At 71.2% G+C, this 49,983-nt stretch carries 41 protein-coding genes and 3 pseudogenes; 25 read left to right on the top strand and 19 right to left on the bottom strand.

Annotated elements, in window-relative coordinates:
• Window positions 1–300 precede the first annotated feature (300 nt).
• Both DY245_RS31510 and DY245_RS31505 read left to right on the top strand, forming a co-directional pair.
• Window positions 301–1,071, top strand: a complete 771-nt coding sequence (locus tag DY245_RS31510) for a PTS sugar transporter subunit IIAB (protein ID WP_128510613.1) — start codon at window positions 301–303, stop codon at window positions 1,069–1,071.
• Between the two features lie 117 nt (window positions 1,072–1,188).
• Window positions 1,189–2,751, top strand: coding sequence for a PTS ascorbate transporter subunit IIC (locus tag DY245_RS31505; protein ID WP_128510612.1), 1,563 nt, complete (start codon window positions 1,189–1,191; stop codon window positions 2,749–2,751).
• 91 nt (window positions 2,752–2,842) lie between these two features.
• Here the strand turns inward: DY245_RS31505 and DY245_RS31500 are convergent, their stop codons facing one another.
• Entirely contained in the window at window positions 2,843–3,430 is a 588-nt protein-coding gene (locus DY245_RS31500; protein WP_128510611.1) for a TetR/AcrR family transcriptional regulator, read from the bottom strand.
• A gap of 87 nt (window positions 3,431–3,517) precedes the next feature.
• Between DY245_RS31500 and DY245_RS31495 the strand changes: the two genes are divergently transcribed.
• From DY245_RS31495 to DY245_RS31485, 3 genes are read left to right on the top strand one after another with little or no spacing between them, the layout of a single operon-like run.
• Complete coding sequence (locus DY245_RS31495) at window positions 3,518–3,973, top strand: MarR family winged helix-turn-helix transcriptional regulator (RefSeq protein ID WP_128510610.1); 456 nt, start codon at window positions 3,518–3,520, stop codon at window positions 3,971–3,973.
• Window positions 3,970–4,965: an ATP-binding cassette domain-containing protein gene (locus DY245_RS31490; protein WP_244943389.1), complete on the top strand. Its 996-nt coding sequence runs from the start codon at window positions 3,970–3,972 to the stop codon at window positions 4,963–4,965. Before DY245_RS31495 ends, DY245_RS31490 begins: the two co-directional genes overlap by 4 nt.
• Window positions 4,925–5,794 (top strand): ABC transporter permease, encoded by an 870-nt coding sequence (locus DY245_RS31485; RefSeq protein ID WP_128510609.1) that lies wholly within the window; start codon window positions 4,925–4,927, stop codon window positions 5,792–5,794. The genes DY245_RS31490 and DY245_RS31485 overlap by 41 nt, the downstream gene beginning before the upstream one ends.
• A gap of 19 nt (window positions 5,795–5,813) precedes the next feature.
• On the opposite strand, the pseudogene DY245_RS31480 reads toward DY245_RS31485, so the two are convergent.
• Window positions 5,814–5,981 (bottom strand): annotated as a pseudogene (locus DY245_RS31480) (SMI1/KNR4 family protein); the annotation flags it as partial.
• A gap of 72 nt (window positions 5,982–6,053) precedes the next feature.
• Window positions 6,054–7,202: a magnesium and cobalt transport protein CorA gene (locus DY245_RS31475; protein ID WP_128510608.1), complete on the bottom strand. Its 1,149-nt coding sequence runs from the start codon at window positions 7,200–7,202 to the stop codon at window positions 6,054–6,056.
• A 221-nt stretch (window positions 7,203–7,423) separates the two neighbouring features.
• On the opposite strand from DY245_RS31475, the gene DY245_RS31470 reads away from it, so the two are divergent.
• From DY245_RS31470 to DY245_RS31440, 8 genes and pseudogenes are all read left to right on the top strand, one after another.
• Window positions 7,424–7,813, top strand: coding sequence for a cell division protein SepF (locus tag DY245_RS31470; RefSeq protein WP_128510607.1), 390 nt, complete (start codon window positions 7,424–7,426; stop codon window positions 7,811–7,813).
• 55 nt (window positions 7,814–7,868) lie between these two features.
• Window positions 7,869–9,350 (top strand): AAA family ATPase, encoded by a 1,482-nt coding sequence (locus DY245_RS31465; protein WP_128510606.1) that lies wholly within the window; start codon window positions 7,869–7,871, stop codon window positions 9,348–9,350.
• Complete coding sequence (locus tag DY245_RS31460) at window positions 9,347–9,706, top strand: nucleotide pyrophosphohydrolase (RefSeq protein WP_128510605.1); 360 nt, start codon at window positions 9,347–9,349, stop codon at window positions 9,704–9,706. Before DY245_RS31465 ends, DY245_RS31460 begins: the two co-directional genes overlap by 4 nt.
• Before the next feature lie 362 nt (window positions 9,707–10,068).
• Window positions 10,069–10,524 (top strand): DUF6099 family protein, encoded by a 456-nt coding sequence (locus tag DY245_RS31455; protein WP_128510604.1) that lies wholly within the window; start codon window positions 10,069–10,071, stop codon window positions 10,522–10,524.
• Between the two features lie 533 nt (window positions 10,525–11,057).
• Complete coding sequence (locus DY245_RS31450; RefSeq protein WP_128510603.1) at window positions 11,058–11,981, top strand: LLM class F420-dependent oxidoreductase; 924 nt, start codon at window positions 11,058–11,060, stop codon at window positions 11,979–11,981.
• A 286-nt stretch (window positions 11,982–12,267) separates the two neighbouring features.
• Window positions 12,268–13,433, top strand: a pseudogene (locus tag DY245_RS31445) (3' terminal RNA ribose 2'-O-methyltransferase Hen1); the annotation flags it as partial.
• 1 nt (window position 13,434) lies between these two features.
• Window positions 13,435–13,844 (top strand): annotated as a pseudogene (locus DY245_RS47025) (3' terminal RNA ribose 2'-O-methyltransferase Hen1); the annotation flags it as partial.
• Complete coding sequence (locus DY245_RS31440) at window positions 13,841–16,732, top strand: polynucleotide kinase-phosphatase (protein WP_128510602.1); 2,892 nt, start codon at window positions 13,841–13,843, stop codon at window positions 16,730–16,732. The pseudogene DY245_RS47025 and the gene DY245_RS31440, both read left to right, overlap by 4 nt.
• Window positions 16,733–16,772: 40 nt before the next feature.
• On the opposite strand, the gene DY245_RS31435 is transcribed toward DY245_RS31440, so the two are convergent.
• Window positions 16,773–17,735 carry a GlxA family transcriptional regulator gene (locus DY245_RS31435; RefSeq protein ID WP_128510601.1) on the bottom strand — a complete coding sequence of 321 codons (963 nt, stop codon included), beginning with the start codon at window positions 17,733–17,735 and terminating at the stop codon, window positions 16,773–16,775.
• A 95-nt stretch (window positions 17,736–17,830) separates the two neighbouring features.
• On the opposite strand from DY245_RS31435, the gene DY245_RS31430 reads away from it, so the two are divergent.
• From DY245_RS31430 to DY245_RS31415, 4 genes are all read left to right on the top strand, one after another.
• The gene (locus DY245_RS31430; RefSeq protein WP_128510600.1) at window positions 17,831–19,327 is read left to right on the top strand and encodes an MFS transporter; all 1,497 of its coding nucleotides are present in this window, start codon (window positions 17,831–17,833) and stop codon (window positions 19,325–19,327) included.
• A gap of 243 nt (window positions 19,328–19,570) precedes the next feature.
• A complete protein-coding gene (locus DY245_RS31425) occupies window positions 19,571–20,806 on the top strand; it encodes an arginine deiminase (protein ID WP_128510599.1) in 1,236 nt (411 codons plus the stop codon).
• Window positions 20,807–20,953: 147 nt separating this feature from the next.
• Window positions 20,954–21,958: an ornithine carbamoyltransferase gene (gene argF / locus DY245_RS31420; RefSeq protein WP_128510598.1), complete on the top strand. Its 1,005-nt coding sequence runs from the start codon at window positions 20,954–20,956 to the stop codon at window positions 21,956–21,958.
• A 159-nt stretch (window positions 21,959–22,117) separates the two neighbouring features.
• Window positions 22,118–23,671: an amino acid permease gene (locus DY245_RS31415; protein WP_128510597.1), complete on the top strand. Its 1,554-nt coding sequence runs from the start codon at window positions 22,118–22,120 to the stop codon at window positions 23,669–23,671.
• On the opposite strand, the gene DY245_RS31410 is transcribed toward DY245_RS31415, so the two are convergent.
• The 3 genes from DY245_RS31410 to DY245_RS31400 all read right to left on the bottom strand — a co-directional run bounded on the left by DY245_RS31410 (window position 23,634) and on the right by DY245_RS31400 (window position 25,080).
• On the bottom strand, window positions 23,634–24,200 hold the full coding sequence (locus DY245_RS31410) for an ATP-binding protein (protein ID WP_128510596.1): 567 nt from the start codon (window positions 24,198–24,200) through the stop codon (window positions 23,634–23,636). The two genes, DY245_RS31415 and DY245_RS31410, sit on opposite strands and share 38 nt — an antisense overlap.
• Before the next feature lie 201 nt (window positions 24,201–24,401).
• Complete coding sequence (locus DY245_RS45435) at window positions 24,402–24,848, bottom strand: DUF6183 family protein (RefSeq protein WP_280525014.1); 447 nt, start codon at window positions 24,846–24,848, stop codon at window positions 24,402–24,404.
• 13 nt (window positions 24,849–24,861) lie between these two features.
• Window positions 24,862–25,080 (bottom strand): hypothetical protein, encoded by a 219-nt coding sequence (locus DY245_RS31400; protein WP_128510594.1) that lies wholly within the window; start codon window positions 25,078–25,080, stop codon window positions 24,862–24,864.
• A gap of 133 nt (window positions 25,081–25,213) precedes the next feature.
• Here DY245_RS31400 and DY245_RS31395 point away from each other — a divergent pair, with 133 nt between their 5' ends.
• A complete protein-coding gene (locus tag DY245_RS31395) occupies window positions 25,214–26,041 on the top strand; it encodes an enoyl-CoA hydratase family protein (protein WP_128510593.1) in 828 nt (275 codons plus the stop codon).
• Between the two features lie 2 nt (window positions 26,042–26,043).
• A complete protein-coding gene (locus DY245_RS31390) occupies window positions 26,044–28,317 on the top strand; it encodes a bifunctional salicylyl-CoA 5-hydroxylase/oxidoreductase (protein ID WP_128510614.1) in 2,274 nt (757 codons plus the stop codon).
• A gap of 43 nt (window positions 28,318–28,360) precedes the next feature.
• Here DY245_RS31390 and DY245_RS31385 read toward each other — a convergent pair whose 3' ends face one another.
• Together DY245_RS31385 and DY245_RS31380 are read right to left on the bottom strand one after the other, a co-directional pair.
• Window positions 28,361–29,338 (bottom strand): ScbA/BarX family gamma-butyrolactone biosynthesis protein, encoded by a 978-nt coding sequence (locus DY245_RS31385; protein ID WP_128510592.1) that lies wholly within the window; start codon window positions 29,336–29,338, stop codon window positions 28,361–28,363.
• 146 nt (window positions 29,339–29,484) lie between these two features.
• Complete coding sequence (locus DY245_RS31380; protein WP_244943387.1) at window positions 29,485–30,081, bottom strand: ScbR family autoregulator-binding transcription factor; 597 nt, start codon at window positions 30,079–30,081, stop codon at window positions 29,485–29,487.
• Window positions 30,082–30,311: 230 nt separating this feature from the next.
• Here DY245_RS31380 and DY245_RS31375 point away from each other — a divergent pair, with 230 nt between their 5' ends.
• Entirely contained in the window at window positions 30,312–31,340 is a 1,029-nt protein-coding gene (locus tag DY245_RS31375) for an MDR family NADP-dependent oxidoreductase (RefSeq protein WP_128510590.1), read from the top strand.
• A 60-nt stretch (window positions 31,341–31,400) separates the two neighbouring features.
• On the opposite strand, the gene DY245_RS31370 is transcribed toward DY245_RS31375, so the two are convergent.
• Window positions 31,401–32,045, bottom strand: coding sequence for a TetR/AcrR family transcriptional regulator (locus DY245_RS31370; RefSeq protein ID WP_128510589.1), 645 nt, complete (start codon window positions 32,043–32,045; stop codon window positions 31,401–31,403).
• A gap of 466 nt (window positions 32,046–32,511) precedes the next feature.
• Here DY245_RS31370 and DY245_RS31365 point away from each other — a divergent pair, with 466 nt between their 5' ends.
• On the top strand, window positions 32,512–33,276 hold the full coding sequence (locus tag DY245_RS31365) for an HAD family hydrolase (protein ID WP_128510588.1): 765 nt from the start codon (window positions 32,512–32,514) through the stop codon (window positions 33,274–33,276).
• Window positions 33,277–33,298: 22 nt separating this feature from the next.
• Here DY245_RS31365 and DY245_RS31360 read toward each other — a convergent pair whose 3' ends face one another.
• Together DY245_RS31360 and DY245_RS31355 are read right to left on the bottom strand one after the other, a co-directional pair.
• Entirely contained in the window at window positions 33,299–34,150 is an 852-nt protein-coding gene (locus DY245_RS31360) for a PaaX family transcriptional regulator (RefSeq protein WP_128510587.1), read from the bottom strand.
• A gap of 4 nt (window positions 34,151–34,154) precedes the next feature.
• Window positions 34,155–35,762, bottom strand: a complete 1,608-nt coding sequence (locus DY245_RS31355; protein WP_128510586.1) for an AMP-binding protein — start codon at window positions 35,760–35,762, stop codon at window positions 34,155–34,157.
• A 184-nt stretch (window positions 35,763–35,946) separates the two neighbouring features.
• On the opposite strand from DY245_RS31355, the gene DY245_RS31350 reads away from it, so the two are divergent.
• Window positions 35,947–37,074 carry an acyl-CoA dehydrogenase family protein gene (locus tag DY245_RS31350; RefSeq protein WP_128510585.1) on the top strand — a complete coding sequence of 376 codons (1,128 nt, stop codon included), beginning with the start codon at window positions 35,947–35,949 and terminating at the stop codon, window positions 37,072–37,074.
• Window positions 37,075–37,105: 31 nt separating this feature from the next.
• On the opposite strand, the gene DY245_RS31345 is transcribed toward DY245_RS31350, so the two are convergent.
• Window positions 37,106–37,606 carry a hypothetical protein gene (locus DY245_RS31345; protein ID WP_128510584.1) on the bottom strand — a complete coding sequence of 167 codons (501 nt, stop codon included), beginning with the start codon at window positions 37,604–37,606 and terminating at the stop codon, window positions 37,106–37,108.
• Between the two features lie 268 nt (window positions 37,607–37,874).
• Here DY245_RS31345 and DY245_RS31340 point away from each other — a divergent pair, with 268 nt between their 5' ends.
• On the top strand, window positions 37,875–38,675 hold the full coding sequence (locus tag DY245_RS31340) for a VOC family protein (RefSeq protein WP_128510583.1): 801 nt from the start codon (window positions 37,875–37,877) through the stop codon (window positions 38,673–38,675).
• 28 nt (window positions 38,676–38,703) lie between these two features.
• On the opposite strand, the gene DY245_RS31335 is transcribed toward DY245_RS31340, so the two are convergent.
• Window positions 38,704–39,147: a hypothetical protein gene (locus tag DY245_RS31335; RefSeq protein WP_128510582.1), complete on the bottom strand. Its 444-nt coding sequence runs from the start codon at window positions 39,145–39,147 to the stop codon at window positions 38,704–38,706.
• A gap of 437 nt (window positions 39,148–39,584) precedes the next feature.
• Between DY245_RS31335 and DY245_RS31330 the strand changes: the two genes are divergently transcribed.
• Window positions 39,585–42,065 carry a hypothetical protein gene (locus DY245_RS31330; RefSeq protein WP_128510581.1) on the top strand — a complete coding sequence of 827 codons (2,481 nt, stop codon included), beginning with the start codon at window positions 39,585–39,587 and terminating at the stop codon, window positions 42,063–42,065.
• A 36-nt stretch (window positions 42,066–42,101) separates the two neighbouring features.
• Here DY245_RS31330 and DY245_RS31325 read toward each other — a convergent pair whose 3' ends face one another.
• Genes DY245_RS31325 through DY245_RS31305 form a run of 5 tightly spaced genes read right to left on the bottom strand, consistent with a single transcriptional unit; the run spans window position 42,102 to window position 48,007 of the window.
• The gene (locus DY245_RS31325; RefSeq protein WP_128510580.1) at window positions 42,102–43,535 is read right to left on the bottom strand and encodes an MATE family efflux transporter; all 1,434 of its coding nucleotides are present in this window, start codon (window positions 43,533–43,535) and stop codon (window positions 42,102–42,104) included.
• Entirely contained in the window at window positions 43,535–44,560 is a 1,026-nt protein-coding gene (locus tag DY245_RS31320) for a cysteine synthase family protein (RefSeq protein WP_128510579.1), read from the bottom strand. The genes DY245_RS31325 and DY245_RS31320 overlap by 1 nt, the downstream gene beginning before the upstream one ends.
• 29 nt (window positions 44,561–44,589) lie before the next feature.
• On the bottom strand, window positions 44,590–45,972 hold the full coding sequence (locus DY245_RS31315) for a type III PLP-dependent enzyme domain-containing protein (protein ID WP_128510578.1): 1,383 nt from the start codon (window positions 45,970–45,972) through the stop codon (window positions 44,590–44,592).
• A complete protein-coding gene (locus DY245_RS31310) occupies window positions 45,963–46,988 on the bottom strand; it encodes an ornithine cyclodeaminase family protein (protein ID WP_128510577.1) in 1,026 nt (341 codons plus the stop codon). Before DY245_RS31310 ends, DY245_RS31315 begins: the two co-directional genes overlap by 10 nt.
• Window positions 46,989–47,014: 26 nt before the next feature.
• Entirely contained in the window at window positions 47,015–48,007 is a 993-nt protein-coding gene (locus DY245_RS31305; protein WP_128510576.1) for a TauD/TfdA family dioxygenase, read from the bottom strand.
• A 338-nt stretch (window positions 48,008–48,345) separates the two neighbouring features.
• Here DY245_RS31305 and DY245_RS31300 point away from each other — a divergent pair, with 338 nt between their 5' ends.
• A complete protein-coding gene (locus DY245_RS31300; RefSeq protein ID WP_128510575.1) occupies window positions 48,346–49,890 on the top strand; it encodes an ABC transporter substrate-binding protein in 1,545 nt (514 codons plus the stop codon).
• Window positions 49,891–49,983: the final 93 nt, after the last annotated feature.

Raw genomic sequence — 49,983 nt, 5'->3', positions numbered from 1 at the left:
GGCGGCCCGGCGCGTATGGCGGGTGGGCCGCGGCCGCTGCCGCCGGTCTCCGGTTGCGGCGCGCGCCGCGTCGTACGCCGATGTCCGGCCCGTCGCGCGCGCAGACGTGTACCTCATGATGAGTCCCCCGATTCCCCCGGTATCCCCCGACTTCCGGCAACTGCCGAAAGAACCAGGCTTCTCCCCCCACAGAAGACTGTCAAGGCCGTTGCCCCGGGCGGAAGTTGGGGGTCAAGCTCCCGGAATTTCTCCTTCCGTACGGATGTGCCGGCCACCTGCGCGTAGGTAGAGTCCCCTGCCATGGCAGCGCTGAGTGATCTTCTCCCCCTGGCGGCCGTACGCCTGGACGTCCCGGCGGCGGACTGGCGCGAAGCGATCCGGGTGGCGGGCGGGCTGCTGGTGGAGACGGAAGCCACCACCGACGCGTACACGGACGAGATGATCCGCAACGTCGAGGACAACGGGCCGTACCTCGTCATCGCACCCGGCTTCGCCCTGGCTCACGCCCGGCCCTCGCCCGCCGTGCGCAGGACCGGGCTCTCCTGGGTCCGCCTGCAACAACCGGTGGAATTCGGCCATGAGGCGAATGACCCGGTGCATCTGGTGGTGGGGCTCGCCGCGCAGGACTCCGGCGCGCACACGGCGGCGATGGCCGCCCTCGCCAAGCTGCTGGCCGACCCGGTGACGGCACGGGCCCTGCGGGACGCGGCCGGTCCGGAGGAGCTGCATGCGGTGCTCGCGGGGCCGACGGGGGAGGGCGCGGACCGGCCGCGCGGCGGGCCCGCCGTACACAAGATCCTTACCGTCTGCGGCAACGGCGTGGGCACCAGTCTGTTCCTCAAGAACACGCTGGAGCAGGTGCTGGACCGCTGGGGCTGGTCCCGCCATGTGACGGTGGAGGCGACCGACACCATCTCGGCCAGGGGCAAGGCGTCCGAGGCCGTCGCGATCCTCACTTCCCGGGAGATCGCCAGGACGCTGGGCGAGCTCGCCGTACCGGTGAAGGTCGTCGAGGACTTCACCAGCGGCCCGGAGGTCGACCGCGTACTCCGCGACACCTACGACGTCTGAGACGCCGACGACCGAGACGCGACGATCGAGACGCGACGTCTGAGAATCGGCGCCTGAGACGCGGCCCCTGAGAAGCGACGCCACCACTCCACCGATCCGGGAGGACGGACAGCCGCCATGCACTGGCTCATATCCCTCGCCATGTTCCTCGTGAACGAGATCCTCAGCCAACCCGCGTATCTGATCGGCCTGATCACCGCGGCGGGCCTGATCGCGCTGAAGAAGACCGCCGGGCAGATCGTCGGCGGCGCCCTCAAGGCGACGCTGGGCTTTCTGCTGATCGGCGCCGGTGCCGGACTGGTGGTCAGCTCGCTCGCGCCGCTGGGCGGCATGATCCAGGGCGCGACCGGCGCGCACGGCGTGATCCCGACCAACGAGGCGATCGTCGGTATCGCCCAGGCGCAGTTCGGTGCCCGGGTCGCCTGGCTGATGATCCTCGGCTTCGCGGTCGCCCTGGTGCTGGCCCGCTTCACACCCCTGCGCTACGTTTTCCTGACGGGCCATCACATGCTCTTCATGGCCACCCTGCTGACGATGGTGCTGGCCACCTCCGGCCGGTCCTCCGTGATCGTGGTGGTCGTCGGCGGACTGCTGCTGGGCGTTCTCCTGGTCGCCATGCCGGCCTTCGCGCACCCCTGGACCAAACGCGTCACCGGCAACAACAGCATCGCCATCGGCCACTTCGGCACCGCCGGCTACATCGTCGCGGGCGCCACCGGACAGCTCGTCGGCAAGCGCAGCCGCAGCACCGAGGACATGAAGCTCCCCGAGGGCCTGCGCTTTCTGCGGGACTCGACGGTCGCCACCGCGCTGTCCATGGTGCTGCTCTACGTCATCATGTCGCTGGTCTACGTGGCCAAGGCCGGCCGGGCGACGGCCTTCAAGGCGTTCGCGGCCGACGGCGGCAGCGCGGCCGGTGACCTCGGCAACTACGTCATGCAGTCCGTCATGCAAGGCCTGCAGTTCGGCATCGCGGTCGCGGTGATCCTCTTCGGCGTCCGTACGATCCTGGGCGAACTGGTCCCGGCATTCCAGGGCATCGCCGGCAGGCTCGTACCGGGCGCGGTGCCGTCCCTCGACGCACCGATCGTCTTCCCGTACGCACAGAACGCCGTGCTCATCGGCTTCCTCGCCAGCTTCGTCGGCGGCCTGGTCAGCCTCGGCCTGCTCACCTGGGTGGGGCATCCGGCGTTCGGCCTCGCGCTGGTCCTGCCGGGCCTCGTACCGCACTTCTTCACCGGCGGCGCGGCCGGCGTCTACGGCAATGCCACCGGCGGCCGACGCGGTGCGGTGCTCGGCGCCTTCCTGAACGGCGTGCTGATCACCTTTCTGCCGGCGCTGCTGCTCAAGGTGCTCGGCGCCTTCGGCAAGGAGAACACCACCTTCGGCGATGCCGACTTCGGCTGGTTCGGCACCCTGATCGGCAACGCGGCCAAGGCGGGCGCGACGGGCGGCGTCCTGGTGATGCTGGCGCTCGGCGCCGTACTCCTGGGCGCCGCGATCCTGTTCCAGAAGCGCGTCGTGGACACCGGCTGGGACCCGGGCGCCCGCCGCGACGCCTTCCTGCCCCGCGAGGCACCCGCGACGTCCGCCACGGCCGTTGCCGAGATCCGGGTCCACGCGAAGATCGCGCCGCCACCGGGGGCGCCGGTCCCGCCTCCGCCTCCCGGACAGCACTGACCGACAGGCCGCTGGACCGAGCGAGGGGCCGCTGCACCGGGTGAAAGGCACCGCAGGCCGCTGCCCTGAGCGTCAGGCCCTCGCCCAGGACCTATCCGTCGCCGAAAACGACCCTCAGCGCCTGATCCACCACGTCGGTCAGATACCCGCGGTCGGCGGCCTTCTCCATCACCCGCAGCCCCTGCGTGAAGGTGACCAGGAACCGGGCCGCGCTCCGTACGTCCGTGCCGGGCGCCAGCTCCCCGTTCGCGCGGGCGCGCAGCAGCAGGGCGGCGAAGGCCTCCTCCATCGACCCGAGCGCGCCCCGCAGGCGGGTGGCGGCCTCCGGGTCACCGGGGAGGCGTTCCATCACCCCGTGGGTGACCATGCACCCCGAGCGCTCCGGGTCCGCGAGCGCGGCATCCACGTAGGAGAGCAGAAACGCGCGCAGGGCAGACAGCGCCGGCCCGGTGCCCGCCAGGTCCTCCTGCGCCTTGGCGGCCTCACCTGCGCTGTAGCGTTCCAGGGCCTTGAGGTAGAGGTCGTGCTTGGAGCCGTAGGCCGCGTACATGCTGGAGCGATTGATGCCCAGCGCCTGTACGAGATCCTGTACGGAGGTGCCCTCGTACCCCTGGCGGCGGAACGTCTCCACCGCCACCGCGAGCGCGGCGTGCGGGTCGAACTCCTTGGGCCTGGCCATGGGGCGTGATGCTACCGGGTGGGCCGTTCGGCGCCCCGCCCGCGCGTGTCCCCGGCACTACCTCTCACTCAGAACTAAAATGGGGGCATGGCTGCAGGGGAGTTCCCCGACTCGCTCGCCGATGTGCTGTCCGTTGTTCCGCGGCTGATCCGGCGCCGGCTGCGGGCCGGCCTGACCACCCCCAGACTGCGCGGCGCCGAGGTGGAACTCCTGCGGCTGGTCGCGGCCCGGCCCGGCATACGGGTCTCGGCCGCCGCGAAGGAGCTCTGTCTCGCGGGCAATTCGGTCTCCACCCTGGTCAATCAGCTCAGCCGGGCCGGCTGTCTGCGCCGCGAGACCGCCCCCGACGACCGCCGCTCGGCACTGCTGTTCCCCACCGCCGCGGCCCGGGCGCGGCTGCGCGACTGGGAGACCCGCCGCAGCGCCCTGGTCCGCGAGCAGGTCGCGCGTCTGCCCGAGGCCGACCAGGCAGCGCTCGCGGCGGCCCTCCCGGCGCTGCGCAGGCTCGCCCACAACCTGCACGAGGAGGCGGACGGCACATGACCACCGACGACAAGCGCGAGCCGGTCCCGGCCGCCGGTCCGACACCCGCCCCACCCTCCCCCCATGCCCCTCTCTCCTCTTCCTCCGCTCCCTCCTCTCCTTCCCCTCATCCCGACGCCGTGACCTGCCACGCCCTGCGCTACGCCTTCGGCGAGACCAAGGCCGTGGACGGCGTGGACCTCTCCGTCCGCACGGGGGAGGTCTTCGGTCTGCTCGGCCCGAACGGCGCGGGCAAGACCACCGCGATCCGCTGCATCACCACCCTCCTGCCCGTCCCGCCCGGCATGGTGCGGGTGTTCGGGCACGACGCGGCGAAGGAGCGGATGGCGGTCCGCCGGCTGCTCGGGTACGTACCGCAGCAGCTGTCCGCCGACGCCGGGCTGACCGGCCGCGAGAACGTCGAACTCTTCGCCCGGGTCTTCGACGTCTCCCGCCGCGAGCGCGCCGCACGCGTCACCCAGGCGCTGGAGGCGGTCGGCCTCACCGACGCGGCCGGCCGGCTCGCCAAGACGTACTCCGGCGGCATGATCCGCCGCCTCGAACTCGCCCAGGCGCTGGTCAGCGCGCCCCGTCTGCTGATGCTCGACGAGCCGACGATCGGCCTCGACCCGATCGCCCGCACCAGCGTCTGGGCACACATCAACGCGGTACGGGCCGCCACCGGCATGACCGTGCTGGTGACCACGCACTACATGGACGAGGCCGACCAGTACTGCGACCGCGTCGCCCTGATGCACCACGGCCGGATCCGCGCCCTCGGCACACCGGACGAACTTCGCGCCGCCCTACGCGCCCGCCGCCGCGCCGCCCACACCTCGTCCCCAACAGCCACGCCCGCCCCCTCGACCCCATCGGCCCCATCGCGCTCGTCCGACGCCGCACCGACGCTGGAGGACGTCTTCCGGGACGTCGCCGGCAGCGGCCTCGACGAGCAGTCAGGAGACTTCCGCGATGTCCGAAGCACCCGCCGCACCGCGAACCGAGTCGGCTGACACCGCCACCACCACCGGCGCCGGCCGGCTGGACCTGCTGCTGGTCCCGCCGCGCCCCCGCACCGGCTGGCGGGTGCTGCCCGCCAGGGTCGTCGCGATGTGCATGGTCGAACTGCAGAAGCTGCGCCACGACCGGACCGAGCTGTACACCCGCGCCGTCCAGCCCGCCCTCTGGCTCCTGGTCTTCGGTGAGACCTTCACCCGCATCCACGCCATCCCGACCGGCGGTACCCCGTACATCGACTATCTGGCGCCCGGCATCATCGCCCAGTCGGCCATGTTCATCGCGATCTTCTACGGCATCATGATCATCTGGGAGCGGGATGCCGGCATCCTCACCAAGCTGCTGGTCACCCCGACCCCACGATCCGCCCTGATCGCCGGCAAGGCCTTCGCCGCCGGGGTGAAGGCGCTGATCCAGGCCGTGGTGGTGATCGCCATCGCCGCACTGCTCGGGGTGGCCATGACCTGGAACCCGCTACGCCTGCTCGGCGTGGTCGTCGCGGTGGTCCTCGGCTCGGCCTTCTTCGCCTGTCTGTCGATGACGATCGCCGGAATCGTGCTCACCCGTGACCGCCTGATGGGTATCGGCCAGGCCATCACCATGCCGCTCTTCTTCGCCTCCAACGCCCTCTACCCGGTGGCGATCATGCCCGGCTGGCTCCAGACGGTCAGCAAGCTCAACCCCCTGAGCTACCAGGTCGACGCCCTCCGCGGCCTGCTCCTCGGCACCCAGGCCCACCTGGCCCTGGACTACGCCGTCCTGGTCGCGGCCGCAGCACTCGGCATCGCCGCCGCCTCCTCACTCCTGGGCCGCCTGGCCCGCTGACCCCACCTCACTGCTCCACCCACACCCAGCCACCGTCCGCCGCCCTGCGCACGGGGAAGACGCCATAGGCCGGGCCCGCCCCACCCGCACCCACCTGAAGCAGGAACTCCCGGTACTCCCCGGGAAGCCGCACCCCCGACCAGGCCTCCAGCTCGGCCAGTTCCACCACCGTCAGCGGATCGTCCAGCCCGCCCCCACCGTACGAGCCACCACTGACAACGCACCGTTCAGCTCGGTGGCCGGAAGGCGCTCGTCCCCGTCAGAGCCAGTCCCGCCGCTTGAAGACGAAGTACAGGCTCACACAGACCACGGCCATCAGCCCGATCGCGAAGGGGTAGCCGAAACCCCAGTGCAGTTCCGGCATGTTCTGGAAATTCATGCCGTAGATGGTGCCGACGAGGGTCGGGGCGAAGAGGATGGCGGCCCACGACGAGATTTTTTTAATCTCCTCGTTCTGTTCGAAGCCGGCCTCGGCCAGGGCCCGCATTTCGGCGTTCTGCTGCTGGTTCACCAGCGTGGCGTTGACGGTGAGGATGTCCTGCAACGCCTGCCGGAAGCCGTCCACGCGGTCCGTCGTGTGCAACACATGGTCGGCCACGTCGCGCAGATAGCGGCGCAGTTCCTCGTCGATGGCGTACTTCTCGAAGCCCGCGGTCAGGCTTTCGAGGATGTCGTTCAGCGGGCGGGTGGCGCGCTGGAATTCCACGACCTCGCGGGAGAGTTCATAAATACGGCGGGAGGCCCGGGGGTCGCCGCCGAAGACCTCGGTCTCGATTTCGTCGATGTCGTTCTGGACGCCGGCGACGACCGGCGCGTAGCCGTCGACGACCGCGTCGAGGATCGCGTAGAGCACGGCTTCGGGGCCGCGCTTGAGGAGCTCGGGGGCGTCCTCCATGCGGTGGCGTACGGCCGACAGATCGGGGGCACCGCCGTGCCGCACGGTGATCACGAAGTCGCGGCCGACGAAGACGTGCAGCTCGCCGAAGTCGACCACCTCGCGGTCGTCGAGATAGCGCGCGGCGCGCAGGACGACGAAGAGGGTGCCGCCGTAGCGCTCCAGCTTGGGCCGCTGGTGGGCCTCCAGGGCGTCCTCGACGGCGAGCGGATGGAGGTCGAACTCCGAGGCAAGGGTGACGAGTTCGGCCGGGGTGGGGCGATGCAGCCCGATCCAGGCCAGGGTGCCGGAGGCGTCGCGCTGCTGCCGGAAGGCGTCGGCGAGCGTGTCGTGGGTGCTGACGCGGTGTCCGTCGCGGTAGAGGGCGGCGCTGATGACGCTGCTGGTGGTTTCGGCCGGCGGTTCCGGCGCGTCGGAGTGGCCCGTGGTCTCGGCGGGTGGGGGCCCGGCAGGCCGCTTCTTCGCGGGTTTGCGCAGGCCACGCAGACGGCGGCCGGGAGGCTCAGGACTCACGACAGAACCGACCTCCGTCACAAGGGGGGATGAACAGGCACACACAATCTCGACGCAGGATATCTGCCGAGGATGTCGGCACAGGTCAGGAGCCATGGTGCAGGATGGAACGGGACGTGGCGCGGCGTGTGTCGCGTCCGTCGAGCTTTGTATGTTTATCTCTAGAATTGTGCGATGCAGATACCGCAGATAGCCAGCGCTCCTCTGGGTGAGGTGATTCGGTGAACGGCCCCGATGCCACCGACGAGCAGTGGGAAGGGCTCGCCGAGGTCGTCCCGCTCCGCAGCAGCAGCAAATGGCCTTCCTGGTCCGACCACCGTGCCCTCCCCGAGGAGGAGCCGGCGGAGGAGCCGCGGCGGTTCATCGTCATCCGCGTCCAGACCTTCGCGGACGCCCGTGAGGTCGCCGAGTACCTGATGACGCAGATCCCGGTCCTGCTGGACCTCAGCAGCGCCGACGCCGATGTCGCCAAGCGCATCCTGGACTTCTCCAGCGGAGTCGTCTTCGGGCTGGGCAGCGGGATGCATCGCGTCGACACCAATGTCTTCCTGCTGGCGCCGGTCGGCACCGAGGTCGCGGAAGAGGCAACGGGGGTCGTCCCCCGTTCGTAGGAAGAGCAGTTGGGCGTAACGGTTCTCCGGTCGGGGCGCTGCATAGCGTCCCCTCATGGATACCGACAGTGTGCGACCGGCGGTCACCGAGTTACGGCTGTCCGCCTTCAAGACCCACCGTGGCATCACCCTGCCGCTCGGCCCGCTGACCCTGTTGAGCGGCGAGAGCGGAAGCGGTAAGTCCAGTGCGCTGCAGGCGTACGAGATCCTCGCCCGGCTCGGCAGCGGGGAGCCGCTCACACGGGCCGTGGGGGAGGTGGCGGGCGGTCCGTCGGCGTGTGTGCCGGCGGGGGCGCGTCCCGACGGGCAGGGGCGGCGCGGGTTCCGTATCGGCTGCACGGTCGACGGCCCGGCCGGCCCCGTCAGCCTCGATCTCGCCGTACAAGCCGAGCCCGAACTCCGCATCGTCGGCGAGCGGTTGACCGGTGGCGGCGAGACGCTGCTCACCACCGCGCTCACCGACCCCACCCGCCCCGCCGTCCAGGCGGCCTGGCACACCGCCGGCGCGACCCCGGTGACCCGTGCGCCGCTCCCCGACGACCGGCTGGGTACGTCTCTGCTGCCGTTGCGGGTCGCGGGTAAGACGGCGGGCCAGCGGCTGGTCCTGGCAGCGGCCGAGCAGGTCGTGGTCGCGCTCCGGTCGGCGTTTGTGTGCGACCCGCGGCCGGAGGTCATGCGGGGAGCGGGGGCGGGTGGGGCCGGTGGGAGTGGTGGATGTGGCGTGGGTGGCGGGGCCGGTGGTGGTCGGGGGAGTACGGGGCAGGGGAGCGGAGCCCGTGGCGGTGGCGGTGGCCGGGGAGGGGGCGCGGGGAGCGGCTCGGGGAAGACGGGAGGGGCCGGAGGAGCCGGTGCTGCCGGTGGAGCTGTCGGGGCCTGGGGTACGCGGGGGCGCAGAGGGAGCGGAGGCGGCGGGGAGGCCGGTGGCTGGGGGCGCGACGTGGGGGAGGAGCGCGACGAGGGGCGGCTGCGGTCGTCCTGCGACAACCTGCCCGCCGTGTTGGAGCGTACGAGCCGGGAGTGTGCGCGGCGGCATGCGGTGCTGGTCGCGGCGGTACGGGAGGCATGCGCCGGCCCCGTCGACGGGCTGCGCGCGGTGCCGCGGCAGCCGAGCGGTACGAGCGAGGGGACGGCCACGGCTCCGGCGGGGCACGGCGCGGCACACGGCCCGCAGACCGGCCAGGAGGCGGCAGGTGCGGCGGGTGTGCGGGCCGTGCTCGACCGGGGTGAGCTCGGGGAGATGCCCGTCGAGCAGCTCGGCGACGGTGAGCTGCGCTTTCTTGCGCTGGCGCTGGTGCTGCTCACCGGGCCGGGCGTGCTGGCCATGGATCCGGCGGGGGAGATTCCGTCGGCCCAGCAGCAGATGACGGTCATGGCGGACGGGATGGACCGCTGTATGGACCGCAGACAGGCGCGCGAGCTGATGTCGCTGGCCGTGCGGATGGCCGAGCGCGGGCATGTCCGGCTGCTGGGGACGGTGCGGGACCCGTCGGTCGTCGACGGGCTGCCCGGCGTGCAGGTGCTACACCTAGGGGCATGAGTGAGGATCTTCAAGCGCTGCAGCGCCGCCTGGCCGAATTCGCGGCCGCGCGGGACTGGCAGCAGTACCACACCCCCAAGAACCTGGCCGCGGCGCTCAGCGTGGAGGCGGCGGAACTCGTCGAGATCTTCCAGTGGTTGACGCCGGAGGAGTCGGCGAGGGTGATGTCCGATCCGCGGAAGGCCGGCCGGGTCGAGGACGAGGTCGCGGACGTACTGGCGTATCTGCTGCAGTTCTGCCAGACGCTGGGGATCGACGCCCTGACGGCGCTCGCCGCGAAGATCGAGCGCAACGAGTCGCGATTCCCGGCGGTCCGTGACGCACGGCCGGACCGGCCGCGGGAGGGTGAGGAGTAAGAGGGCGGCGCGGGCGAGGCCGGCGGTACGGGCGGGGTGGGTACGGCGCGGCGGGGGCGGCGAGGCGGGGGCGTCGGTCCCCGCCTCGTTTTCGTTGAATCGAGCTCCCGGCTCATTCCGCCCCTTTCCGGATTTCCAGTGACCTGTGCCGGTCATGTGACGGGTGGGGGTGCTGTGGCGTGCGGGGAAGGAGCGGATCCGTATCCACTCGCTGTCACTCTCCGGAGTCATGGATCTTTCCACATCGCCTCGCTTGTCCACAGATTTGCGAATTCCCCTGGCTTTTTTGGGTGTTCGCATTCACTCTGGGTAGTGGAAAGAGTGCAGGGTGCATGCGAGTGACGAGGGAAGGAGGGGCGCGGATGGACGCGGTGCGGATCATCGCGGCCAGTCGGCGCAGTCTGACGGAGGCGACCACGCTTCAGGACGTGATCGTCGAGGCATGGCAGGCGCAAGCCTTGGCGGAGGCGATCGGCAGCCATCTCGCGATATTCGGGCCGTATGAAGTGCGGTCCAGAGCCCGAGGGTTGGGCGACGCGGGCGGGCGGTTCAGCGGGGGACTGCTGTGCCCGGTATCGGCCACCGGTGGGCTGCGGGCGGCTCAGCTGTCCGAAGTGCGCGACGTCAGGGCCGCTTTACTCGGCCTGTGCCGACTACTACAAGAGGTGTGCGAGGCGCTGGTGGGAGTGGTGCTGCTCGCAGACGAGGAGGCGATGTACTGGAACTGCGTCGAGGCCATGGACACGGTCGACGAAGCGAGAGATCGCGTGTCCGGAATACTGGAGAAGCTGGAGGTGCGCGACCGGAATCCTGCCTGAGGTAGGACAACAGAGGTAGGACAACACCAGACCGACCGCGTCCACGCGGAATGCCATGCCCCGGACGGTGCCCGCCGGCCGCGGGGCCAGGAGCACTCACGCCCCACACCTCGACGGCACGCCCGCCGTCGGGCTCGCCTCCCCAACTGCCGCTGCCACTGCCACTGCCCGTCGCCCTTTCGCGCCCTGCGTGCCGACCTGAGAGCCGGCATACGAGTTGGCCCACGAGCCGACCTACGAGCTGAGGCCGACCCCCGACGTGCCCTAGTCACCCGCTGCCCGATGGGGGCAACTCCACACGCGCCACTGTGGATCCACACGCCGCTGCGGATCGGATCCACGCACCACTGCGGACCTCGTTCCGCCCGTGGGTCGCCCGGTCGCGCCGCCCGCGCGGCCGACACTCTCGCACTACTCGCACCACTCGCACCACTCGCACGGTCCGACCAGTCCCCGCGGCTCGAACCGTCCCCGCGGCTCGAACCGTCCCCGCCCTGACGGTTGGTCCGCCGCTCGGCGTGCAGGATGGAGGTATGGATCTACGAATCTTCACCGAGCCCCAGCAGGGGGCTTCCTACGACACCCTTCTGAAGGTCGCCAAAGCCACGGAGGATCTTGGGTTCGATGCGTTCTTCCGCTCGGACCACTATCTCCGGATGGGCGCTACCGACGGGCTGCCCGGCCCGACGGACGCCTGGATCACCCTGGCCGGCCTGGCTCGTGAGACCCGGCGTATCCGGCTCGGCACGCTCATGACGGCTGGCACCTTCCGGCTGCCGGGTGTGCTGGCCATCCAGGTGGCCCAGGTCGACCAGATGTCCGGCGGCCGGGTCGAACTCGGCCTCGGAGCGGGCTGGTTCGAGGAGGAGCACAAGGCGTACGGCATTCCGTTCCCCAAGGAGAAGTTCGCGCGGCTGGAAGAGCAGCTGGAGATCATCACCGGCCTGTGGGCCACGGAGACAGGAAAGGAGTTCAGCTACGACGGGACCTACTACCAGCTGGAGAAGTCGCCCGCGCTGCCCAAGCCCGCCCAGGGCAAGGTGCCGGTGCTGGTCGGCGGGCACGGTGCGACGCGTACACCGCGGCTGGCGGCGCAGTACGCCGATGAGTTCAACATCCCCTTCGCCTCGCTCGAAGACAGTGAGCGCCAGTTCGGACGGGTGCGGGCGGCCGCCGAAGCCGCCGGGCGGAAGGGCGATGAGCTGGTGTACTCCAACGCCCTCGTGGCCTGCGTCGGCAAGAACGATGCCGAGGTGGCGCGGCGGGCCGCGGCCATCGGGCGGAGTGTGGACGAACTGAAGGCCAACGGCCTTGCGGGCTCACCCGCCGAGGTCGTCGACAAGATCGGGCGTTACGCCGCCATCGGCGCCTCTCGTGTCTACCTGCAGATGCTGGACCTCGATGATCTGGACCACCTCGAACTGATCTCGACGCAGGTGCAGTCGCAGCTGAGCTGAGCCGGGCGAACCGGGCTGAGCCGAGTCGAGATGAGCTGAGTCGCGCTGAGCTGGGCTGAACTGAGTCGAGCTGGGCCGAGACGGGTCGTGCTGAGTCGAGACGGGTCGTGCTGAGTCGAGACGGGTCGTGCTGAGTCGAGATGGCGTCGGGTCGAGTCGAGATGGCGTCGAGCCGAGATGGCGTCGGGCTGAGTCGAGATGGCGTCGGGCCGAGTGAAGATGATGTCGGGCGGTGCGGTCGGAAAACCGGTGTGGATCGGGGCGCGTTGCGGCAATACTCGGACGTGTGTTTCTGACGATAACCACCACCGGCAGCGCCGACCGTCCCGCGACCGACCTCGGATTCCTGCTGCACAAACATCCTGACAAGTCGCAGCAGTTCTCGACGTCGCACGGCACCGCGCACGTCCTCTACCCGGAGGCGGACGCACAACGGTGCACGGCAGCGCTGCTGTTGGAAGTCGATCCGATCGCCCTGGTCCGCCGGAACCGCGGAAAGAGCCGTGGCGGCGCTCCGGATTCGGCGCTCGGTCAGTATGTGAACGACCGGCCGTACGCGGCTTCCTCACTGCTGGCGGTGGCGCTGCGGAGCGTCTTCGCGAGCGCGATGAAGGGGCAGTGCACGGCGCGGCCCGAGCTGGTGGCGCGGGCGATGCCGTTGCGTATCGAGGTCCCGGTGCTGCCCGCCAGGGGCGGCGCCGAGCTGGTGCGCAAGCTGTTCCAGCCGCTGGGCTGGACGGTGCTGGCCGAGCCGGTGCCGCTGGACGAGACCTTCCCGGAGTGGGGCGACTCCCGCTACGTACGGCTCGTCCTGGAGGGGGAGCGCACGCTCGCCGAGGCGCTGCGGCATCTGTATGTGCTGCTGCCGGTGCTGGACGACGCCAAGCACTACTGGGTCGCGCCCGATGAGGTCGACAAGCTGCTGCGGGCCGGCGAGGGCTGGCTGGAGGACCACCCGGAGCAGCGGGTGATCGTCGGCCGCTATCTGGCGCGGCGCTGGTTGCTGACCCGCCAGGCCATGGAGCGGCTGGAGCTGGAGCGGCTGGCCGAGTCGGACGATGTGGCCGCGGAGGAGATCGACAATGCGGTGGACGAGGAGGCGGACACCGAGGAGAAGCCGGTGCCGCTCGCCGTACAGCGGCGGGAGGCGATTCTCGGCGTGCTGCGCTCGGCCAAGGCGGCGCGGGTGCTCGACCTGGGCTGCGGGCAGGGCCAGTTGGTCGGTGCGTTGCTCAAGGAAGGGCAGTTCACCGAGATCGTCGGTGTGGATGTGTCGATGCCGGCGCTGCACGAGGCGCGGCGCCGGCTGCGGCTGGACCGGATGTCCGAGCGGCAGTCCGAGCGCGTACGGCTCGTACAGGGGTCGCTGGCGTACACCGACAGCAGGCTGAAGGGGTATGACGCGGCGGTGCTGAGCGAGGTCGTCGAGCATGTCGATCCGGCGAGGCTGCCNAGGTCGTCGAGCATGTCGATCCGGCGAGGCTGCCGGCGCTGGAGTACGCGGTGTTCGGGGCGGCCAGGCCACGGGCGGTCGTGGTGACCACGCCGAACGTCGAGTACAACGTGCGCTGGGAGTCACTGCCGGCCGGCCAGGTACGGCATGCGGACCATCGCTTCGAGTGGACACGGGAGGAGTTCCGGCAGTGGGCGCGGGAGGTCGCCGCGCGGCACGGCTACGAGGTGAGCTTCGGACCGGTGGGGCCGGACGACCCCGAGGTCGGCCCGCCCACCCAGCTTGCGCACTTCCGAATCGCCGGTGACGGCAGCAGCGCCGGTGACGGCAGTGGTGCAGGCAGTGGCAGGGGCGATAGTGGTAATGACGGCAGGAGCAGTTCGGTGAGCGGGAAGGAGGTCGCGGCATGACGGACGCCGACCGTACGGAGCACGAGAACGAGAACCGGAACGAGAACCGGAACGAGAACCGGAACGAGAACCAGAACCCGAACCAGGACGAGAGCCGGAACGGGAACCAGCACAGGCACGAGGCCCCGCAGGAGAGCCCGCGCCAGCACCAGCCGCAGCCGAATCCGCCGCAGGCCCGGCCGCTCCCCGGCCCCGAGCCGGCGTCGCGTGCGCTCGCCGTCCCCGACCTCTCGCTCGTGGTGCTGATCGGAGCCACCGGTTCCGGCAAGTCCACCTTTGCCGCGCGGCACTTCAAGCCGACCGAAGTGATCTCCTCGGACTTCTGCCGGGGCCTGGTCAGCGACGACGAGAACGACCAGAGCGCCAGCGGCGACGCGTTCGAGGTGCTGCACTTCATCGCGGGCAAGCGGCTGGCGGCCGGGCGGCTGACGGTCGTCGATGCCACCAATGTGCAGCCCGAGGCGCGCGCCGACCTGGTGCGGCTGGCCCGGGAGCATGACGTACTGCCGGTGGCGATCGTGCTGGACGTGCCCGAGCAGGTCTGTGCCGCGCGCAATGCGGCGCGCGCCGACCGGGCCGGGCTGCCGCGCCGTGTCATCCAGCGCCACCAGCGTGAACTGCGCCGATCCTTGCGGCATTTGGAGCGCGAGGGATTCCGCAAGGTGCACATCCTGCGCGGCCAGGAGGAGGTGGAGTCCGCCGAGGTCGTCATGGAGCGGCGGTTCAACGATCTGCGCCATCTCACCGGCCCGTTCGACATCGTCGGTGACATCCACGGCTGCCGTTCCGAGCTGGAGACGCTGCTCGGCAGGCTGGGCTATGCGCTGGTGCGCGACGAGCTCGGCAGAGCCGTGGACGCGGCGCATCCGGAGGGCCGTACGGCCGTCTTCGTCGGTGACCTCGTCGACCGCGGGCCGGACAGCCCCGGCGTGCTGCGCCTGGTGATGGGCATGGTCGGGGCCGGGCATGCGCTGTGTGTGCCGGGCAACCACGAGAACAAGCTCGGCCGCTACCTCAAGGGCCGCAAGGTGCAGCACACCCACGGACTCGCCGAGACCATCGAGCAACTGGACAAGGAGGACGCCGCCTTCCGTACCGAGGTCGGGGAGTTCATCCACGGCCTGGTCAGCCACTACGTCCTGGACGGCGGCGGGCTGGTGGTCTGCCACGCCGGACTGCCGGAGAAGTACCACGGCCGGACCTCGGGCCGGGTGCGGTCCTTCGCGCTGTACGGCGACACGACCGGCGAGACCGACGAGTTCGGCCTGCCGGTGCGCTACCCGTGGGCCGAGGACTACCGCGGCCGCGCCGCCGTCGTCTACGGCCACACGCCCACCCCGCGCGCCAACTGGCTCAACAACACCATCTGCCTGGACACCGGCTGTGTCTTCGGCGGCACGATGACCGCGCTGCGCTGGCCGGAGCGCGAGCTGGTGGACGTACCGGCGGAGCAGGTCTGGTACGAGCCCACCAAACCGCTGGCCACCGAAGCGCCCGGTGGGGCGGACGGCCGTCCGCTCGATCTGAACGATGTGGCGGGGCGCCGGATCGTGGAGACCCGGTACATGGGCCGGCTCGCGGTCAAGGAGGAGAACGCCGCGGCCGCGCTGGAGGTGATGAGCCGCTTCGCGATCGACCCGCGGCTGCTGCCGTACCTCCCGCCGACGATGGCGCCCTGCGCGACCTCGACGGCGGACGTCCGCGGCGAGGCCGACGGGGGCTATCTGGAGCACCCCGCGGAGGCGTTCGCCGGCTACCGGGCGGACGGTGTGCGGGAGGTGGTGTGCGAGGAGAAGCACATGGGGTCCCGTGCGGTGGTCCTGGTGTGCCGCGACGAAACGGTGGCCGCCGACCGCTTCGGGGTGCCGAAGGGGGTGTCGGGTGCCCTGTACACCCGCACCGGCCGGCCGTTCTTCGACGACCCGGAGATGACCGAGTCCCTCTTGCAGCGGGTCCGCGAGTGCGTCGAAGGGGCCGGCCTGTGGGCGGAGCTGGAGACCGACTGGCTGCTGCTGGACGCGGAGTTGATGCCGTGGTCCCTGAAGGCGACCGGTCTGCTGCGCAAGCAGTACGCGGCCGTGGGCGCGGCCTCCGGGGCGGCGTTCCCGGGGGCGCTCGGCGCGCTGGAGGCGGCCGCCGCCCGGGGCGTCGACGTGGCGTCGCTGCTCGACCGGCAGCGCGACCGGGCCGCGGACGCCGCGGCGTTCACGGAGGCGTACCGGCGCTACTGCTGGCGCGTTGGTACGGCGGCGGCGGACGGTGCCGGTGAGTCGGCCGGGCAGCAGCCGCCCGGCCTCGGTGCGCTGGACGGGATCCGGCTCGCGCCGTTCCAGATTCTCGCGGTGCAGGGGCGCAGCCTCGCCGGGCTGGCGCACACCGAACAGCTTGCGCTGATCGACCGGATGATCGCGGCGGAGGGTGCGAGGGCGGCCCGGGACGGTGCCACGGCCGCCGAGGGCGCGGCGGACCGGCCGGGGCTGCTGGCACCGACCCGGCGGCTCGTCGTCGACACCGAGGACGAGGCGTCGGTCGCGGCCGGTATCGCCTGGTGGCTGGACCTGACGGCCGACGGCGGTGAGGGCATGGTCGTCAAGCCGCTGCGGGCGCTGATACGGCAGGCCGACGGGCGGCTCGTACAGCCGGGCGTCAAGTGCCGCGGCCGCGAGTACCTGCGGATCATCTACGGACCGGAGTACACCCGCCCGGAGAACCTCAAGCGCCTGCGGATCCGTCATCTGGGCCATAAGCGCTCGCTGGCCCTGCGGGAGTACGCACTCGGCCTGGAGGCGCTCGACCGGATGGCGGACGGCGAACCGCTGTGGCGGGTGCACGAGGCGGTCTTCGCGGTGCTCGCGCTGGAGTCGGAGCCGGTGGACCCGCGGTTGTAGGGGGCCGGAGGGGGAGGGGCGCCGGTTGCCCTTCCCTCCGTCACGCCACCCGTGCCGCCCGGTAGGACCGCCGGTAGTCGATCGGCGGTACGCCCATCGCCCGGGTGAAGTGGCGGCGGAGGTTGGCGGCGGTGCCGAGGCCGGAGACCTCGGCCACCCGGTCCACGGGAAGGTCGGTGCCTTCGAGCAACTCGCGGGCCCGGGCGATGCGTTGGGTCTGCAGCCACTGCATGGGCGTGGTGCCGGTCGCGGCGTGGAAGCGGCGGACGAGGGTGCGCGGGCTGGTGTTGGCCTGGCGGGCGAGGTCGGCCACGGTCAGCGGCCGACGCAGACGTTCGGTGGCCCAGTGCAGGAGGGGCGCGAGGGAGTCGTCGCGGCGCTGGGGCAGCGGCGTCTCGATGTACTGGGCCTGGCCGCCGGGGCGGTGCGCGGGGGCGACCAGTTGGCGGGCCAGCGAGTTGGCGATCTCGGTGCCGAAGTCCTCGCGTACCAGATGCAGACAGACGTCGATGGAGGCCGTCGATCCGGCGCCGGTGAGCACATCGCCGTGGTCGACGTAGAGGACCGACGGGTCGACGGTGACGGCCGGATAGCGCTCGGCGAGCAGGGACGCGTACATCCAGTGCGTGGCGGCCGTGCGGCCGTCGAGGAGTCCGGTCGCGGCGAGGGTGAAGGCGCCCGAGCAGAGGGAGACCAGCCGCGCGCCGCGGCGGTGGGCCTCGCGCAGCGCCGTGACGAGTTCGGCCGGCGGATCGCCGTGCACATCCGCCGAGCCCGGTACGAGAACGGTGTCGGCGGAGATCAACTCCTCGGCCCCGTACGGGGTCCGGGTGCTGAACCAGGCGTCGGTGCGGGGCGCGGCGCCGTCCGTGCCGATCGCGCACACCCGCAGGTCGTACCAGTCGGGCGGGGTCTGGATCCGGTCGAAGCCGAAGATGTGGCAGGGGATGGCGAGTTCGAAGAACGGCATTCCTTCGGTGGCGGCGACCGCGATGGAGGGCATGCGGCGAGTATGGCAGGACGAGTGGCAGGAATGTAGCGGGTGTTGTCAGGGCTGCCACTCGTGACGGTTGGGCGCGGGGCCGATGCTTGATCGACATGACCACTCCTCTTCCGGGGCGCCAGGGGACGGGTACGCCCGCAGGCGCCTGTGACCTGCACGATCCGTCCACGCCGCGCCCCGACACCTCTCAAGCTCCCGGCCTTCCCGTAGCCCCCGACCCACGCCGCTGGCTCGTCCTGGCGATAGCGTCCGCGGCCCAGTTCCTGGCCGTGCTCGATCTGCTCGCGGTCACCATCGCGTTCCCCGAGATCGGCCGGGACTTCGCGCCGGCGCCCGCCTCCGCGCTGTCCTGGGTGCTCAACGGCTACACGATCGTGCTCGCCGCCCTGCTGGTACCGGCCGGCCGGATCGCCGACGAGGCGGGGCGGCGGCGCTGCTTCCTGATCGGCATGGTGCTGTTCGGCCTCGCCTCGGCGGCCTGCGGCGCGGCGCCCACCCTCACCCTGCTGATCGCGGCCCGCGTGGTGCAGGGGGTGGCCGCCGCGGTGCTGATTCCCACCTCCCTCTCCCTCGCGCTGCCCGCCTTCCCGCCGCGCGAGCGGGCGACCGCGGTCGGCGCATGGACGGCGGTCAGCGCCGTGGCGGCGGGTTCGGGCCCCGTAATCGGCGGCTTGCTCGCCGCCTCCGACTGGCGGCTGATCTTCCTGATCAATGTCCCGGTGGTGCTGCTCGCGGTCGGCGCCGGTGTCCGGCTGCTGCCCCGGTCCGTACGCGGCGAACGGCACGCCCTCGATCTGCCGGGCACGGGGCTGGTGCTGGTGTGTATCGGCGCATGGGTGACCGCATGCGTCCAGGCTCCCGAGTGGGGGTTCACCAGCCCGGCCACGCTCGCCGTCCTCGCCGTCGGCGTGGTGGCCGGAGCGCTGGGCGTACGGCATGTGCGCCGGGCGGCGGAGCCCGTCGTGGATCCGGCGCTCTTCAGGACGCCCGGGTTCACGGCGGCCACGCTGGGGCTGCTCAGCTACTTCGTGGCGTACTCCGCGATGACGCTCGGCGCGAGCCTGCTGTTCACCGATGTCTGGCACTACTCGGTCCGCACGGCCGGCCTGGCGCTGGCTCCCTGGCCGGTCACGGTGCTGGTGGTCTCCGCGCTCTCCGGCCGGCTCGTCGCGGCGATCGGCGCCCGCGCCACCGGCGTCATCGGGGGCCTGTGTTTCGTGGCGGCCGCCCTCTGGTGGCTCCTCCTGGCCGACGACGGCAGCGCGGGCACGCACTACGCGGCGCACTTCCTGCCCGGCCTGATCCTCGCCGGGTGCGGCACGGGTCTGTACCAGCCGGTGATGTTCGCCGCCACGGGTCTGCTGCCGCCCCGCCGGCTGTCCCTCGGCTCCGGCGTCCTGATGGTCTCCCGGCAGTTCGGTACGGCGCTCGGCGTGGCCGTACTGATCGCCGTCATGGGAGGGCAACAGAGCCCGGGGATAGGGGGATTGCGGGGCGGCTGGCTCATTGCGGCGGTGACCGCGGCGGCCGCGGTGGTCGCGGCGCTGACCCTGCGGCCGGCCGGTGGACGGGACGGCGGAGAGGACGGCTGAGGGGGCGGTGGAGAGGGCGACCGACGGGCCGACGAACGGGACGGCGTACGGGACGACGGCGTACGGGACGACGACGGACGGGACGACGACGGACGGGGGCGCCGGGCCAAGGCGCGTACCCGCTAAGACCGGCGCCCGTGCCCGCACCCATCGGCAAGAAAGGCGGCGACCCGGCCACCCCGACATCTCCCCGACATCCCGCGACTCCCTCCGCCGGGCCCCGGAAGCGGCCAAGATGGGGAGATGGGATTCCAAGTCGACTCCGAGGCCGGGCGGCTGCGCCGGGTCATCCTGCATCGCCCCGATCTGGAGCTGAAGCGGCTGACCCCCTCGAACAAGGACGCCTTGCTCTTCGATGACGTGCTGTGGGTGCGCCGGGCGCGGGCCGAGCACGACGGGTTCGCCGATGTGCTCCGCGACCGGGGCGTGGAGGTGCATCTCTTCGGGGATCTGCTGGCCGAGAGCCTGCAGATCCCCGAGGCGCGGACGCTGGTCCTCGACCGGGTCTTCGACGAGAAGGAGTACGGGCCGCTGGCCACCGACCATCTGCGGTCCGCCTTCGACGAGCTGCCGGTGCCGGAGTTGGTCGAGGCGCTGGTCGGCGGGATGACCAAGCGCGAGTTCCTGGAGCGCCATCCCGAGCCGACCTCGGTCCGCTTCCATGTGATGGATCTGGACGACTTCCTGCTGGGTCCGCTGCCCAACCACCTCTTCACCCGCGACACCTCCGCCTGGATCTACGACGGGGTGTCGATCAACTCGATGCGCTGGCCCGCCCGGCAGCGCGAGACCGTGCACTACGAGGCGATCTACGGGTACCACCCGCTCTTCCGCGGTGCGGACTTCCATGTCTGGTCGGAGGGGCAGGCGGACTTCCCCTCGACGATCGAGGGCGGCGACGTCCTGGTGATGGGCAGTGGTGCGGTGCTGATCGGGATGAGCGAGCGGACCACCCCGCAGGCCGTCGAGCTGCTGGCGCGCGGGCTGTTCGCGGCGGGTTCCGCGCGCACGATCGTGGCGCTCGACATGCCCAAGCGGCGGGCCTTCATGCATCTGGACACCGTCATGACCATGATCGACGGGGATACCTTCACCCAGTACGAGGGGCTGGGGATGCTCCGCTCGTACACCATCGAGCCGGGCTCGGGCGACCAGGACCTCAAGGTCACCGACCATCCGCCGGAGCATATGCACCGCGCCATAGCGGCCTCGCTGGGCCTGTCCGACATCCGTGTGCTGACCGCGACCCAGGACGTGCATTCGGCCGAGCGCGAGCAGTGGGACGACGGTTGCAACGTGCTGGCGGTGGAGCCGGGCGTGGTGGTGGCGTACGAGCGGAACGTCACCACGAACACCTTTCTGCGCAAGCGCGGCATCGAGGTGATCACCATCCCGGGGAGCGAGCTGGGGCGGGGGCGGGGCGGGCCGCGCTGTATGAGCTGTCCGGTGGCGAGGGACGCGGTGTCCGGGGCAGCCTGAGGCGTGACGGCCACGCGGGCGTGACGGCGACGGTCCTGCGGGGAGCCGTATAGAGATACGAGAGCTCGTATACACTTCCAAGGGTACGAGTCCGTGTACGAGTCCGTACGAGCCCCGTCCCGACCGCCGCGAACCAGGAGCCCACCCATGGCGATAGACCTCACGGGCCGCCACTTCCTCAAGGAGCTGGACTTCAGCGCCGAGGAATTCCGCCGACTGATCGACCTGGCGGCCGAGCTGAAAGCGGCCAAGCGCGCGGGTACCGAGATCCCTCGCCTCCAGGGCAGGAACATCGCCCTGATCTTCGAGAAGACCTCGACCAGGACCCGCTGCTCCTTCGAGGTCGCGGCCGCGGACCAGGGCGCCTCGACCACCTACCTCGACCCGTCCGGCTCGCAGATCGGGCACAAGGAGTCGGTGAAGGACACCGCACGGGTGCTGGGCCGGATGTTCGACGGTATCGAGTTCCGCGGCAGCCGGCAGTCCGACGTCGAGGAGCTGGCGGCGTACGCCGGTGTGCCCGTCTTCAACGGGCTGACCGATGACTGGCACCCGACCCAGATGCTCGCCGATGTGCTGACCATGGTCGAGCATGGCGGGGGCCGCCCGTTGGAGGAGACCGCCTTCGCCTACCTCGGCGACGCCCGCAACAACATGGGCAACTCCTACCTCGTCACCGGTGCGCTGCTGGGCATGGACGTACGGATCGTCGCGCCCCGGCAGCTCTGGCCCGATGACGCGGTGGTCGCGCAGGCGCGCGCGCTCGCCGAGAAGAGCGGCGCGCGGATCACGCTCACCGAGGACGTTTCCGAGGGCGTGCGGGGCGCGGACTTCGTCACCACGGATGTCTGGGTCTCCATGGGGGAGCCCAAGGAGGTCTGGGACGAGCGGATCGCCCTGCTCGCCCCGTACGCGGTCACGATGGAGGTGCTGCGGGCCACCGGCAAGCCGGAGGTGAAGTTCCTGCACTGTCTGCCCGCGTACCACGACCTGGGCACGGCGCTGGGCCGCGAGATCCATGCCCGGCACGGGCTGTCGTCGCTGGAGGTCACCGACGAGGTCTTCGAATCCGCGCACTCCGTCGTCTTCGACGAGGCGGAGAACCGGATGCACACCATCAAGGCCGTGCTGGTCGCGACGCTCGCCCGATAAGGCGGCCTCACGCCGCATAGCCATACGCCTGATCCGGCGATCATGCACTACCAGCGGTTACCATCGAGCCGCTCGCGGGGTTCGGACCCACCGGTCCGGACCCCGCTTCGCGTGTGGCCCACCCCCGCCACGCCCGCACCACCAGAGAGAGAACCACCCATGCGCCCGCCCGTCTCCCGCCACCGCCCCAAGGAGGCGCTGCGCGCCGCTCTTGCAGGTCCGTCCGGACTGCGTATCAAGTCCCCCGACGTCCTCGTCGCCGAATCAGGCGCGGACCTCGAAGGCAACGGCCTCAAGCGCAGCATGGGGCTCTTCCAGCTCGTGAGCTTCGGCATCGGCGCCATCGTCGGCACCGGCATCTTCGTCGGCCTGTCCGACACCGTCGCCGAGGCCGGCCCCGCCGTCATCGTCTCCTTCCTGCTGGCGGCCGTCACGTGCGTCTTCACCGCCTTCTCCTTCGCGGAGCTGGGCGGCGCGATACCGGTGTCCGGCAGCTCGTACTCCTACGCGTACGCCACCCTCGGCGAGCGCACCGCCTTCCTCGTCGGCTGGTGCCTGCTGCTCGAATACGGCATCTCGGTCTCGGCGGTCGCCGTCGGCTGGGGCCAGTACCTGAACGAGCTGCTCGGCAGCCTGACCGGCTGGCAGCTGCCGGCCGCGCTCTCCAACCCGCCCGGCGACGGCGGCATCGTCAACATCCCGGCCGTCGTCGTGATCGTGCTCGCCGCGCTCCTGCTCGTCCGCGGCATCCGGGAGAGCGCTCGCGCGACCGCCGCGATGGCGGTGCTCAAGCTCGCGATCCTGGCCCTGTTCTGTGTGATCGGCTTCAGCGCCTTCCAGGACGGCAATCTCGCGCCGTTCGCCCCGCAGGGCGTCGCCGGCATCACCTCCGGCGCCTCGGTCGCGTTCTTCTCGTACATCGGCTTCGACGCGATCACCACCGCCGGCGAAGAGGTCAAGAACCCGCGGCGCAACATCCCCGTCGCCATCATGATCTGCATCGGTGTGGTCACCGTCCTGTACTGCCTGGTCGCGGTCGCCGCCATCGGTGCGCTCTCCTCCGACCAGGTCGCCGATCAGCCCGCCGCGCTGTCGCTGATCGTCAACCGCGTCACCCACTCGGCGTTCGGCGGCGGGGTGATCGCGTTCGGCGCGGTCGTCGCGATCGCCTCGGTCGTACTCGCGGTGATGTACGGCCAGACCCGCATTCTGATGTCGATGTCGCGGGACGGTCTGATCCCGCGGATCTTCGAGCGGATCTCGCCCCGTACGTCCACCCCCGTCGCCAACACCTGGATCGTCGCGGCCGTCTTTGCCGTACCGGCCGCGGTCGTCCCGCTGGACGTGGTGATGAATCTGACCACCATCGGGACGCTGGCGGTCATGGCGGTGGTCAACCTCAGCGTGATGGTGCTCCGCCGCACCCGCCCCGATCTGCCGCGCCGCTTCCGGGTCCCGCTCTTCCCCGTCAGCCCGGTGCTCGGCATCGGCTTCTGCGGCTACCTGATGTACGGAACGGGTCCGGCGACCTGGCTGCAGTTCGCCGCGTTCCTGGTGGTCGGCGCGCTGGTCTACGCGCTGTACGGGCGCCGCCGCTCGCGCCTCGGGACGACGACACCTCAGCCGCCCGCGGCCGGGACCGGGGAGGCCGCGGCGGCTGCCGGGGCTCCCGTGGTCAGCGTCGGCGCGGCCGCCGCAGCTCGGGAAGGGTGAACCAGACGGCCTTGCCGTGCGGCGTCGGGCGGCAGCCGGAGGCGGCGCTCAGCGCCCGGATCAGCAGCAGGCCACGGCCGTACGCGCAGCCCCGGCCGGTGCGGTCGTCGGCGGTGCCGGTGCCCTCGCCCTGCTGTGCCGGGTGGCGGCCGTCCGCGAGGTGACCGCCCTCCGTCGTCGCCGGCGCGGGTCCGGTCGCCGCCATCGCCGGCACCGGAGCACCCAGCCCTTCCACGGGGAGCGGAGCGCCGAGCCCCTTGACGAGCGTCGGATCGCCGTCGTGCACCTCCACCTGGCAGCCCTCCGGCCCCCGCTCCACCACCAGCTCGATGGGGTCCGTACCGCGGGTGTGCTTGACGGCATTGGCGACCAGCTCGGCGGTCAGCAGCTGCGCCGTGGTGCGGTCGGCCGTGGCCCGGAGGTCCTGCATGGCGCATCTGACCATCGCCCGGGCGATCGGGACGGCCGCCGCGCTGTGCGGCAGCGTGAGGCGCCAGGTGGTGGGGATGGGCGGTGCCAGCATGGGCATTGCGCTGTTCGTTCCATTCGCAAAAAGGCCGGTCAAAGACCTGTGGGCCAGATCGGACACATCCACCGTAGAAAGCGCGGGGGTGGCCGGGTGAGGGGCGAGCGGCCGGGAATGGGGTGACCTAAGTCATACGGTGGCCGGGACCTTCGGCCCATCCCCTGTGGCCCGGTCGGCCCTGCCCGCGCCCCGGGCCGCACTCCGTCAGTCGGTGTCCGTGGCCGCCAGCAGCGCGATCCGCCGCCGCGTCGGGTCGAGTACGGCGAAGCCGACGTCGGACAGGTCGCCATGGAACCAGCGGTTCTCCGTGTGCCGCTCGGCGGTGAAGCGCAGCCAGCGGTGCCCGGCCGCGCGCCGGACCGCCTCGTGGTGGGAGACCTCCCACGGCAGGTCCATCAGCGCATACAGCCCGCGCCGGGCCGCCCGCCGCGCATACGCGCCGTCGAGCCCCTGACCCCAGAGCCCGCCGGAGAACGCGGCGAGGAACAGATCGGCCGGCACATCGTCGGCCGTGGTGTGCACGGCGGCCAGGGTGCCCGCCGTCAGGCCGGACAGACAGTCGGCGGGCAGCCCGGTCAGCAGCGCCGCGTTCCAGTCCGCGGCGTCCAGCGGCTCCGGCAGCTCGTAGCAGCGGCCCTCCCACGTGCCCAGTTGGTCCAGCGGTTCACCCGCGGCGCCGGACCGCCGCGGGTCGACGATCTCCCCACGCCAGCGGGTGGTCCAGCTCGCGCAGCCGCGACAAGAGCGGGCGCAGTGTCACGGTGCTCGGCCGCTGCACCAGCTGCCAGGCCATCCGGCGCAGCAGCGCACGACGGTGGTCGGGGCCCGCGGGGCTCGGCAGGGTGTCGGCCAGCCGGGCGGCGCCGGGCGCGGGGTGCGCCACGCGGGTTTCTCATATCGCGTCCTCGTGACGACAGTCATGAAGCGGTGATAGCTTCGAAGGGCATCCAGAAGATGCGAGGAGCATCCAAAAGAGCAATCCACCGGCCGACCGGCCAAAGGGGGCAGGCAGCCCGATGAGCCCGTTCGCAGGATCCGCCCGCAGCACAGACACCTGGCAGCACATCCGCGTGACCAGGAAGGACGGGATCGCCACCGTCACCCTGGCGCGCCCCGAGAAGCTCAATGCGCTCACCTTCGAGGCCTACGCCGACCTGCGCGATCTGCTCGCCGAGCTGTCCAGGGAACGCTCCGTACGCGCCCTGGTGCTCGCCGGCGAGGGGCGCGGATTCTGCTCCGGCGGCGATGTCGAGGAGATCATCGGCGCCACCCTGGGCATGGACACCGGGCAGCTGCTCGACTTCAACCGGATGACCGGTCAGGTCGTGCGGGCGCTGCGGGAGTGCCCCTTCCCGGTGATCGCCGCCGTGCACGGCGTGGCGGCCGGGGCCGGCGCCGTGCTCGCACTGGCCGCCGACTTCCGCGTCGCCGACCCCTCTGCCCGCTTCGCGTTCCTCTTCACCCGGGTCGGCCTGTCCGGCGGCGACATGGGCGCGGCCTATCTGCTGCCCCGCGTCATCGGCCTCGGCCACGCCACCCGGGTACTGATGCTCGGTGACGCCGTACGGGCGCCGGAGGCCGAACGGCTCGGTCTGATCAGCGAGTTGGCCGAAGAGGGCCGGGTCGACGAGGCGGCCGCCGCGCTCGCCCGGCGGCTCGCCGAGGGGCCCGCGCTGGCGCACGCCCAGACCAAGGCGCTGCTCACCGCCGAGCTCGACATGCCGCTGGCCGCCGCCGTCGAGATGGACGCCGCCACCCAGGCGCTGCTGATGAACAGCGCCGACTACGCGGAATTCCACGCCGCGTTCACGGAGAAGCGGACGCCCAAGTGGCAGGGGAAATAGCCATGCGGGTCGCCGTCATCGGCGGTGGGCCGGGCGGGCTGTACGCCGCGGCCCTCCTCAAGCGCCTCGACCCCACCCGCGAGATCACCGTATGGGAGCGCAACGCCCCCGACGACACCTTCGGGTTCGGCGTCGTGCTCTCCGACGAGACCCTCGGCGGCATCGAGCACGCCGACCCGGAGGTCTACCGCGCGCTCCAGGCGGAGTTCGTCCGCTGGGACGACATCGACATCGTGCACCGGGGTAGCACCCTCACCTCCGGCGGACACGGCTTCGCGGCGCTCGGGCGGCGCCGGCTGCTGGCCGTACTGCACCAGCGCTGCCGCGACCTCGGCATCGAGCTGCGCTTCCGTACCGAGGCGCCGCCCGCCGCCGAACTGGCCCGCGCATACGACCTGGTGATCGCCGCCGACGGAGTGCACAGCGCGACCCGCACCGCGCACGCCGACGCCTTCGGCCCGCAGTTGACCACCCACCGCTGCCGCTACATCTGGCTCGCCGCCGACTTCGCCTTCGACGCCTTCCGCTTCGAGATCGCCGAGACCGAACACGGCGTCGCACAACTCCACGCGTACCCCTTCTCGAAAGACGCCAGCACCGTCATCGTCGAGATGCGCGAGGAGGTCTGGCACTCGGCCGGACTCGACCGCTGTGACGAGCGCGAATCGGCCGAATGGTGCGCGAAGGTCTTCACGGACGCGCTGCGCGGCCGGTCGCTGCGCTCCAACAACTCCAGCTGGATCGCCTTCCGCACCGTCGTCAACGACCGCTGGTCGCACGGCAATACGGTGCTGCTGGGCGACGCCGCACACACCGCGCACTTCTCCATCGGCTCCGGCACCAAGCTCGCCGTCGAGGACGCCCTGGCGCTGGCCGCCTGCCTCCAGGAGCAGCCCGACACCGCCGGCGCCCTGGCCGCGTACGAGGAGGAGCGCCGCCCCGTCGTCGCCTCCACCCAGCGCGCCGCCCGCGCCAGCCTCGCCTGGTTCGAGGAGCTGGCCACCTATATCGACCAGCCGCCCCGCCAGTTCGCCTTCAACCTCCTCACCCGCAGCCGCCGCGTCACCCACGACAACCTGCGGCTGCGCGACCCCGGATTCGTCGCGGCCGTCGAGGACGAGGCGGGTACCCCGCCCGGCACGCCACCCATGTTCACCCCCTTCCGGCTGGGCGAACTGACGCTGCGCAACCGGGTCGTGGTCTCCCCGATGGACATGTACTCCGCCGTGGACGGCGACGGCACCCCCGGCGACTTCCACCTCGTCCACCTCGGCGCCCGCGCCCTGGGCGGCGCCGGGCTGGTGATGACGGAGATGGTGTGCGTCAGCCGTGAGGGGCGGATCACCCCGGGCTGTACGGGGCTGTACGCGCCGGGCCATGAGACGGCCTGGCGCCGGGTCACCGACTTCGTCCACACCTCCGCCCCCGGAACCGCCATCGGCGTCCAGCTCGGCCACTCCGGCCGTAAAGGATCCACCCGGCTGATGTGGGACGGCATCGACCAGCCGCTCCCGGAGGGCAACTGGCCGGTCGTGGCGCCCTCCGCGCTGCCCTACCGCCCCGGCGTCAACCAGGTCCCGCACGCCCTGACCGAGCCCGAACTCGCCCTGATCCGCGAGCAGTTCGTACGCTCCGCCGAGTCCGCGGCCCGCGCCGGATTCGATCTCCTCGAACTCCACTGCGCCCACGGCTATCTGCTCTCCGGCTTCCTCTCCCCGCTCACCAACCACCGCACCGACGCCTATGGCGGCGACCGCACCGCCCGGCTGCGCTTCCCGCTGGAGGTCTTCGACGCGGTCCGCGCCGTCTGGCCGGCCGGACGCCCGATGACGGTCCGGATCTCCGCGACCGACTGGGCGGACGGCGGCACCACCGCCGACGACGCGGTGGCGATCGCCCGGGCCTTCGCCGAGCACGGCGCCGACGCCATCGATGTCTCCACCGGGCAGGTCGTCCCCGACGAGCGCCCCGACTTCGGCCGCTCGTACCAGACGCCGTTCGCCGACCGGATCCGCAACACCCTCGGAGTACCGGTCATCGCGGTCGGCGCCATCTCCTCCTGGGACGACGTCAACTCCCTGGTGCTGGCCGGGCGCGCGGATCTGTGTGCGCTGGCCCGACCGCATCTGTACGACCCGCAGTGGACGCTGCACGCCGCAGCCGAGCAGGGGTACGCGGGGCCGGGCGCCCCCTGGCCACTGCCCTACCAGGCGGGCAGCCGCACACCGCCCACCGGACGTACCGACGCGCCGAAGCCCCGCCTCACGCTGCGGTGACGGGGGAGGCACGGGCAGCGGGGCGGGGCCGTTTTGGGGGTGGTCAGGGCGTCGGCACGCTGGTGATCTGCGCCGAGACCACCGGCTTGCCGTGCTGTTCCACGCCGACCTCGACCTGCCGGCGGCCGTCGTCGGCCCGCGCCGTGGTCCGTGTCTCCACCCAGCACGGCGCATCCAGCTCGGCGTACCGCTCGAAGGTGCACTCCATCGAGATCGGCAGCGTGAGACCGGGCGTTGCCGCCTGCGCGGCCTGCCGGGCGGCCTCGACCATCAGCATGCCGGGGGCGTGGTCGACGGGGTGGTCGAAGAGCACCGGGTGCGAGGTGTCCACCCGCAGCTGCCAGCGGTCGGGGCGGTCGGTGGGGGAGAGCACCACATCACGGTCGCGTTCCCGGGCGACCAGCCGCGGGGGGACGGCCTCGGGCAGCGGCAGCGCACGGGAGTTGGCGAGCGCCAGATCGCTGTATTTGCCTCGCAGCCGGCGGTAGACGGCCGGGCTGTGACAGGAGTAGTCGAGCGTCGCGGAGGCCAGGTCGGCGCCGTCGCACACGATGCGGAACTCCTGGCGGGCGCTGATCAGCCGCTTGCCGCGGTGGACCATGTCATGGTCGCTGATGTGCAGTTCCACCTCGGCCGGCTCCTGGGCGGTGCGCAGCGCCTGCGGCGAGAGGTCGTAGCGGACCCGCTGCCAGATGATCGGGTGGTCGAGCGGTACGCGGTGCGCGACATGGCTCAGTAATATCCCGGCCTGCCGGATGGTCTCGATCAATAACAGCGGGTCGTGCAGTCCGTTGACCGGGCCGTAGAAGCAGTGCGCGCGGGGCCATTGGGCGCTCACCACCCAGTTGTCGGCGGTGCCGCGCCGCCAGTTGGTCAAGAACACCTCGGAAACGGCGGTGCGGTGGACGTACTCGCGCGGCACGGTCGTGGTGAGTGCCGACGGTCGGTTTCCGTCGGCGAACCGGCTCTTGACGGCGTCGCGTTGATCGCGTGAGTACGGCATGAGGGTGGCGCTGGGCATAGGTGCCCCTTTCTGAAGTGCGGCTCTCAGCGGTCTGACGGGCTGAGCCTCGCTGACGGCCCTGCGGGCACTAAGATACGGACCATGTGGTTTGTTTTCCAGTGCCGAAGGGGCTGTTCCTCCGTCGGTGCGGTGGCTCGGTGGCGTCAGACAGGGATCTTCACACAGCGGCCGTGCGGGTCGAGATGGCTCATCGCGCCGGGCGACGCCAGACCCGGCAGGGTGTGCTTCCACAGAGCCGTGACGCGCTCGGGAAGATCGGCGCGATTGGTCGCGGCCCGCGAGAACAACTGCACGCCCATGTAGGCGGCGACGAAGAATTCGGCCGCCCGGTCCGGCGCCACACCGGGCAGTAATTCGCCCTTGTCCCGCGCCTCCGTGAACATCGTGGTGATGATGTCGGTCCAGGCCTGGTAGGGCACCAGAGGGTCCTCGCTGAACGTCGTCTCGACCGCGATACGGGTGCCGGCCTGCAACAACGGGTCACTGCGCAGGGCCAGCGCCACCTGATGGGTGAAGTCGATGGCGTCCTGAAGCCGGGAATCGCTGACTTGTGGAAGGAATGGATCGGTCTGTTCCGTGATGACCGCGCGCGCCAGTGCGTCCTTGGACGTGAAGTGGAAATACACCGCCCCCTTGGTGACGCCGGCGCGCTGGATGATCTCGGCCATCGTGGCGGCCTGGTACCCACGGGTGCCGATCACATGAGCCGCTGCTTCGAGGACGGCGCGTCGGGTGCGCACTGCACGTTCCTGCTTGACCACCGATCATCCTCCGTATGCTCTCTTGGAGTTGTTGTGCCTGAGTGCAACCCGCCGCCTGTGGCCGCGCAGTCTATTTCCGCATCATAAAGAAGCCAACCATGCGGTATTGAATTTGCGCCCACTGAGCACGGTGCGGCCCGGCGGCCGTGGTCCGGTGGAGCGCTCCGGTGTGACACCGTCGAGTGCCACAAGTGCAAGGAGCTTCAACGATGTCCCCCACCGCCGTCCCTGCCCCGCCCGCCGTGCACCGGGAGGTCCGGCTCGCCGCCCGCGCCGAAGGAGAGCTGACCGCGCGCCACTTCACGATCGCCGAGGTCGCGGTGCCGGAACCGGAGCCGGGACAGGTGCTGGTGCGCACCCGGGTGATGGCGGTGACCGCCGCGATGCGGACCCAGATGACCGGGGCCCCGCTGCCGATGCCCTCCTTCGTGCCGGGCGCGGCGCTGTGGGGCTCCGCGGTCGGTGAGGTGGTGGCCGCACCCGGCGGCGGCTTCACCTCGGGCGAACTCGTCCATCACCCGTACGGATGGCGAGAGTTCGCTCTCGTCGAGGAGTCGCGGATACGACGCCTCGCGCCGGACGCGCTGCCCACCGCCGCCGCGCATCTGTCGCAGGGCGCGACGGCCTGGGGTGCGCTGCGCCGGGCCGCCGAAGTCCGGCCCGGGGACACGGTGTTCGTCACCGGCGCGGCGGGCGGGGTGGGCAGCCTGGCCGGTCAGCTCGCCCGGCGGCTGGGTGCCGGCCGGGTCGTCGGCAGCACCGGCTCGGAGCGTAAGGCCGTCCGGCTGCGTGCCGAGTTGGGGTACGACGACACGATCGTGCGCGGCGCCGGGCCGATCGAGCGGCAGCTGCGCCGGGCGGCACCGGGCGGTATCGATGTGCTGCTGGACACCGTGGGCGGTGAGCAGCTCACGGCGGCGCTTGCGGTGGCCCGCCCCGATGCGCGGTTCGCGCTGGTCGGCGCGCTCTCCAGCCAGCTGGGCGGTGACGGCGGTGCCGTTGCGCCGGTGGAGCTGGACGCGGGGCTGATCATCACGCGGCGGGTCGCGCTGCGTGGCTTCGGGCTGTACGCACACCCGGATCTGCCGCGGGAGTGGACCAAGGAGTTCGGTCAGGGCCTGCGGGACGGCTCCCTTGTCTTCCCGCATGCCCTGCTGAAGGGGATCGAGCAGGCGCCGAGGGCGCTGTGCGAGCTCACTCAGGGGCGCCATGTCGGGGCCGTGCTGGTCGAGTTGTGACGCCGGACGGGGCGCCTTGTTCCGGAGGTGCGGTCGTACGGCCGTGACGGCCGGGTCGGATCAGCCCGCTGCCGGCATCTGCGCCGGCGTGGGGATGCCGGCGGCCGGGACCCGGCCCGGCGCGGCCGGCAGCAGCCGCCACAGGTCGACGACGGCCTCCTTGTCCCACCAGGTGCCGTCCTCGCCGCCCAGATGCAGCAGGCCCACCACGATCGAGGTCAACAGCTGGGCGGTGCGCCGCGGTTCGGCGTCCGGCGCCTGCGAGGGGGCGCGGCCGCCGGGCTCACCCGTGCCACAGGTCACCGCCTTGTCGAGGAAGAGCGCGTACCAGCGCTGCTCCAGGGCGTAGATGCCCAGGCCCGGTGCGGTCTCGGGCCGCAGCCGCAGTCCGGCGCGCAGGACGACGTCCGACTCCACCCGGCCGAAGAGCTCGACGGCGAAGTCCCGTACGGCGGTGGCCAATGGCTGCGCGGAGCGGGTGAAGCCGTTCTCGATCTCCTGCAGGGTGGCGAGCGCGGCGTCCCGCACCGCGAGGGTGAGGTCGTCCTTGGACGTGAAGTGGAAGTAGAGAGCCCCTTTGCTCAGCCGGGCCCGCCGGCTGATCTCGACCATGCCCGCGGCGGGAACCCCCTTCTCCAGGAAGGTCTCTGCGGCCGAGCGGATGAGTGCCTGGCGGCTCTGGATGGCGCGATGCTGGGTGGGCACGGTGTCCGTCCCGTCTCTAGTACGGCTGCGAGCTGATTGCAGTCTACATAGAAAACCAACCATGCGGTTCGATATGCTCAAGAGGAATGGCCGGAACTCTCGTGCCCTGACGCGAAGGCGACGTCCGGCCGCTCGTTGGGGCCCGCGGCGGCTCTTGGGGGCGGTGTGTTCCCAGTGTGGCTCTGAAGGGGAGTGTTGTCGACCCGTCAGGGTGTGACCAAGGCACATTGACAAACAGCGCAGGCGGTTTTTAAATCTCCGAAGGCGGTAAACGGGACGATCCCTTCCGTGGCAGCCGCCCCGACGGTCGCGTACCGCCCTTGGACAGCGGTGCGCCATGGCGAGACCGCCTCTGCCTTCACCAGTCGTCGACAGCAGGCCGCACCGACCAGCCGAGCCAGCAACGTCACCCGAACCCCTGCACCCCCATCTGCACCCCCATCGGAATCCGGAAAGGTCTCCAGCCATGCGCGTAGCAACGGAAGTCGGCGAACGTCCCGTGAGAGGCGCACGGGGCGCCGGAGGCGAGACGATCAGGGCAGCTGTCTTCGATCTGGACGGCACGCTCGCCAACACTCTGCCGGCGATCAGCAAATTGCTGGTCAAGGTTGCCTCGGAGCAGGGGTGTTCGGTGACCGCGCGGCAGGCGGCGTCCGCCATCGGCAAACCGCCCGGCCCCGCCTTCGGCCGGCTGCTGGGCAAGCCCGAGGAGGACGGCCGGGTGCAGGCCGCCATCTCCCGCTACCGCGAACTGTTCGCCTACGAAGTCCTGTGCCAGGGACCGCAGCTGCTCTTCCCCGGCGTGACCGCGGGACTGTCCGCGCTGCGCGCCCACGGCGTCGAACTCGCCGTCGCCACGTCCAAGACCACCCGCAGCGCCGAGGCGCTGCTCGATGTCATGGGCATCCGCGACCTGGTCGGCCCGGTCATCGGCCAGGACATGGTGCGGCGCGGCAAACCGCACCCGGAGATGGTGCTGCGGGCCGCCGGCCGGCTGGGCGTCGCGGCCTGGCAGAGCGCGTATGTGGGGGACACCGTGGGGGACATGAGGATGGCGGTCACCGCGCGCATGGAGCCGGTCGCGGTGACCTACGGCGTCGGCACGTTCGGCGAACTCGCCGCGGTCGCCGGCACCCGGATGTGCAGCTCGTTCAAGGACGTGGTCTCCGTCATCGCCGCCGCCCGCCCGCGGCCGGCCGTCACGGTGGGGGCCCAGCAGCGGCGCCGCTGAGGCGCGGGGGAGCGGAGGGGGGTTACGGCCCGGCTGTCGCCTCGCGCACGTAACGGGCGCCCGCGGCCTGCAGTTTGCCGTGCAGCCGGCCGAACACCTCCGCCGCACGGCCACCCGGCCAGCCCTCCGGCAGGAGGGGAGAGGGCAGTCCGGGATCCGCGTAGGGCAGCCGGCGCCAGGCGTCCAGCGCCAGCAGATGGTCGCGGTAGGCCGCCTCGGGGGGCACCGACCGGCGCCGCGACCACCGTCGCAGGACCGGCTCCTGCTCCGCGAGGAAGGCGCGGTGCTGCGCGGCGATGGCGTCCAGGTCCCACCACCGCGCCACCGCGTCCGCCGTGGCGGCGAAACCGGTGTGCGCACCGGTGAAGAGATCGACGTACGGGGCCAGTTGCAGCCGCTCCAGGGTGTGCCGGGTCTCCTCGTAGAGCTGCGCGGGCGCGATCCACACGCCCGGCGCGGCGGTCCCGAAGCCGAGCCGGGCCAGCCGCGAGCGCAGCAGATGCCGCTTGTGCCGCTCCTCCTCGGGGACCGAGAAGACGGCCAGCACCCAGCCGTCGGACAGCCGCGCGGCCGGCCGGCCGAAGATCCGCCGGTCGCCGTCCTCCAGCAGCTGCCGGGCGGCGTCGGACAGTCCGTACGCGGCCGCCCCGGTGGTCGTACGTGCGGGGACCAGCAGTCCGCGCCGCTTGAGCCGGGAGACCGCGGAGCGCACCGACGGCGGGTCCACACCGAGCACACCGAGCAGCCGGATCAGCACGGCGACCGGCACCGGACCGGCCGTGCCGCCCGCCGCGTCGGGCTCGCCGCGCCCGTAGGCGCCGTAGAACGTGACGATCAGGGACCGTGGGGTGCGCTGCGTTTGCTGGTCGTTCACCGGGTCACTCTAGATGGGGTCTGCGCAGCCGGAAGCGCTGGAGTTTGCCGGTCGGGGTGCGGGGCAGCGAGGTGTGGAAGACGATCTCGCGGGGGCATTTGTAGGGCGCGATCCGGGTCTTGGTGAAGGCGCGCAGCGCGGCCACGGTGTCCTCCCCCTGCGGGACGCCGGCCCGCAGCACGACATGGGCGACCACCACCTGCCCGCGGTCCTCGTCGGCCCGCCCGACCACCGCCGCCTCGGTCACATCGGGGTGCCGCAGCAGCGCTTCCTCCACCTCGGGACCCGCGATGTTGTAGCCGGCCGAGATGATCATGTCGTCCGCGCGGGCCACATAGCGGAAGTAGCCGTCGGGCTCGCGGACATAGGTGTCGCCGGTGATGTTCCAGCCGCCCTGTACGTACTCCGTCTGCCGGGCGTCCGCGAGATAGCGGCAGCCCGTCGGCCCGCGTACGGCCAGCAGCCCCGGCTCGCCGTCCGGCAGCGGCGTACCATCCGCGCCCACCACCCGTGCCTGGAAACCCGGTACCGGCAGGCCCGTGGTACCGGGCCGGATCGCCTCGTCGGCGGCCGAGATGAAGATGTGCAGCAGCTCCGTGGCGCCGATGCCGTTGATGATCCGCAGACCGGTCGCGTCGTACCAGGACTGCCAGGTCGCGGCGGGCAGATTCTCACCGGCCGACACACACCGGCGCAGCGAGGAGACGTCGTACCCGGCGAGCTTGGGCAGCATCGCGCGATAGGCGGTCGGCGCGGTGAACAGCACCGAGACCCGGTGCTCGGCGATATCGCCGAGCAGCCGCTCCGGCCCGCCCCAGTCCGCGAGAAAGGCCGAGGCACCGGCCCGCAGCGGGAAGATGACCAGTCCGCCGAGACCGAAGGTGAAGCCGAGCGGCGGGCTGCCGGCGAACACATCGTCCGGGCCCGGGCGCAGCACCTGCGCCGAGAAGGTGTCCGCGATGGCGAGCACATCGCGGTGGAAGTGCATACAGCCCTTGGGGCGGCCGGTGGTGCCCGAGGTGAAGGCGATCAGCGCGACATCGTCGGCGGCGGTCGCCACCGCCGGGTACGGCGCGCCGCCGGGCCGGGCGAGCTGCCGCAGATCGTCCGGCGCGTCCCCGCCGAACGTGGTGATCCGCAGCCCCGGGACCTCGGCCTTGGCGAGATCGTCGACGGAGCGCACATCGCACAGCGCATGCCCCACCTGCGCGATCTCACAGATCGTGGCGAGCTCGTCGGGGCGCTGCGCGGCGAGCACGGTCACCGCGACCGCCCCCGCCTTCATCACGGCCAGCCAGCAGGCCGCGAGCCATGGCGTGGTGGGGCCGCGCAGCAGGACGCGGTTGCCCGGCAGCACCCCCAGCCGGTCGGTGAGCGCATGGGCGATCGCGTCGACCTGCGCGCGCAGCTGTCCGTACGTCCACACCGGTCCGCTCGCGTCGCGGACCGCGGGCCGGTCGGCGCCGAGCCGTCCGATGGTGCCGTCCAGCAGTTCGGCGCCGCAGTTCAGCCGGTCGGGATAGCCCAGATCGGTGAGGTGTGGCCACTGCTCCCGGGGCGGCAGCCGGTCGCGCGTGAAGGTGTCGGCGTGGGCCGAGGACCGTAGCTCCATGGCGGATGCGCCCCCTAGGGCCGGGTGGCCGACTCGGTCGGCTGCTCGTGCGACCGCTCGTCGACCGGCTCACGACCGGTCGATGAGTGGTCGAGGACTGCCGTTCGGATGCGTCGTCAGCGTAACGTGTTCGTGACGGCAGTCAACAGACCGCGATAGAGGACCGCTACCAGGGAGCCGCCTCGTGACCGTATTCGCGCTGGGACCGGACGAACAGGAATGGTGCGCCGAATTGCGGACCATGACGGCCGAACGGCTGAGTCCGCTCGCCGAGAAGGGCGAACCGGGCCGGGTCAACCGCCCTCTGGTCGCCGCCCTCGGCGAACTGGGCCTGCTGCGCCGTCTGTTCCCCGCCGACGGGGCCCTGCGCGCCCTGGACCTGTGTCTGCTGCGGGAATCCCTCGCCCAGGAGTGCACGGAGGCGGAGACCGCGCTGGCGCTCCAGGGGCTGGGGGCCTATCCGATCGTGCAGTCGGGGACCGGGGCCCAGCGCGCCCGCTGGCTGCCCGAGGTGGCCGCCGGGCGCGCGGTCGCGTCCTTCGCGCTCAGCGAGCCGGGCGCGGGCTCGGACGCCGCCGCACTGTCCCTGGCCGCCGAGCCGGACGGCGCGGACGGCTGGCGGCTGACCGGCGAGAAATGCTGGATCTCCAACGCCCCGGAGGCCGACTTCGCCACCGTCTTCGCCCGTACAGGCGGCGCGGCGGGCGCGCGCGGCGTCACCGCCTTTCTCGTCCCCGCCAACCGGCCGGGCCTGAGCGGTGAGCATCTGGACATGCTCAGCCCGCACCCCATCGGCACGCTGGTCTTCGACGGCACGCCGGTGACCAGGGCGGATGTGCTGGGCGAGGTGGACGGCGGGTTCGCGGTCGCCATGGCCACGCTCAACCTCTTCCGGCCGAGCGTCGGCGCCTTCGCGGTCGGCATGGCGCAGGCCGCGCTGGACGCGGCGGTGGCGCACGCGGGCGCGCGCACCGCGTTCGGCGGCCCGCTCAAGGACCTGCAGTCCGTCGGCCACCAGCTCGCCGAGATGGCCACCCGGGTCGAGTCCGCCCGCCTCCTGGTGTACGCCGCCGCCTCCGCGTACGACAGGGGGGCCCCGGACATCGCCCGCCGCTCGGCCATGGCCAAACTGCTGGCGACCGAGACCGCCCAGTACGTCGTCGACGCCGCCGTCCAGATCCACGGCGCCCGCGCGCTGCGCCGTGGCCACCTCCTGGAGCACCTCTACCGCGAGGTCCGCGCGCCGCGTATCTACGAGGGCGCCACGGAGGTGCAGCGCTCGATCATCGCGAAGGAGCTCTACCGGTCCTGAACCCCGCCGTTCGGCACGGCCGTTGCCGGCCTCAGCTGTTGGCCTTGTAGACCTGGCCCAGCTTGCACTTGCCGGACGTCGGCCCCTGGCGGTTGGGGTTCTTGATGAAGGTGCCGGAGACCGAGGCGGGCTGGGTCTGGCCGGCCGCCACCTGGACCGACGAGATCAGCGCGGAGCCGAAGGTGGCGCCGGTCTCGTCGGTGAACTCCACGGTGCCGTTGTAGGTCGCCGTGCCCTGGGAGTTGCCGTTGGTCACGCTCAGCTTGGCGCTCAGCGTGCCGGCCGCGCTGTCGACCTGGCAGTCGGTGATCCGGATGTCCGACTCGGGCGGCGTGGTGGACCCGGCGGTCGGCGAACCACCGGTGGTGCCGCTGCTGGTGGTGCTGCCGGAACTGCTGTATCCGCCGCTGGTGCCACTGGTGCCGGAGCTGTGACTGCTGCCGCAGCCCCCGCCGTGCGAATGGCGCGCGCCGGTCAGCGCGACGACCACCAGTGCGCACACGGCGACAGCGCGAACATGGCGAAGCTTCATCTGGATTTCTCCCCCGTTGTGATCGGCCGCCTGCGTGAACGGCCGCGCGGTACCCCTCCGGGTACGTGTACCTATGCGTATACCGACACGCGTATCCGCATCGGCGATGCTCTTGACGATGCGCTCGCCGGTGTCGGTTCTTGACGAGTGCGCGTCAGGTTAGCAAGCGCGCGGCGCGACGCCGAATCCCGGCCGACGGGCGATTGTCAGTGGTCGATGTCAGGCTGAAATCACAGAGGATCCGCGAAGGGACGCGAAGGGAATCGCCATGATCACTACTGACTTCGTCCCCGGCTCCCCGTGCTGGCTCGACCTCGGCGCCCCCGATGTCGAGGTCGCAACGGCTTTCTACCGAGCCGTGTTCGGCTGGCAGGCCGAACCGCACGGTGACCACGCGGGCGGATACACCCTCTTCCGGCACGACGGCAAGGCTGTCGGCGCGGTCGGCCCGCTCACCGAGGACGGCGCCCGGTCCGCCTGGACGATCTACTTCAACAGCCCTGACGCGGATGCCACCGTCAAGGCCGTGGAGCGGGCGGGCGGCGCGGTCCGCTCGGCGCCGGCCGGGGTCGGTGCGGACGACGGCCGGTTCGCCCAGCTCACGGACCCGCAGGGCGCGGAGTTCGCCGTCTGGCAGCCGGCGAGATACCCGGGCATCGAAGCCGCTGACGGGCCGGGCAGCCTGAGCTGGACGGAGCTCTACACCACCGATTCCGCCGCCGCGCAGACCTTCTACAAGACCGTGTTCGGCTGGAGCACCCAGGACATGCCGCTCCCCGGCGGTGGCGGCGGCACCTACACGTTGCTCACCCCCGCGAACTGCGGCGAGGACCGGATGCACGGCGGCCTCATGGGTGTCCCCGCGGATCTGCTCGGGCCCGGCGGGAAGCCGTACTGGCACCCGGTGTTCGGCTCCAAGGACTGCGACGCCACCGTCGGCCTGGTCAGCGGCAACGGCGGCACGCTCTCGATGGGCCCGGAAACCGCCGAGGGCGTCGGCCGGCTGGCCGTCTGCAAGGACCCCTCGGGCGCGGAGTTCGTGGTGCTCACCCCGGAGGCGCCGCTCTGAGGCGGGCGCACGCGAGCGCGCGCTCGTTCTACCTGGAGGCGAACGCCGCCCGCATCTGCTTGCCGTTCACGGTCAAGACGACACCGATCAACAGGGCTCCGCACACGCCCTGTTCAACTCTCAGCCAGACCGGAAAGGCGCCGGGCAGCGCAACGATGACCGCAATGGCCACCACCATGATGCCTGAGGCCAACCGCAGTCGGAGATAGGACCGGCTGTGGCCGCGGGCCGTCCGGGCGGCGAACGAGACCATGAGCAGGGAAGTGGCGGCGACGACGGTCGCACGGACCCCGACGGCGTCGGTCACCATGTCGGGGTGGTTGCGCAGCAGGATGACGGCAATGAGGGTGAGCACGCTGAGGCCGGCATAGCAGCCGACGAGCCGCTTGGCGCTGCGGAACGCCTGCCGGGTGCGCGGATGACTCAGGTCTTCCTCGGAAACCCCGACGGGGTGCGCCCTGCGCGTGTTCATGCTGATCCTTTCTCCTTCCCGCACCGCCGCAGCAGCGAACTCCCGCCTCGCGTACGGCCGTTACCAGGATCCGGCCCGCCCGCCGCCCGTTCATCGTTCACCCGGACGAGACGCGGGCCGATCGACCTCAGGGACCTGTTGGGGGCTGCCCGTAGTGGATCCGGGCCGGCGCTTCGAACGTGCCCTGCTCGGTGGCGCTTGAGGCGGTTGATCCCCCCTCTCTGCTCCCGAGGCTTGATGGCGTTCTGCTCGAACTCTCCGCAATTTCCGTTGCGATGACGTGTCTTCAGGGACGAGTCGCGGTTTCCGAGGTTCTGAGAGGACGTCAGCACAGCGCCAGGGGCCGTTGTCAGTGGTCCATGTGACGATCGATCGCGTACGGCCGGTGTGTACGTACCGACTATCGGCCCGGCTGCAGCATGCGAAGGGAACCGCCCATGAACCACACCACCCGCCTCGCACTCCGCCTCGCGCTGAGCCTCGTCGACCCGGCCACCGCCGATGAGCTCGCCGAGCGGCTGCGCCCGGAGCTGCTGGATCTTCTCGCCGACCGGTTCGGGCTCCCGAAGGGCGTGGTCGAGGAGCTGTTGGGCGGGGACGCCGCGCAGATGCGGGCGGCGCTGTCCATCGACCCCGAGGAATGGCTCCTGGGGGCGGCGGAGCTCGGCGATCCGGTGGTCGGCCTGGCGCTGTGGCACGCGGTGTTCCGCGACGCCGAGGACGACCGCCGGGGCGCGATGATCAAAATCCCCGACCTGCTGGCGACGCTGCTGCACGCCGCCGACCTCGCGGATCCGCGCTGGTACGACGACGGCGGCCTGTTCCCGGTCCTGTACGAGACGCGCGTCGGCCGCTCTCTCGTCCCCATCCTCACCAGCGGGTTCCCCGGGCTGAACGTCGTTGGCCTGGCCGTGTTCGGCGTGCATCTTCCCCCGCAGGCCGTCGTGGACGCCTGCCTCAGCCTTCTGGAGCTCTGGGGCAGCACCGAACCGTTCACCCGCCTCCTCGACCTGCTGGAGGACATCCCGACCCTGGATCCCGGGCATCCCTGGCTGCCCGATCTGCTGCGGCAGGCCATCGACGCCCCCGATCCGGAGTCCCTCCTGAGGGAGCACCGGCCCGCCGGGGAGTGGGCCGACCCCGACCACGTCCGCGCGCTGCTGGAGCTCCGCTACGGTGACGGCCCCTCGGTGAAGCCCGACGGCCTCGACTGGGACCTGATCCGGCGCGAGCACGAACGACTTCCCTTGGGAAAGGCACCGGGGTACTCCGGCAACTACGGCCCGGGGCTGCTCCGGCTCACCCAGTGGGAGGGCTGCCCCGCCGACCTGGTGAGGGAGAGCTTTTGCAACGACCCCTATGAGACCGCCCGGTGCGCCGCCGAACTTCCCTTCGAGTTCCTCGCGGAAGCCGCAGCGCACGACATCCCCCAAAGCCCCATCCTCCAGCGCGGCATCCGCGAGGGCCGGCTGCCCCTGCACCGGGTCCTGACCGAGATGACACCGGCGGCGGACATCCTGCGCGCGCTGCCGTACGACCATGAACCGACCCGCAAGGCCGTCGCCGATCTGGTGGACCCGCTCGGCGCGGACCCCGTCAACTGGCTGACGTACTACGACCGGATGCGGCGCTTCCCTCGTCACAGCGTCGCCGGGCTGATCGCGGACGTCACCGACCCGGGCTCCCGCAAGAAGCGCTGCACCAGCTGGCCACGGCCGCGGAAGGCGAACTTCCCGCCCGGCCACACCCCCGAGGATTCCCGGGCGGCCTTCCTCGGGATGTTCGAGTGCGCCCCACAGGAAGTCCAGATCGCCGTCGTCCCGCACTTCGATCCGCTGGCCGTACAGCAGTTCCTCCTGGAGGGGAACCCGTCCCCCGCGGTCCGCGACGCGGTGGCGGCCGCCCACGGCCTCCCGGCCCAGCTGGCGATGGCCGCCGGATACGCCCGCGATGACAAGCTGGAATACCTCCTCGATCTCGACGAACCGGCGGTGGACGCCCAGCTGTTCCGCCACTTCTCCCTCGACCGGTCCGAAGGGGCGCGGCTGCTCGCCGGGCGGCTGCGCGGCGGCGGCACCCGCCCGGTCCCCGAGGAGCTGCTCGCCGAGCTGGACGACATCGTCGTCAGCCAGGACCGCGACCGGCTGCTGGCCGGCCTGGGATCCGGCGACCTGAGCGTGGCCCGCCGGGTCCTCGGCCGGCTGCAGCTCCATCTGCCGGCCAGCCGGCTGCGGCTGCTGATCGCGGTGTGGGAGCGCGGCGGGCCGGACGCCGTACGGGAGATCCTGGCCATGGACCGCCTCCCGGTCACCCTTCGCCGTCAGACGGAGAAACTGCTGGACGTCCCCGACGGCCTGGAGCGGCTGCGGGCCCGGCTCGCCGAGGAAGAGGCGCCGGACCGGCTTGCGGCGTATCTCATCAGGCCGGGCGACCGGCCCGAGAAGCGGCTGAACCGGCTCCTCAGCGAGGGCCTGGAGCCGCCCTGGTCAGCCCTGGTGGCGGCGCACCGCGCCGGCACGCTCTCCGCGGACCTGGTTGACGCGCTCGTGGAGGAGCGCCCGGACTGCCCCCGCGAGCTGCTGCTGGCGGGTCTGGGCAACGGCCCCGAGAGGTGGGGAAGTTGGACGGATGCCGCCCTGCGGAACGGATCGCTCACCCTGGAGGACCTCCTCGACCACACCGCCCCCGCCGAGGCGGCCGCCGACCTCCTGCACCGGTACCGATACGGGCATCCCGACGACCGGTTCCCCGACGAGACGTGGCGGCCGGTCCGGGAGCGGGTCGCGGCGCTCGCCCGGGAGCATCTGGGCTCGGACGCGGAAGCCTGGTCCGTCTGCCTCCGCCTGCTCCCGACGTTCGCCGGCACCCTCCCCGAACTCGCCGCAACGGCCGGGGCGATAACCCGCGTTCCGGGCTGAGTGGCGGCTGCCGGATTCCTGTGAGGAGATCGGCGACTACGCCGCGGATGCGGCTTGCAGTTCCGTGCCCTTTGCGTGCAGTTCCGCGCCGTAACGGCGCAGGAGCAGGACGGCGGTGGCAGCGAGGCCGGTGAGCAGGCCGAGCCAGATGCCGAGGGTGTGGAGTCCGACGGCGTAGCCGAGGAGCCAGGCGGTGGGGAGTCCGATGATCCAGTAGCCGATGAGGGTGATGCGGAATCCGCTCTTGGTGTCGTTGAGGCCGCGCAGCAGTCCGACGCCGATGTTCTGGGCGCAGTCGAAGAACTGCAGGACCATGATGACGAGGAGCAGGTGGGTGGCGATGGAGACGGCTTCGGCGTCCTTGGCGCTGCCGGTGTCGAAGAAGGGGCTCAGTACCAGCTCGGGGAGCGTGATGTAGACGATGCCCACCACGACCATCACGGCGCCTGCGCAGGCCAGCGCGGTGTTCTTGATGCGCAGGGCGGTCCCGGTGCGGCCGAGGGCGAGTTCTCGGCTGACGTTGATGGACGCGGCGTGGGAGAGGCCGACGGCGACCTGGAAGACGATGTAGACGAGCTGGTTGACGGCGGTGTGCGCGGCCAGGGCGGCGCTGCCGAAGGAGCCGGCCATCAGGGCGGTGACCGAGAAGAAGCCGGCCTCGGAACCGTAGGTCGCGGCTATGGGTATGCCGAGCTGGACCAGTCGGCGGACCGTTCGGCGGTCGGCCTTGGCGATGTTGAGGCTGAGCAGGGGGCCGAGGACCTTGTCCTTCTTCGCCGAGACGTACAGGGCCAGGAAGGACAGCAGGTAGACCAGGGAGGTGGCCACGCCGATGCCGGGCAGTCCCAGCTTCGGCAGTCCCCAGGTGCCGTGGATGAGCGCCCAGTTGATACCGGCGTTGACGGCGACGGAGGCGATGGTTATCTGCAGGAGGGCCTGTGGGCGGCGCATGCCGACGGTGAACTGGCGGATGGCCTGGAACCACAGACAGGGCAGCAGACCGGGGGCGAGAGCCAGCAGCATGGTCCGGGCGCGGTCGACGACGCCGGCTTCCTGACCGAGCAGGGTGAGCGCCTGGCCGATGAGGAGCATGAGAACCGCGCCGGCCATGCCGGCGAGGGTGGCCACGGCCAGGCTGGCGCGGACGATCGTGCGGACCTCTTCGCTGCCTTCCTGCGGGTCAGCGTCCTGGGACGCGTCGGACTCCTGGCCCGCCTCTGCTCGGGCGGACGCGGCGGCTATCTGGTTGCCGACGGAGGTGACCAGGCCGACGCCCATGGTGCGCAGCTGGTTGAAGATGACGATGGCCAGCCCTCCTGCCGCGAGGTCGGCCGTGCCGAGCAGGCCCATCATCACGGTGTCGGTGGTGGTCAGGGCCACCTGCGCGAGCTGGGTGAGGATGAGGGGGACGGCGAGGGTGGCCAGGGCGCGGCTGTCGCGGAGGAGGGTGGTCAGCTGCATGGCGGGCATCAATTCCTGCGGAGTTTGGTGAGCGTCTCGTCGATCTCGCGTTCCACGGCGGGATCGATGAGGTTGCGGGCGTTCATCCAGTCGTCGTTGAAGACGGTGTCCATGTACTTCTCTCCGCCGTCGTTGACCAGGGCGACCATAGTGCTGCCCGGCGGCAGGGACGTCAGCCGGGTCAGCGCCTCGTGGACGACGCCGCCGGCCGAGCCGCCGATGAGCAGGCCGGTGCGGGCGACGGCGCGGGCGGTGGCGAACGCCTCGATGTCGCCGACCTTGACCCCTTCGTCGATCAGGTCGAAGTCGACGAGCGCGCCGATCTCGGCGCCTTCGGGGGTGCCGGTCCCGGACTGGTAGTAGTCGTGGGCGGGGCCGCCGAAGGCGATGGAGCCTTTGGGCTCGACGCCGATCGTGGTGAAGTCGGGGACGAGCTTGCGCAGTTCGCGCGTGGTGCCGCACAGCGCGCCACCGGTGCCCACCGCGCCGATCAGGACGTCGATGTTCCCGTCGAGGGCCTGGTGGAGTTCGTGTGCGACCGGGAAGTAGCCGACGCCGTTGCTGGGGTTGTTGTGCTGCTCGGTGAAGATCGTGTTGTCCTGGCCGCGGGCCATCTCCTCGGCCAGTTCCTCGCGGGCGGCGGTGGCCAGCTCTTCTGTGCCGTCGTCGACGACGTGGACGAGCTCGGTGCCCAGGGCCTTCATGCCGCGGAGTTTGTCGGTGCACGCGTGGTTGTCGACGACGGCGGTGAAGGTGTAGCCGCGTTCCGCGGCGATGACCGCCAGGCCCAGGCCGGTATTGCCGGAGGTGGACTCGATGATGCGGCCACCGGGGCGCAGTTCGCCGCGTGCTTCGGCGTCGAGGACCATTTGGCGCGCCATGCGGATCTTGGCGGTGCCGGTGGGGTTGTACATCTCCAGCTTGAGCAGGAGGCGGCTGCCGGTTTCGGTGCGGCACAGCTCGAACAGCGGGGTGTATCCGATGAGGTCGGATATGCGGGAGACCACGGCGGGGCGCGCGAGGGCCTCGTTCATGGGCGAGCTCCTGGGTAGGTCGAAGGAAGTCAGCAGGCGGGGCGGCGGTCGAGGCGCCAGCGAGGGCGGCCGCCCAGGCGGTCCAGAACGACCTTGGGGGGCAGCGGCAGGTCGTGGAAGGGGGACTCGTTGGAGTCCATCTGGTACCCGGCCGTGTTCGGGTAGACCAGCAGGTCGCCGACGCGTGGGCGGGCGGGGAAGGGGACCTTGCGCCAGGTGAGCATGTCCGACTCCAGGCAGGACGCTCCCCCCACACAAGCGGGGTGCACCTCGCTGCCGTGGGCCCGGCCGGAGGGGGTCACCAGATGGGGGTCGGGCAGGTATTCGCTGTTGAACCACTGCTCGGACACGCTCAGGCTGGTGCCGTCGACGGTGACGATCCGGTAGCCGTCGCGGTCCTTGACGCCCTGGACGCGGAAGACGGATGCACCCGCCCCGTCCAGCAGGGCGCGGCCGGGCTCCATCATCAGCAGGGTGCCGGTCTCCTTGAGCCGCTCCGCCAATGTCGTGGTGCCGCTTTCGGGGACGGTGGCCAGGATGGTGCGCAGCGCGTCGGCTCCGGCGACGGGGGAGTGGTAGGGGTAGAAGTCCGCGGTGTGGAACGTCTTGTTCGCGTGGTAGTGCTCGGGGCGCTGTTCGGCGAGGAAGGTGTGCCAGTGGTCGGCCGAGCTGTAGTCGACGGCGAAGCCGCCGCCGATGCTGATCCGGTCGGCCTGCAGTCCCAGCACCCGGGCCTTCAGACACAGGTCGAGGAGCTCCTCGGCGAGGTCTGCGCGCGGCTGGGTGGCGTAGCCGGACAGGTGGAAGCTGAAGCCTTCCATCCGCACCGCGTTCCCCGCCCGTACGCACCGGTCCAGGGCGGTCGCCAGCTCAGCGGCGTTCATCCCGAAGCGACTGTGTGGCTGTGCCGGCGGGAGCCGGCGCAGCAGCAGGCGGGCCGGGCGTACCGCGCCGGTCAGGGTGAGCGTGATGAGCAGGTCGAGTTCGTCGAGGGCATCGACGGCGATCAGGCAGCCCTGGAGGACGGCCAGTCGCAGCAGTTCCTCGCTCTTGGCGGGGCCGGTGACGACGATGTTCTCGCCGCGTACGCCGTGTCCGAGGGCTTCACGCAGCTCCGGCGCGCTGGCCACGTCCACGCCCGCCTGGTGGGCGGCGCAGCGTTCCATCCACACGGCTGCCTTGTTGGCCTTCTTCGCGTAGTAGACCCGCCCCTCCACACCGGCGTCGCTCAGCGCGGTGCGGAAGGCGGCGAGGTTGGCGTCGAAGCGGTGCGGCAGAAGGAAGTGGAACGGGCCGCCGAAGGCGTGGGACAGCTCGTGCAGCAGGCCGCTGTCCAGCACCTGGTCGGTGTCCGGGTCGGTGTGGGCGGGCAGGGTCGGTACGTACGCGGTGTGGAGGCCGGTCACTGCCACAGTGGCACCTGCACTCCCAGGCCCTGGTCGAGGGCGAGTTGGGCGAAGCGGTGGCCCAGGGCGATGTCGGTGACGACGAGTCCGCTGTTGTAGGCGAAGATTCGTTCCTGCGCCGAACGGCGGCCGGCGGTGATACCCGCGATGACCGGCGGGAACTCGGTGTCGACGGCCGGGAGGTTGCCCTCCTCGTCGGCCATGTCGGTGCCGGTGACCTTCATCTGTGCCTCGCTGGTGGCCACGACGCGATCGGCACGGTGGAGGGTGGACGGTGCCAGCCCGTGGCCCACGAGGATGGACAGGGCGCCGGGCTTGAGCCACCCGGCCTCGACGGCGGCCGGGGTGTGCACGCCGGCGGTGGCGACGATGATGTCGGCGTCGGCCGCCGCGGCCCGCAGGTCCGTGACGATCTCCACGTCCCGGTCGGGGAAGTGCGCGCTCAGCTGCTCGCGCACGGCGGTGATGCCTTCGGGGTGGGTGCCGAACAGCATCAGACGGTCCAGATCCGGCACGGTCGTCAGCAGGAAGGGCAGGGCCAGGCGCCCTTGGGTGCCGGTGCCGATGACCAGGGCGCTGCGGGCGCCGGGCCGGGCACATTCGCGGGCGAGGAGAGCGGAGACGGCCGGGGTGCGCAGCGACCCGATGCGGCCGCAGTCCATCATGGCGACGGGCAGGCCGGTGACATCGTCGTAGAGCGTGAGCGCGGTGTAGTAGTGCTGCTCCTCGCGGCCCTTGTCGAGCCCGTGCTTGTACGAGGTCTTGATCGCGACGACGTTGCGGGAGCCGTCCCGGCCGAGCATGGCGTAGGAGACCGAGTGCCCGTCTTCGGGCTTGACGGTCAGTTTGCGGGGGTTGTCCGACCGGCCCGCGGCCAGCGTGCGGTAGGCGCCTTCGACCGTGCCGACGACGTCGGCAAGGGTGATGTCGATGCCGGCGAGGTCGCTGGTGGACAGCGCACGCAGGGTCTTGTCGTCGGCGGGTATGGAGTGGGCGTCGCCGGCCACAGTGGTCTTGGTCATGTCCGTCCTCGGTGGGGGTGTGGCGCTCAGGCGGCGTGGGCTTCGATGGCGGCCTGGCCGTAGCCGTGCTCGTCTTCCTCGGCCAAGGGGCGTGTGCGGCGCGCGGGGACACGGATGGAGGCGCGCTTGAGCCACCGGTCGGTGCCGTCGTAGCGGGCCTGGAAGGGGACGCGGCCGTGGACGACGAGGTCGTTGTCCACGATCAGGACCTCGCCGGGGCTCAGGCTCACGGCGCCCGAGACGCGGGCGAGTTCAGCTTCAAGGCGCTGGTAGGCGGCTTGGTGGGCGGGGGAGGCGTCTTCGACGGGGGTGTAGGCCGGGTCGAAGCGGAGCGTCAGGCCGTCCTTGGCGTGGAAGAGGGTGGGTACGGCCGGCGGACGTCCGTCGAAGCCCTGGGCCTCGGTGTACGCGTCGTCCGGCAGGATCGGCAGCAGCGGCCTGGTGAGGAGTGCGGTGTCGGCCTCGCTGAGCGAGACGTTGCGGACGCTGGCGGCGGTGGTGGCGATGTTGTCGTGGTTGCGCATACAGCCGAGCATCAGCAGATGGGCGCGTCCCGGGTGGAAGGCATCCTCGGTGTGCGGGCTGAGCAGAACGGTGCTGCTGGCGCCGGTCTGCTTGGTCTCATGACCGGGGGCGGGGACGATGTTGTGCACGAAGCGGCCGTCCTGCTGGCCTTCCCACGCGATGGGGTTGCCCATGACGGTGGCGAGCAGCAGCAGCACGATGTCGTAGACGGCGGCGCTGTCGCCGGCGGTGGCCCAGCTGGCGGGGGTGGGGCCTATCTCGGTGTCGTCGACCTCCAGGCCGCGCAGGACGAACAGACCGTCGTCGGTGTCGACGGGGCGCAGCTGGTGGCGGATCGGCTCGCTCAGCGCGTCGGCGAATTCGGCGACGCGGGCCAGGAGTTCGGGGGAGGTGGCCGACGTGCCGAATTCGGTGAAGATCTTCTCGGCGGCCTGGCGCAGTTCCCCGACGCTGCTGGCGTCGAGCTGGCGGACGGGTGCGGCTCCCGTGCTCATGTCGAGGTAGTCCGTTTCCGGTTGAGGGCGGGGGAATCGGGTCCGGCGCGGCGTCGCACGGACAGGGCGCAGTGCGCTCGACAGCCCAGGGCAGAGCGTTCTGAGGGCGCCGCTCCGTGCCCGGCGTCCAGCGGACGGTGACGAAGCTACCCACAGAAGTGAGGTTAGGCAAACCTAACTGAAATATGGGCCCTGTGTCCGAGTTCGTGGAACTCTCGCCACTATTGGGCCGGTTGGCGCCGACCAATCGTCGGCCCTGGTGTCAAGCCCCCTTGCGGAGATGGTTGTCATTAGGGTAGGCAAACCTAAGCAAGTGGATCCGAGTGGAGCGAGGCAACGTGAACTGGAACAGGCGTCAGGTGCTGTGGGCCGGCAGCGGCATAGGCGCGGCCGCGTTGCTCGCCGCCTGCGGGGGCGGCAACGACGCGGCGTCCTCCGGCTCCGGCGGCAAACCGAGAAAGGGCGGCACGCTCCGCATCGGCGCGCTCGGCCGCTCCTCGGCCATCACCCGCGATCCGCACGGCAACCAGGGCAACGAGAGCGACTACCTCATCATCGCCCTCGTCTACGACACCCTCACCGCACCGGGCCTCAAGGACAACACCGCCGGCCGCCTCGCCTCCGCCTGGAAGCCGTCAAAGGACCTCAAGACCTGGCGCTTCACCATCGCCAAGGGCGCGACCTTCCACGACGGAACTCCGGTCACCGCCGACGATGTGGTCTGGTCGCTGCGCCGCCTGCGCAACACCCCCGCCGGCGCGGCGCGGCTGCCCGGCATCAAGGCGGACAACATCACCGCCGAGGGCAAGGACACCGTCGTCCTCGTCTCCGACTACGCCAACGCCGAACTCCCCATGCTCACCCGCCTGTCGACGTTCATCCTCAAGAAGAACACCCCCGACAAGGGCATCGCCAAGGCCCCCGGTACCGGCCCCTTCAAGCTCGACTGGTACCGCGGCGGCAACGCCCGGCTGCTGCGCAATGACCACTGGCACGGCGGCAAGGTCCACCTCGACGCCATCGAGGTGACCATGTTCGAAAGCCCCCAGGCGATGGCGAACGCCATGATGTCCGGGCAGATCGATGTGGCCTCCAACGCCGGGCCGGTCGCGGCCCGTACCGCCGACTCGCGCAAGGACATCCAGGTCATCCGGCGCCCCAACGACATGGCGATGCCCCTCGTGATGCGCGCCTCCAGCGGCCCGTTCGCCGACCCCAAGGTCCGCGAGGCCATGAAGCTCGTCGTGGACCGCGAGGCGATGGTCAAGCAGGTCCTGTCCGGGTACGGCACCGTCGCCAACGACATCCTGGGCACCGGCGACCCCGGCTACGCCAAGAGCATCCCGCAGCGCCACCGCGACCTGGCCAAGGCCAAGCAGCTGCTGAAGGAAGCCGACTTCGACTTCTCCAAGACCTACGAGCTGGTCACCACCGAGGACATCGCCGGGCTCTCGGAGTCCGCGACGCTGTTCTCCACCCAGGCCCGCGAGGCCGGCATCAAGATCAAGGTCGTCAAGCAGGAGTCCGGCACCTTCTACCAGAAGACCTGGCTCAAGGGCGACTTCTACACCAACTACTGGGGCACCAACGATTCCGTGGTCTTCTTCGCCTCCAAGACCATGACCACCGGAGCCGGCCAAAACGAGGCCGACTGGTCCGACAAGGACTTCGACGCCGCCTACCACAAGGTCATCGCCACCGCCGACCCCAAGGCCCGCGCCGCAGCCCTGCGCGACCTCCAGCAGATCGAATACGACAAGTCCGGCTACCTGCTGTGGGGCATGGCCGACGGCATCGACCTGGCCGCGCCCAAGGTCCACGGCCTGCCCAAGCTCCCCGGCTACGGACGTGTTCAGCTCGAAAACGTCTGGCTGGCGCAGTGACCGGCACGACCACCCGCCCGGCCGAGGCCGCCACGCGGCCCGTGGCGGCCTCGGCCGCGCGCCGCGCCGGCGTACTGGCCGTACGGGGCGCCG

It is taken from the genome of Streptomyces inhibens, assembly GCF_003389455.1.
GTDB lineage: Bacteria > Actinomycetota > Actinomycetes > Streptomycetales > Streptomycetaceae > Streptomyces > Streptomyces inhibens.
Note: the sequence above shows the minus strand (reverse complement) of the source record. Positions and strands in the feature narration are given on the sequence as shown.

Bases quoted from the DNA above. Each gene is read 5' to 3' on its own strand.
- DY245_RS31510 (WP_128510613.1), top strand. From the start codon at position 301: ATGGCAGCGCTGAGTGATCTTCTCCCCCTGGCGGCCGTACGCCTGGAC.
- DY245_RS31505 (WP_128510612.1), top strand. From the start codon at position 1,189: ATGCACTGGCTCATATCCCTCGCCATGTTCCTCGTGAACGAGATCCTC.
- DY245_RS31500 (WP_128510611.1), bottom strand. From the start codon at position 3,430: ATGGCCAGGCCCAAGGAGTTCGACCCGCACGCCGCGCTCGCGGTGGCG.
- DY245_RS31495 (WP_128510610.1), top strand. From the start codon at position 3,518: ATGGCTGCAGGGGAGTTCCCCGACTCGCTCGCCGATGTGCTGTCCGTT.
- DY245_RS31490 (WP_244943389.1), top strand. From the start codon at position 3,970: ATGACCACCGACGACAAGCGCGAGCCGGTCCCGGCCGCCGGTCCGACA.
- DY245_RS31485 (WP_128510609.1), top strand. From the start codon at position 4,925: ATGTCCGAAGCACCCGCCGCACCGCGAACCGAGTCGGCTGACACCGCC.
- DY245_RS31465 (WP_128510606.1), top strand. From the start codon at position 7,869: ATGGATACCGACAGTGTGCGACCGGCGGTCACCGAGTTACGGCTGTCC.
- DY245_RS31460 (WP_128510605.1), top strand. From the start codon at position 9,347: ATGAGTGAGGATCTTCAAGCGCTGCAGCGCCGCCTGGCCGAATTCGCG.
- DY245_RS31455 (WP_128510604.1), top strand. From the start codon at position 10,069: ATGGACGCGGTGCGGATCATCGCGGCCAGTCGGCGCAGTCTGACGGAG.
- DY245_RS31450 (WP_128510603.1), top strand. From the start codon at position 11,058: ATGGATCTACGAATCTTCACCGAGCCCCAGCAGGGGGCTTCCTACGAC.
- DY245_RS31440 (WP_128510602.1), top strand. From the start codon at position 13,841: ATGACGGACGCCGACCGTACGGAGCACGAGAACGAGAACCGGAACGAG.
- DY245_RS31435 (WP_128510601.1), bottom strand. From the start codon at position 17,735: ATGCCCTCCATCGCGGTCGCCGCCACCGAAGGAATGCCGTTCTTCGAA.
- DY245_RS31430 (WP_128510600.1), top strand. From the start codon at position 17,831: ATGACCACTCCTCTTCCGGGGCGCCAGGGGACGGGTACGCCCGCAGGC.
- DY245_RS31425 (WP_128510599.1), top strand. From the start codon at position 19,571: ATGGGATTCCAAGTCGACTCCGAGGCCGGGCGGCTGCGCCGGGTCATC.
- argF (WP_128510598.1), top strand. From the start codon at position 20,954: ATGGCGATAGACCTCACGGGCCGCCACTTCCTCAAGGAGCTGGACTTC.
- DY245_RS31415 (WP_128510597.1), top strand. From the start codon at position 22,118: ATGCGCCCGCCCGTCTCCCGCCACCGCCCCAAGGAGGCGCTGCGCGCC.
- DY245_RS31410 (WP_128510596.1), bottom strand. From the start codon at position 24,200: ATGCCCATGCTGGCACCGCCCATCCCCACCACCTGGCGCCTCACGCTG.
- DY245_RS31395 (WP_128510593.1), top strand. From the start codon at position 25,214: ATGAGCCCGTTCGCAGGATCCGCCCGCAGCACAGACACCTGGCAGCAC.
- DY245_RS31390 (WP_128510614.1), top strand. From the start codon at position 26,044: ATGCGGGTCGCCGTCATCGGCGGTGGGCCGGGCGGGCTGTACGCCGCG.
- DY245_RS31385 (WP_128510592.1), bottom strand. From the start codon at position 29,338: ATGCCCAGCGCCACCCTCATGCCGTACTCACGCGATCAACGCGACGCC.
- DY245_RS31375 (WP_128510590.1), top strand. From the start codon at position 30,312: ATGTCCCCCACCGCCGTCCCTGCCCCGCCCGCCGTGCACCGGGAGGTC.
- DY245_RS31365 (WP_128510588.1), top strand. From the start codon at position 32,512: ATGCGCGTAGCAACGGAAGTCGGCGAACGTCCCGTGAGAGGCGCACGG.
- DY245_RS31355 (WP_128510586.1), bottom strand. From the start codon at position 35,762: ATGGAGCTACGGTCCTCGGCCCACGCCGACACCTTCACGCGCGACCGG.
- DY245_RS31345 (WP_128510584.1), bottom strand. From the start codon at position 37,606: ATGAAGCTTCGCCATGTTCGCGCTGTCGCCGTGTGCGCACTGGTGGTC.
- DY245_RS31340 (WP_128510583.1), top strand. From the start codon at position 37,875: ATGATCACTACTGACTTCGTCCCCGGCTCCCCGTGCTGGCTCGACCTC.
- DY245_RS31335 (WP_128510582.1), bottom strand. From the start codon at position 39,147: ATGAACACGCGCAGGGCGCACCCCGTCGGGGTTTCCGAGGAAGACCTG.
- DY245_RS31330 (WP_128510581.1), top strand. From the start codon at position 39,585: ATGAACCACACCACCCGCCTCGCACTCCGCCTCGCGCTGAGCCTCGTC.
- DY245_RS31325 (WP_128510580.1), bottom strand. From the start codon at position 43,535: ATGCCCGCCATGCAGCTGACCACCCTCCTCCGCGACAGCCGCGCCCTG.
- DY245_RS31320 (WP_128510579.1), bottom strand. From the start codon at position 44,560: ATGAACGAGGCCCTCGCGCGCCCCGCCGTGGTCTCCCGCATATCCGAC.
- DY245_RS31310 (WP_128510577.1), bottom strand. From the start codon at position 46,988: ATGACCAAGACCACTGTGGCCGGCGACGCCCACTCCATACCCGCCGAC.
- DY245_RS31305 (WP_128510576.1), bottom strand. From the start codon at position 48,007: ATGAGCACGGGAGCCGCACCCGTCCGCCAGCTCGACGCCAGCAGCGTC.